General features: G+C 62.7%; 51 protein-coding genes, 1 tRNA gene and 3 pseudogenes (2 of these 55 running past the window's edge). 24 read left to right on the forward strand and 31 right to left on the reverse strand.

What is annotated here, in order from left to right:
- Positions 1-597, reverse strand: partial view of a metallophosphoesterase family protein gene (locus NJU76_RS07795; protein WP_254532199.1) — the 5' portion only. The gene continues 72 nt to the left of window position 1, outside the view; the window shows 597 of its 669 coding nt (coding positions 1-597); its start codon is at positions 595-597; its stop codon lies beyond the left edge, outside the window.
- 189 nt (positions 598-786) lie between these two features.
- Here NJU76_RS07795 and NJU76_RS07800 point away from each other — a divergent pair, with 189 nt between their 5' ends.
- The gene (locus tag NJU76_RS07800; protein ID WP_254532200.1) at positions 787-954 is read left to right on the forward strand and encodes a hypothetical protein; all 168 of its coding nucleotides are present in this window, start codon (positions 787-789) and stop codon (positions 952-954) included.
- Between the two features lie 57 nt (positions 955-1,011).
- Here the strand turns inward: NJU76_RS07800 and NJU76_RS07805 are convergent, their stop codons facing one another.
- Positions 1,012-1,602 carry an IMP cyclohydrolase gene (locus tag NJU76_RS07805; RefSeq protein ID WP_254532201.1) on the reverse strand — a complete coding sequence of 197 codons (591 nt, stop codon included), beginning with the start codon at positions 1,600-1,602 and terminating at the stop codon, positions 1,012-1,014.
- 109 nt (positions 1,603-1,711) lie between these two features.
- Here NJU76_RS07805 and NJU76_RS07810 point away from each other — a divergent pair.
- The 3 genes and pseudogenes from NJU76_RS07810 to NJU76_RS07820 all read left to right on the forward strand — a co-directional run bounded on the left by NJU76_RS07810 (position 1,712) and on the right by NJU76_RS07820 (position 3,571).
- Positions 1,712-2,485, forward strand: a pseudogene (locus tag NJU76_RS07810) (homing endonuclease associated repeat-containing protein).
- A 134-nt stretch (positions 2,486-2,619) separates the two neighbouring features.
- Positions 2,620-2,692 (forward strand) — tRNA-Gln (locus tag NJU76_RS07815).
- Positions 2,693-2,821: 129 nt separating this feature from the next.
- On the forward strand, positions 2,822-3,571 hold the full coding sequence (locus NJU76_RS07820; protein WP_254532202.1) for a rhodanese-like domain-containing protein: 750 nt from the start codon (positions 2,822-2,824) through the stop codon (positions 3,569-3,571).
- 4 nt (positions 3,572-3,575) lie between these two features.
- Here the strand turns inward: NJU76_RS07820 and NJU76_RS07825 are convergent, their stop codons facing one another.
- The 3 genes from NJU76_RS07825 to NJU76_RS07835 form a co-directional block, all read right to left on the reverse strand.
- Entirely contained in the window at positions 3,576-5,000 is a 1,425-nt protein-coding gene (locus NJU76_RS07825; protein WP_254532203.1) for an oxidoreductase, read from the reverse strand.
- Positions 5,001-5,088: 88 nt separating this feature from the next.
- Positions 5,089-5,640 (reverse strand): KEOPS complex subunit Cgi121, encoded by a 552-nt coding sequence (cgi121, locus tag NJU76_RS07830; protein WP_254532204.1) that lies wholly within the window; start codon positions 5,638-5,640, stop codon positions 5,089-5,091.
- A complete protein-coding gene (locus NJU76_RS07835) occupies positions 5,640-8,021 on the reverse strand; it encodes an ATP-dependent DNA helicase (protein ID WP_254532205.1) in 2,382 nt (793 codons plus the stop codon). The genes cgi121 and NJU76_RS07835 overlap by 1 nt, the downstream gene beginning before the upstream one ends.
- Positions 8,022-8,153: 132 nt before the next feature.
- Between NJU76_RS07835 and NJU76_RS07840 the strand changes: the two genes are divergently transcribed.
- A complete protein-coding gene (locus NJU76_RS07840) occupies positions 8,154-8,582 on the forward strand; it encodes a universal stress protein (protein WP_254532206.1) in 429 nt (142 codons plus the stop codon).
- A gap of 17 nt (positions 8,583-8,599) precedes the next feature.
- On the opposite strand, the gene NJU76_RS07845 is transcribed toward NJU76_RS07840, so the two are convergent.
- Positions 8,600-9,805 (reverse strand): inorganic phosphate transporter, encoded by a 1,206-nt coding sequence (locus NJU76_RS07845; protein WP_254532207.1) that lies wholly within the window; start codon positions 9,803-9,805, stop codon positions 8,600-8,602.
- Between the two features lie 161 nt (positions 9,806-9,966).
- Here NJU76_RS07845 and NJU76_RS07850 point away from each other — a divergent pair, with 161 nt between their 5' ends.
- Positions 9,967-10,212, forward strand: a complete 246-nt coding sequence (locus NJU76_RS07850; RefSeq protein ID WP_254532208.1) for a ferredoxin — start codon at positions 9,967-9,969, stop codon at positions 10,210-10,212.
- 187 nt (positions 10,213-10,399) lie between these two features.
- On the opposite strand, the gene mdh is transcribed toward NJU76_RS07850, so the two are convergent.
- Entirely contained in the window at positions 10,400-11,314 is a 915-nt protein-coding gene (mdh, locus tag NJU76_RS07855) for a malate dehydrogenase (protein ID WP_254532209.1), read from the reverse strand.
- Positions 11,315-11,543: 229 nt separating this feature from the next.
- On the opposite strand from mdh, the gene NJU76_RS07860 reads away from it, so the two are divergent.
- From NJU76_RS07860 to NJU76_RS07870, 3 genes are all read left to right on the forward strand, one after another.
- Positions 11,544-12,014: a TIGR00725 family protein gene (locus tag NJU76_RS07860; protein ID WP_254532210.1), complete on the forward strand. Its 471-nt coding sequence runs from the start codon at positions 11,544-11,546 to the stop codon at positions 12,012-12,014.
- A gap of 59 nt (positions 12,015-12,073) precedes the next feature.
- Positions 12,074-12,775 (forward strand): Sjogren's syndrome/scleroderma autoantigen 1 family protein, encoded by a 702-nt coding sequence (locus tag NJU76_RS07865; protein ID WP_254532211.1) that lies wholly within the window; start codon positions 12,074-12,076, stop codon positions 12,773-12,775.
- 333 nt (positions 12,776-13,108) lie between these two features.
- The gene (locus NJU76_RS07870) at positions 13,109-13,972 is read left to right on the forward strand and encodes a phosphatase PAP2 family protein (protein WP_254532212.1); all 864 of its coding nucleotides are present in this window, start codon (positions 13,109-13,111) and stop codon (positions 13,970-13,972) included.
- A 61-nt stretch (positions 13,973-14,033) separates the two neighbouring features.
- Here the strand turns inward: NJU76_RS07870 and NJU76_RS07875 are convergent, their stop codons facing one another.
- Positions 14,034-16,499, reverse strand: a complete 2,466-nt coding sequence (locus tag NJU76_RS07875) for a DEAD/DEAH box helicase (RefSeq protein ID WP_254532213.1) — start codon at positions 16,497-16,499, stop codon at positions 14,034-14,036.
- 510 nt (positions 16,500-17,009) lie between these two features.
- Between NJU76_RS07875 and NJU76_RS07880 the strand changes: the two genes are divergently transcribed.
- Complete coding sequence (locus tag NJU76_RS07880; RefSeq protein ID WP_254532214.1) at positions 17,010-18,473, forward strand: PQQ-binding-like beta-propeller repeat protein; 1,464 nt, start codon at positions 17,010-17,012, stop codon at positions 18,471-18,473.
- A 644-nt stretch (positions 18,474-19,117) separates the two neighbouring features.
- On the forward strand, positions 19,118-19,618 hold the full coding sequence (locus NJU76_RS07885; RefSeq protein ID WP_254532215.1) for a TspO/MBR family protein: 501 nt from the start codon (positions 19,118-19,120) through the stop codon (positions 19,616-19,618).
- A 27-nt stretch (positions 19,619-19,645) separates the two neighbouring features.
- Here NJU76_RS07885 and NJU76_RS07890 read toward each other — a convergent pair whose 3' ends face one another.
- The 4 genes from NJU76_RS07890 to NJU76_RS07905 all read right to left on the reverse strand — a co-directional run bounded on the left by NJU76_RS07890 (position 19,646) and on the right by NJU76_RS07905 (position 24,328).
- On the reverse strand, positions 19,646-20,857 hold the full coding sequence (locus tag NJU76_RS07890) for an MFS transporter (RefSeq protein WP_254532216.1): 1,212 nt from the start codon (positions 20,855-20,857) through the stop codon (positions 19,646-19,648).
- 162 nt (positions 20,858-21,019) lie between these two features.
- Positions 21,020-21,604 (reverse strand): diacylglycerol/polyprenol kinase family protein, encoded by a 585-nt coding sequence (locus NJU76_RS07895; RefSeq protein WP_254532217.1) that lies wholly within the window; start codon positions 21,602-21,604, stop codon positions 21,020-21,022.
- A 104-nt stretch (positions 21,605-21,708) separates the two neighbouring features.
- Positions 21,709-23,481 carry a glycine--tRNA ligase gene (gene glyS, locus NJU76_RS07900; protein ID WP_254532218.1) on the reverse strand — a complete coding sequence of 591 codons (1,773 nt, stop codon included), beginning with the start codon at positions 23,479-23,481 and terminating at the stop codon, positions 21,709-21,711.
- Positions 23,474-24,328: a CBS domain-containing protein gene (locus tag NJU76_RS07905; protein WP_254532219.1), complete on the reverse strand. Its 855-nt coding sequence runs from the start codon at positions 24,326-24,328 to the stop codon at positions 23,474-23,476. Before NJU76_RS07905 ends, glyS begins: the two co-directional genes overlap by 8 nt.
- Before the next feature lie 133 nt (positions 24,329-24,461).
- Between NJU76_RS07905 and NJU76_RS07910 the strand changes: the two genes are divergently transcribed.
- Positions 24,462-24,623: a DUF7556 family protein gene (locus NJU76_RS07910; RefSeq protein WP_425604300.1), complete on the forward strand. Its 162-nt coding sequence runs from the start codon at positions 24,462-24,464 to the stop codon at positions 24,621-24,623.
- A gap of 17 nt (positions 24,624-24,640) precedes the next feature.
- On the opposite strand, the gene NJU76_RS07915 is transcribed toward NJU76_RS07910, so the two are convergent.
- Positions 24,641-24,889, reverse strand: a complete 249-nt coding sequence (locus NJU76_RS07915; RefSeq protein ID WP_254532221.1) for a hypothetical protein — start codon at positions 24,887-24,889, stop codon at positions 24,641-24,643.
- Positions 24,890-24,997: 108 nt separating this feature from the next.
- Here NJU76_RS07915 and NJU76_RS07920 point away from each other — a divergent pair, with 108 nt between their 5' ends.
- The gene (locus NJU76_RS07920; protein WP_254532222.1) at positions 24,998-25,516 is read left to right on the forward strand and encodes a DUF7974 family protein; all 519 of its coding nucleotides are present in this window, start codon (positions 24,998-25,000) and stop codon (positions 25,514-25,516) included.
- Positions 25,517-25,739: 223 nt separating this feature from the next.
- Here NJU76_RS07920 and NJU76_RS07925 read toward each other — a convergent pair whose 3' ends face one another.
- The 6 genes from NJU76_RS07925 to NJU76_RS07950 all read right to left on the reverse strand — a co-directional run bounded on the left by NJU76_RS07925 (position 25,740) and on the right by NJU76_RS07950 (position 32,588).
- Positions 25,740-25,898, reverse strand: coding sequence for a hypothetical protein (locus NJU76_RS07925; RefSeq protein ID WP_254532223.1), 159 nt, complete (start codon positions 25,896-25,898; stop codon positions 25,740-25,742).
- A gap of 216 nt (positions 25,899-26,114) precedes the next feature.
- Complete coding sequence (locus NJU76_RS07930) at positions 26,115-27,695, reverse strand: ABC transporter ATP-binding protein (protein ID WP_278002486.1); 1,581 nt, start codon at positions 27,693-27,695, stop codon at positions 26,115-26,117.
- Positions 27,688-28,857: an ABC transporter ATP-binding protein gene (locus NJU76_RS07935; protein ID WP_254532224.1), complete on the reverse strand. Its 1,170-nt coding sequence runs from the start codon at positions 28,855-28,857 to the stop codon at positions 27,688-27,690. Before NJU76_RS07935 ends, NJU76_RS07930 begins: the two co-directional genes overlap by 8 nt.
- A 2-nt stretch (positions 28,858-28,859) precedes the next feature.
- Positions 28,860-29,837, reverse strand: coding sequence for an ABC transporter permease (locus NJU76_RS07940; protein ID WP_254532225.1), 978 nt, complete (start codon positions 29,835-29,837; stop codon positions 28,860-28,862).
- Between the two features lie 28 nt (positions 29,838-29,865).
- A complete protein-coding gene (locus NJU76_RS07945; protein WP_254532226.1) occupies positions 29,866-30,882 on the reverse strand; it encodes an ABC transporter permease in 1,017 nt (338 codons plus the stop codon).
- A gap of 119 nt (positions 30,883-31,001) precedes the next feature.
- Positions 31,002-32,588 (reverse strand): ABC transporter substrate-binding protein, encoded by a 1,587-nt coding sequence (locus NJU76_RS07950; protein ID WP_254532227.1) that lies wholly within the window; start codon positions 32,586-32,588, stop codon positions 31,002-31,004.
- Positions 32,589-32,892: 304 nt separating this feature from the next.
- Here NJU76_RS07950 and NJU76_RS07955 point away from each other — a divergent pair.
- From NJU76_RS07955 to NJU76_RS07965, 3 genes and pseudogenes are all read left to right on the forward strand, one after another.
- Positions 32,893-33,089 (forward strand): annotated as a pseudogene (locus tag NJU76_RS07955) (PPC domain-containing DNA-binding protein); the annotation flags it as partial.
- A gap of 270 nt (positions 33,090-33,359) precedes the next feature.
- Entirely contained in the window at positions 33,360-33,779 is a 420-nt protein-coding gene (locus tag NJU76_RS07960) for a PPC domain-containing DNA-binding protein (protein ID WP_254532228.1), read from the forward strand.
- A gap of 1 nt (position 33,780) precedes the next feature.
- Positions 33,781-37,968, forward strand: coding sequence for a DNA-directed DNA polymerase II large subunit (locus NJU76_RS07965; RefSeq protein ID WP_254532229.1), 4,188 nt, complete (start codon positions 33,781-33,783; stop codon positions 37,966-37,968).
- 199 nt (positions 37,969-38,167) lie between these two features.
- Here the strand turns inward: NJU76_RS07965 and NJU76_RS07970 are convergent, their stop codons facing one another.
- Positions 38,168-39,079 carry an alpha/beta fold hydrolase gene (locus NJU76_RS07970; RefSeq protein WP_254532230.1) on the reverse strand — a complete coding sequence of 304 codons (912 nt, stop codon included), beginning with the start codon at positions 39,077-39,079 and terminating at the stop codon, positions 38,168-38,170.
- A gap of 321 nt (positions 39,080-39,400) precedes the next feature.
- Between NJU76_RS07970 and NJU76_RS07975 the strand changes: the two genes are divergently transcribed.
- Complete coding sequence (locus NJU76_RS07975; RefSeq protein ID WP_254532231.1) at positions 39,401-39,730, forward strand: anaerobic ribonucleoside-triphosphate reductase; 330 nt, start codon at positions 39,401-39,403, stop codon at positions 39,728-39,730.
- Between the two features lie 109 nt (positions 39,731-39,839).
- On the opposite strand, the gene NJU76_RS07980 is transcribed toward NJU76_RS07975, so the two are convergent.
- A complete protein-coding gene (locus tag NJU76_RS07980; protein ID WP_254532232.1) occupies positions 39,840-40,058 on the reverse strand; it encodes a hypothetical protein in 219 nt (72 codons plus the stop codon).
- Complete coding sequence (locus NJU76_RS07985; protein WP_254532233.1) at positions 40,055-40,906, reverse strand: amidohydrolase family protein; 852 nt, start codon at positions 40,904-40,906, stop codon at positions 40,055-40,057. The genes NJU76_RS07980 and NJU76_RS07985 overlap by 4 nt, the downstream gene beginning before the upstream one ends.
- A 237-nt stretch (positions 40,907-41,143) precedes the next feature.
- Here NJU76_RS07985 and NJU76_RS07990 point away from each other — a divergent pair, with 237 nt between their 5' ends.
- Positions 41,144-41,437 carry a DUF7130 family rubredoxin-like protein gene (locus NJU76_RS07990; protein ID WP_254532234.1) on the forward strand — a complete coding sequence of 98 codons (294 nt, stop codon included), beginning with the start codon at positions 41,144-41,146 and terminating at the stop codon, positions 41,435-41,437.
- A gap of 205 nt (positions 41,438-41,642) precedes the next feature.
- Here the strand turns inward: NJU76_RS07990 and NJU76_RS07995 are convergent, their stop codons facing one another.
- A complete protein-coding gene (locus tag NJU76_RS07995) occupies positions 41,643-41,834 on the reverse strand; it encodes a hypothetical protein (RefSeq protein ID WP_254532235.1) in 192 nt (63 codons plus the stop codon).
- Here NJU76_RS07995 and NJU76_RS08000 point away from each other — a divergent pair.
- Positions 41,833-42,741 carry a ketopantoate reductase family protein gene (locus tag NJU76_RS08000; protein WP_254532236.1) on the forward strand — a complete coding sequence of 303 codons (909 nt, stop codon included), beginning with the start codon at positions 41,833-41,835 and terminating at the stop codon, positions 42,739-42,741. The genes NJU76_RS07995 and NJU76_RS08000 overlap by 2 nt on opposite strands.
- A gap of 161 nt (positions 42,742-42,902) precedes the next feature.
- On the opposite strand, the gene NJU76_RS08005 is transcribed toward NJU76_RS08000, so the two are convergent.
- Positions 42,903-43,259, reverse strand: coding sequence for a NifU family protein (locus NJU76_RS08005; protein ID WP_254532237.1), 357 nt, complete (start codon positions 43,257-43,259; stop codon positions 42,903-42,905).
- 83 nt (positions 43,260-43,342) lie between these two features.
- Positions 43,343-43,660, reverse strand: coding sequence for a DUF5783 family protein (locus NJU76_RS08010; RefSeq protein ID WP_254532238.1), 318 nt, complete (start codon positions 43,658-43,660; stop codon positions 43,343-43,345).
- 327 nt (positions 43,661-43,987) lie between these two features.
- Here NJU76_RS08010 and NJU76_RS08015 point away from each other — a divergent pair, with 327 nt between their 5' ends.
- Positions 43,988-44,380: a hypothetical protein gene (locus NJU76_RS08015; RefSeq protein WP_254532239.1), complete on the forward strand. Its 393-nt coding sequence runs from the start codon at positions 43,988-43,990 to the stop codon at positions 44,378-44,380.
- Between the two features lie 411 nt (positions 44,381-44,791).
- Positions 44,792-45,547 (forward strand): CehA/McbA family metallohydrolase, encoded by a 756-nt coding sequence (locus tag NJU76_RS08020; protein ID WP_254532240.1) that lies wholly within the window; start codon positions 44,792-44,794, stop codon positions 45,545-45,547.
- Positions 45,548-45,693: 146 nt separating this feature from the next.
- Here the strand turns inward: NJU76_RS08020 and recJ are convergent, their stop codons facing one another.
- From recJ to hemC, 4 genes are all read right to left on the reverse strand, one after another.
- On the reverse strand, positions 45,694-47,217 hold the full coding sequence (gene recJ / locus NJU76_RS08025; RefSeq protein ID WP_254532241.1) for a RecJ family nuclease: 1,524 nt from the start codon (positions 47,215-47,217) through the stop codon (positions 45,694-45,696).
- Positions 47,218-47,463: 246 nt separating this feature from the next.
- Positions 47,464-48,225: a uroporphyrinogen-III synthase gene (locus tag NJU76_RS08030; RefSeq protein WP_254532242.1), complete on the reverse strand. Its 762-nt coding sequence runs from the start codon at positions 48,223-48,225 to the stop codon at positions 47,464-47,466.
- Positions 48,226-48,228: 3 nt separating this feature from the next.
- Positions 48,229-49,059 carry a uroporphyrinogen-III C-methyltransferase gene (gene cobA, locus NJU76_RS08035; RefSeq protein WP_254532243.1) on the reverse strand — a complete coding sequence of 277 codons (831 nt, stop codon included), beginning with the start codon at positions 49,057-49,059 and terminating at the stop codon, positions 48,229-48,231.
- A gap of 14 nt (positions 49,060-49,073) precedes the next feature.
- A complete protein-coding gene (gene hemC / locus NJU76_RS08040; protein WP_254532244.1) occupies positions 49,074-50,204 on the reverse strand; it encodes a hydroxymethylbilane synthase in 1,131 nt (376 codons plus the stop codon).
- Positions 50,205-50,479: 275 nt separating this feature from the next.
- Here hemC and NJU76_RS08045 point away from each other — a divergent pair, with 275 nt between their 5' ends.
- The 3 genes and pseudogenes from NJU76_RS08045 to NJU76_RS27010 form a co-directional block, all read left to right on the forward strand.
- Positions 50,480-50,845, forward strand: coding sequence for a group I truncated hemoglobin (locus NJU76_RS08045; protein WP_254532245.1), 366 nt, complete (start codon positions 50,480-50,482; stop codon positions 50,843-50,845).
- A gap of 685 nt (positions 50,846-51,530) precedes the next feature.
- Positions 51,531-53,846: a nitric-oxide reductase large subunit gene (locus NJU76_RS08050; protein WP_254532437.1), complete on the forward strand. Its 2,316-nt coding sequence runs from the start codon at positions 51,531-51,533 to the stop codon at positions 53,844-53,846.
- Between the two features lie 180 nt (positions 53,847-54,026).
- Positions 54,027-54,134, forward strand: a pseudogene (locus NJU76_RS27010) (RNA-guided endonuclease TnpB family protein); the annotation flags it as partial.
- Positions 54,135-54,151: 17 nt separating this feature from the next.
- Here NJU76_RS27010 and hemL read toward each other — a convergent pair.
- Both hemL and NJU76_RS08060 read right to left on the reverse strand, forming a co-directional pair.
- A complete protein-coding gene (gene hemL, locus NJU76_RS08055) occupies positions 54,152-55,498 on the reverse strand; it encodes a glutamate-1-semialdehyde 2,1-aminomutase (protein WP_254532246.1) in 1,347 nt (448 codons plus the stop codon).
- Between the two features lie 416 nt (positions 55,499-55,914).
- Positions 55,915-56,705, reverse strand: the 3' portion of a protein-coding gene (locus tag NJU76_RS08060; RefSeq protein ID WP_254532438.1) for an ammonium transporter. It continues 889 nt past the right edge of the window; the window shows 791 of its 1,680 coding nt (coding positions 890-1,680); the start codon falls outside the window, past its right edge — the gene reads right to left on this strand; it ends in the stop codon at positions 55,915-55,917.

Below are 56,705 nucleotides of genomic sequence, written 5' to 3' on the forward strand. Positions count from 1 at the left end.
CTCTATGTCGTACTCGACACGACGGGTTTCGACGGTCATGGCCTCGAGATCGACGACCGCGTAGCCCGCTCGCGGATCCCCATCGCGAGGCTGGCCGACGCTCCCCGGATTGACGACGATGCCGTCGGCGAACCGCTCGACCCCCTGCACGTGAGTGTGACCGAGCACCAGCACGTCCTCGTCGCCCAGCAGTCTGGACGAGAAGTCCCGCGGATACGTGTATCGAGTGTAGCGCTCGGGATCGTCCGGATGGCCGTGGACGAGTTTCACCCGCCCGTCGCACTCGAGGCGTTCGGTCGGCAGCGAGGCAACCCACTCGAGTTGCTCGTCCGAAAGGCACGTTTTGGCGTGTTCGACGCCGGCGCGGGCCATTCCGTTGAATCGGAAGGCGGCTCCCTCGACGACCGCGGCGTCGTGGTTCCCCATCACCGTCGGGACGTCCCACTCTCGGAGTGCGTCGACGCAGTCGGCCGGCCACGGGTTGTAGCCGACTACGTCGCCCGCACAAAGCACCTCTTCGACCGGGGGCATCTCCTCGAGAACGGCCTCGAGAGCGACCCTGTTGCCGTGGACGTCCGAAATGAGCCCGACCTTCATACTCGAGCATAATCGCCGGAAGGGATTTGTAGGTTATCCGTGACAGTTCTTGGGGCGCCCGTCGGACAGCGCACAGTCTGACCTGTCCGGCGACCGGCGGCGCCGATTAGCCGTTCGCCGCTTCCAAGCGCCGGCCTCTTCGTCGATCGGGTCACGCCGTTCACGATCGACGAAACCGAACACGAGGGCATGTTCGCGGGCTCCATGCGAGGGACGGGCCGTTCATACGCCACGGAACACGACGAGTTCGACACGGAAACGGTACAGGCTTGGGGTGAGGACCTCCGCGAACGCGACCGGACCGGAGAGATGCTGTTCAGTCAGGCGTTTCTGTACCTCGTACCGAAACCAGCGTAGCGATCCTCCAGAAATGTGTCTCGGGCCGTCTCGCCTTCGAACAGAACGCTGCGTCGATCAGGCCCCGTTCTCGAGGGCCATTTCGAATCCGTCGTCGGTTCGGGCGACGCCGGCCGCACAGACCGCGTGCTCGAACTCGAGGCCGTACGCCTCGCTCGCGGCCGTGTCTGCGCTTCCCACCTCGAAGTCGATTGCTTCCGGAGCGTTCTTCTCGTAGGTCGCGACCAGTGTCGGCTCATCGACGGTCTCGACGAGCAGGGCGTCGTTTCGAACGGTTCCGATCAGCGCCCTGCCGTCGTCACTGATCGTCGCCGCGATCCGGGGCGTATCGTAGTCGTCCTTCTCGTAATCCAGCGCCAACAGACTCCCCGCCAAGGCATCGCGTGCGGGGTAACCCAACTGGAGTTTCTCCGCGATTGGATCGACGTGCGAGCCGTTCCCGAACGCGACCGTCTCGCCCGTCGGCGTCTCGACTACCCGCAGGCAGTTGTACGAAACGTACGGGTTGTCCGTTGTCGGCGCGTCGTCCGTGGGACCCACGGTGAGCACTTCGTCTCGAGCGGTGATTTCGCGGTTCGGGAACGACCGCGACGACACGCGGTACGCCCCGAAATCGGGACCGACGACGACGAATCGTCCGATGTACATACTCGAGGATGTGTGAGAGAAGGGAAAAGGGGTATCGGTTCGCGCTCGAACGCCTGTCTTCGTTGGGGTCGTCCGAGACTTCATATGCCAGTGGGCGGCCAACGAGGGCGTGACGACGGACGACGAGTGCCTCGAGGCCGCCGAGCGACTGGGCGAATCGCCGACGAAAGCGCAGTACGAAGAATTGGGGATGAGGCCTGCTTCTGCAACTATCATTCGAACATGCGGGGGATGGAACGATGTGAAAGAGATGGCTGGACTCGAAACCTCGTATTCGAGAGGACCTCGAGTCGATTCGAAACCGGATACCGTCGAACTTCCGGCTGGAACGTCGTGGGACGAACTTTCGGTCGATCAACGGTGGCATTATCGAAACGTAGAGTGGAATACGAAACGGACGTTGCGACGCCGCTCTCGTCTTCGTTCCTGAATCAACGATCAAAAGCGAAGCCAAGGCTGTTCATAGTGTGGCATCGATACTGCACCGTGTCTGGACTTTCATCACGTGGACGAATCGACGAAGAAAATGGCAGTCGGACGAATGGTAACATTTGGCTACGGGAAGGATGCACTTCGGACTGAGATAGCGAAGTGTGTGGTGTTGTGTGCCAACTGTCACCGGAGGTATCATTCTACGCCACCGAACCAGGACTGCCGTCGATGGGTTTCCGAACGAAAACGGGCCACAGGGTGCCAACGGTGTGAAGAGACTGACTCTGCGTGTTTGGACTTCCATCATGTAGATGAGAAAAAGAACGCGACTGTTGCAGAACTCCTCTCGAACGACCGATCAAAAGCGCGTATTCGAACCGAAATAGAGCTGTGTCGCGTACTCTGTGCGAACTGCCATCGCAAACTACACACTGACTCACCAACGGGTTGATCGATATCCGAATCAGGTCGTCGGATTTGGCCCCGTCGCGGTTCCGTTTCCCGCGCGAGTTCGTAACACTCTAATACGGACGTGGTCTATGAGTTGGTACGTCGTCGGTAATCGAAACCGGCGAATTAATGTCTAGTCCATTAGGGTAGCGGCCAATCCTTCGAGCTTCTGGGGCTCGAGACGCTGGTTCGAATCCAGCATGGACTACTTCTCTTTCATTTCATCTCGAGCACAGTAACCGACGCAGTCACCCGTTTTCCAGTCGAAATGAGGGGGTAAGTAGTGGCAATCGAGTCACCAGAAACCATATCTTTCTCTCGTCAGTACACACTGAACATGAACCGACGGACGTTCCTCGCCGCGAGTGGGACGGGTATACTCGGCGGGGTTGCTGGTTGTCTTGACGGGAATTCAACCGGCAATGATTCTGACGGATACGGTCCAGAACCGGAGACGGAACCCGATGAGCGATCGATCGACACCAGTTCCTACGAGACGCAGACGTTCGAGGGTGTCGAGGTCCCGCTCGCGCCTATCGACGATATTTTTTACTGGTACCAGCGCCAGGAAGCGCGAGTAGTGGACGCACGCGGGTCCGCCCAGTACAAAAAAGCGCACATCGCCGGTGCACCGCTCAGTACGGCTCCCGATGGCGTTTCGGACGATCCCGTTTCGGACTGGTCGAAAGACGATCGCATCGTCACGTACTGTGGCTGTCCCCACCACCTCTCTGGCCTGCGTGCAGCGTCGCTGATCGATAACGGCTACGAAGAAGTCTATGCACTCGACGAAGGGTTCGGTGCGTGGATCGATTCCGGCTATCCCCTCGAAGGGTCGGAGGTCTCGGCCGATCGGGCGACGTACGAGATCCGCGGTCAGTCCGATCCCGCCTACACCGGCGAGATGGTCATGCTAGAGCAAGTCGACGCGGACCGTCTCGAAGCAGCGCCGATCGACGACGATGGCTCGTACACCCTGCAACTCCACTTCGACGGATCGACGGACTCCCGATTCAGGGTAAAGGCCCCCGATTATACGGTCGAGGGAACGCTCGAGGAACTGACGAGCAGTACTCTCACGGCCTGATTTCTCACGGATCGGTGCGCTCGTAGGCACCCGCACGCTCTAGTCCGCCCCGTTTTCGAAGTACGCTGGGCGTTCGACAGATCCCCGGTGCGCCGGTCACTTGCGGGACCGTACAGTTGTTGCAGCTTTCGCAAACGACGCGCGGATTGCTCGCGACTCGAGCGTCGGCCCCGTCCTCGGACCTCGGCTCCGACATCGATCCGGTGTCTGGCTCGAGCAAACGCGCCCCCAGCCGTGGTTCTGCGTAGAACGGTCGGGCCATGCCGACCATGTCGCAGGCCGGTCCATCGTCGGTCGCGCCGACAGCGCTGCTGGCGTCGTGCCCGTCGCTCGAGCCCAGCAGTCGGTCCATCTCCGCCCGCTCGCGGACCCCTCCCTCGGCGAGGACGGGGATCGACACCCGTTCGCGAACCCGCCGGCAGAACGTCTCGTTCCACGCGGACTCGAAATCGTACTGCAGCGACTGAATTCGGTTCGCCAGCGCGACGAGTCGTCTGCGAGTCGAGTCGCCGAACGCCGCGTCGTACTTCTCACGCAGCGCTTCGTTGTCCCACGCTCGCTCGGGGTACGCCCCGCGGACGATGCTCATGTCCCAGACGACCGATGTCTGGACTGGCACCACCGCGTCGTAGCCGATCCGCTCGAGTCGGCGGGCGATCTCGACCCCGTCGGTGAGCGAGAGCTTCCGTCGGACGACGGGCGCGGGCGGTGCCGGCGTTTCTGCCGGGACCTTGGTTATGAGCGGGACATCGCCCGCCCGGTTGCGAACCTCGTCGTGAACGACTGCGAGGAACTCGAGGCGGGCCTCGGGCGAGCCGCCGAACTCATCGTCCCGTCGGTTGTAAAACGGCGACAGGAACTGCTGGATGATCCCCATGTTCGCCCCCGCGAGGTGAACGCCGTCGTAGCCAGCATCGACGGCCCAGGCCGCCGAGCGGCCGAAATCGGCGGCCAGGTCGTACACCTCCGCGGTCGTGAGGACGTGCGGGTCGTATTCGAGAAATCCCAACCGGTCGAACAATCGGAGCTGTCGGGGCGGCCTGGAAACGGCGAGTTGTTCGAGACCGGGATGTTCGTCCCGGTACTCGGCGTGCCAGGTCTCCATGCTCCTGAGGCCGCCGTGTTCGAGCTGGATGAAAATTCGGCTCCCGTGGGCGTGAATTCGGTCGGTCAGCTGCGAAAGGCGTGCGACGAAATTTGGGTCGTGGACGCGGGTCATTCCCGGTGCGGCACAGCCACCGTCGCCGCGGACGATCGTCGCACCCTGACAAACGAGTCCGACCCCCGATTCCGCTGCGGGCTCGAGATCGTCGATCAGCGTTTCGACCGCGTCAGGACCGGTACCCGCACACTCGAGCAGCGGTGCCCGATAGAGCCGATTCGGAACCTCCACGTCGCCGATCTCGATGGGATCCTCGAGCGTGGTCATAGCGGACGTTCGTTGCGGTCGCACAAGAGCGTGCTGTGGACTTGTTGCTCGAGTGGCCATCGATAACCCAGCCCTCGACCGGCGCGGTTCACTTTTCGACTTCGAGCAGGGCAACTCGCTCCCGAACGAGCGCCGACAGCCCTGCGTCGGTGGCCGCCCGTTCGGCGTCGGTGATTTCGAAGAAGGCATATAACGTTTCGACGTCCGGTGACTCGAGAGTCGCATCGCGTTCGACGAACGCGTCCGTCCGTTCGATCTCCTCAAGGGCGGCCGCTTCGCCGCCGTCGGAAACCGCTTCATCCTCGCCGGCCGCCGCTCCCTCGCCGCCGGTCGATTCCGAATCGACGAGGACGACCGCACGGGTGTCGCCGTCGCTGACGCCCATCTCGAGTGCCTGGTCGATCTGCCGGCGACCGGCGGCGTACAGCAGGATCTCGACGGCGCGATCCCGTGCGACGTTCTCACCGCGCTCGATGGCGCGGTCTGCGAGTTCCACGGCCCGTTCGAGGTGGCGTCGATCCGCGACGTAGCGGGCATCGAACGCCTGGACCGTCACGTCGTGGCGGTCACCGACCTCGCCGAGAGTCGCCACGAACGAGTCCAGATCGTCGATCGCGAGGCGACACTCGAGCGTCCGCACTAGAAATCACCCAGACTCGACTGGCCGTCGTCCGCTTCGGTTGGCTTCGGGTCGGTCGGATCGCCGTCGTTCGAACGATCGCTCGAACCCCCCGTCGCACGGCCGGTTCGCCCGCCCGTCGACGTCGGAGTGACGCCGTCCATCGACGGATCCTCGCGGCCGGCGTTCTCGAGGATGGTCTCGGCTGTTTTCTCGCCTTTGAGCGCGTCGAGGACGACGCCTTTGTCCGCGGTCCGGAGATCGGACGGCGTCTCGATCCCGCGTTCGTAGAGGCTTCTGGCGCGCTTGCGGCCGATGCCGCCAACCGAGACGAGTTCGAGGAGTTCTTCGCCGACGCCGTGTTCGACGCGGGCGCGGGCCTCCCGGACCGCGACGGTCCACTCACTGTCGATTTCGGCGGCCAGCGACTCGGCCGCACCGAGCAGCCACTCTGCAGTGTCGACCTTCCCGCGCAGGTCGCCCGGGCCGATCTTGTACCGGTCAGTCAGTCGTTCTTCGTCCGTTTCGTCGGCCCAGTCCTCGAGTAATTTGCCGGTCTTGAGCGCGGCGAGCCAGTCCTCGAAGCGGTCCTCCTCGAACTCGCTCGGCGCGTCACCCAGAAGTTCGGCCTCGCGCTCGTAGTACAGTTCGCCGAATGTCTCGTCCTCGCCCGACCGCAAGTAGAGTTCGTACATGTCCGGCGTCCGCGAGACGAGCTGATAGAGACCCAGCGCCGTCGGCCGTTCGTCGGCGCGCTCGAGACCGTGGACGATCTCGGCCGCGCTCATCGGATCGAGGTAGAGTCGCGAGACGGTGTGGCCAAGGCTGGTCGCTTCGAGTGACTCGTCTTGGCTGCTTCGGTCGGCGAGATCGTCGGCCGAGGTAAACGCGCCGACGTCGTTCCCTCCCTCTGTGCCGTCGTCACCACCACCGTCGCCGCCGTCGCGTTCGATGAAATCGTTCGACTCGAGATACGCTAGAACCGTATCGGTCACCGTCTCGAGCCTGCCGGCTTCGGTCGATTGACTTGCGTACAGCGTCGCCTCGAGGAACTCGAGGAGCCCGTTTCGCGTCCGAGCGAACCCGGAGGCGATCGTCGCGAGGACGTGGGTTCGCAACGCGGGCTCGGCCGCAAGCTTCGACCGGACCGGTTCTGGATCGGCCCAGACGTACCGATCGAACAGTTCGTCGCTCTCATCGTGGCTTTTGGCGAGCAAGACGGCCTCGCCGTAGGGGTCAAGACCCGGACGACCGGCTCGTCCCATCATCTGGTGGACCTCGAGAACGTCGAGCGGGGTCATTCCGCCGGCGCTCGGGTCGAAGCGCCGCCAGTCGCGGACGATCACGCGGCGGGCGGGCGTATTGACGCCCGCTGCGAGCGTCGGCGTGGCCGAGATAACCTTCAGGAGGCGGTCACGGAAGGCGTCTTCGACGAGACTCCGTTGTGTGCTCGAGAGGCCTGCATGGTGGAAGGCCGCACCGCGCTCGACGCAGCCGGCCAGATCTGCGCTCGTCTCGGTGTCGCTGTCCGCTCGGATTTTGTCGGCCAGCTCGGCCAATTCGGTTCGTTCATCGGCCGATAGCTCGGGTCTCGAGACCGCACCCAACCGTCTCGCTGCGGCCTCGGCGTTTCGACGTGAGTTGACGAAGACGAGCGACGAGCCGCCTTCCGTCAGGATGTCGCGGACGAGTGCGGCCTCCTGCGTTTCCGAGCCGTCGACTGGCACCTCGCGTGTCGAGCCGTCGTCGAAGTTCAGGGCGTTCCCATAGTGGACACCCATCTGCAGGTCGATCGGCCGCCAGTCGGTCTCGACGAGCGCGGCGTCCAGCCAGTCGGCGATCTCGTCGGCATTTCCGACCGTCGCCGAAAGTGCGACGACCTGAAGCTGGGGGGACAGCCGGCGGAGTTTCGCGAGCGTTACCTCGAGCGTCGGACCCCGATTCCGATCGTCGATGAGGTGAACCTCGTCGCTGACGACGCAGGTGAGGTCGGAGAGCCAGTCTGCGCCGTTGCGCACCAGCGAATCGACCTTCTCGCTGGTCGCGACGATGATGTCTTTCGTCGCGAGCCAATCGCTGGTACTCTCGTAGTTGCCAGTCGTCACCCCGACAGTGACGCCGAACGCTTCGTATGCCTCGAAGTCGTCTTTTTTTTCGCTGGCGAGCGCTCGCAGAGGGACGATGTACAGCGCTTTCCCGCCGCGTTCGATCGCCGATAGCATCGACAGTGCGGCGATCATCGTCTTTCCGCTCGCAGTGGGGACGGCGGCGACAAGGCTTTCGCCCTCCGTCGAACCGGCCTCGACGGCGTCGGCCTGTGGCGGGTACAGTTCCTCGATCCCCTCGCGTCGGAAATGGTCGATGGCGCCGGCCGGGAGCCCCGAGAGCTCCTCGATGTTCATTACCCGTCGTTGGTGCGTCCGGTGGTTTAAACTGTCGTCTCTCGAGTCCCGTGCAGTGTCCGGTCGTCCGTTCGACTGGCGCCGGAACGACTCCGCGTTAGATCGATACCCGTGGCCGTCGAACGTTGTCCTATGCCCGATCGCGTCCTGGTTCCGGAACTCGGCCGTCCGCGAGCAGACGAGGCGCTGTCGTACGCCCTCGAGACGTTTCCTGACGCCGAAATAACCCTGTTGACTGTCGTGACGCCGCTGGACGCTCCGCTCAGCGAAGGCGGTGTCCTCGAGCGAGGCGACGAACGGACCGCACAGGCCAGATCCCGCGCGAACGAGTTGCTGGAGTCGGTCGCCGATTCTGCGGCGGCGGATCGCGTTCGGTTCGAGGTGATCGAGGGACGCCCCGGCTCCGTCGTTCCCCGGTACGCCGCTGACGAGGGGATCGACCACGTGGTGATGGTCGGCTCCGGCGCCGGCATCGACGGGTTCCTCAGACGGTTTCTCGGCCGCGGTATCGCAGCAACTGTCGTCGAACGGACGACGCGGCCGGTGACTGTCCTCGAGTGAGGTCCGTGCCCGCTCGGTCAGCCGATGACGGTCGTGAACAGCTGATACAGGCCATAGCCGACGACGACGGAGCTCATGAGCGTGAGTAGCCAGAAGCCGATCGTGACGGCGATCTTTCGTCGCGAAACGCCGGCGGAACCGCCCGCGAGCCCGCCGCCGATGACCCCCGAAAGGACGATGTTGTTGAGCGAAATTGGGATCCCGAGCGCGATAGCCAACTGCGCGACGATGAATCCTGGAACGAGGGCGGCGATCGACCGACGGACACCGAGTTGTGCGTACTCGCGCGAGGTCGCCTGCAACAGCCGCGGCGCGCCCATCCAGGCACCGGCGAGAATGCCCGCGGCACCGATCGCTAATAGCGCGATTCCTGGCAGCCCGAGTTCGACGCGGAAGAGATTCTCGAGGGGGCCCGTCGCGAGTCCGACCTGCGAGCCGCCCGACGAGAATGCGACGATACCGCCGAGGACGAGCAGGAATACGCGGATTCCGTCCTCAGCTGAGACGAGGACGCGCTGACGTATCCAGTAGAACGAGAGCGCGCCGACGCCGATCGTCGCGAGAATCGTTCCGAGGTCGGCACCCGCGACGAGCGTCGGTCCGCCGCCGAGCTGACGCCCGACGAACCTCGCGAGGCTCCCCTGCTCGGCAGTCGGATCCGGGATCACGCCGAGCTGGACGTTCGCGACGATCGCGCCGACGATTCCGGCCAGCAGCGGGACCGCGATCGGCTCGGGGATGTCCTCGCGCCGCAGCGCGACCGCCGTCACGTAGGCCAGCCCGCCGGACATGATCGGAACGAGCAGCCAGAAGGTGCCGAGCCGTTGGTAGGTGGCCATCGCCGGATCACCGCCGAGCGACAGCCCGACGCCGACCATAGCGCCCGTCGTTGCGAATGCTGCAGGAATCGGATATCGCGTGTAAATTCCGACCGCCATAAACGTTGCCGCTGTCAGCAGGCCCGCAGTAGCTGCCAGTGGTGTAATCGCGACGCCGTCGATGAGCGCCGCGCCGACCGTTTCGGAGATGCTCCCTCCTTGCATGAGCGCACCGGCGGCCGCGAGCAGCCCGATGACGAACGCAGCACGCATCGTCGATATCGCGTTCGCGCCGATCGCCGGTGCGAACGGTGGCGAGTTGCTGTTCGCTCCGAGCACCCACGCCATGAACAGACACGTGAGGATAGCGGTCCCGACGAGTATCGTAAAGGAGAGTACAACCATTCCGTCTCTCGTCTCGTTCCGTTCGCCGACCGACTGGAAAAGCGTTCCCTCGGCATTGATTCGCTGGTCGCACGCTTTCGATAGAGTGACAGAGGTCGCAGGTCTCGACTCGCGTCCCGGTGACCGCTAACGATTTACGGGGATCGATCTAACCCTCGCCTATGAGGGTCGAATACGACGAGGATACCTGTATCGGGATGTTTCAATGCGTCGCCGAGTGGGACGCCTTCGAGAAGGATAAATCGAAAGGGAAGGCAGTTCTCGAGGGCGGCGAGGAGGTTGAGGACGGAGTCTTTGTTCGCGAGGTGCCCGAAGACGCGGAACTCGACGCGAAATTCGCCGCCCGGTCCTGTCCCGTCGACGCGATCACGATTTACAACGACGACGGCGAACAGTTGATCCCCTGACTAGGAGCGGTCTCAGTTGGCGGTCGAAAAGGGCTGTTTCACCGTTTCCTGGCGGCGCATCGACGAGAGCGCTCACGTCTCACACCGAAGGGACAGACGGGGCCTCAGCCGACCGCTCGCTCCCCGTCTTTTCAGTAGGTCATCGGATATCGTGGCAAGAGAGCCGGTCGCGACGGCCTCGGCGCGGTTACGAGATCTTGTCGTACTGCTCCGAGAGCTTCTCGGCGGCTTCGCCGAGCTGATTCCGCTCGAACTCGGTGAGATTCCACTCGACGATCTCTTCGACGCCATTGGAGCCGAGCTTGACCGGCACACCGAACGCGGTGTCCCTGTGGCCGAACTCGCCCTCGAGTTTGACGCTGCCAGGGAGAACCTCGCCGGTGTCGCGAAGGATGGCCTCGACCATGTGGCCGACGCCGGTAGCCGGGCCCCACTCTGTGGCACCTTTCTTCTCGATGACGTTCATCGCGGAGGTCTGGAGTTCGGAGAGCAGTCCTTCTTTTTCGTCCTCGTCGAACTCGAGGTCCCGGCCGTCGACGCGGACCTTCGAGAAGACGGGAACCTGAGCGTCGCCGTGTTCGCCGAGGATGGTCGCGTCGACGTTTTGGACGGGTGCGTCGAAGCGCTGTGAGATGACGTAGCGGAACCGGGCCGAGTCGAGCCGGCCGCCGAAGCCGATCACTTGCTCGCGTGGCCGGTCACCGGCCTCGTAGAGGTGGCGGTTCAGCAGGTCAACGGGGTTCGACGTGGTAACGGTGATGAAGTCGTCGTTGTACTCTGCGAGCGAGGAGCCGATGTCCTCCATGATCGGCGCGTTGTCGCCCGCCAGATCGATCCGCGTCTGGCCTGGCTGGCGCGGAATGCCTGCCGTGATGACGACGATGTCCGATCCCTCGGTGTCCTCGTAGCCGCCCTGTCGGATCGTCGTGTTCGAATCGTAGGCTGCGCCGTGGTTGGCGTCGGCGGCCTGGCCGATCGTGTCGTCTTCCTTGTCGGGGATGTCAACGAAGACGAGTTCGTCCGCGATGTCCCGAAGCGCGATGTTGTAGCCTGCTGCGGCCCCGACCGTCCCAGCCGCGCCGACTACGCTAACTTTCGTCATACCACGTAAACCTCCACTTGCCCGCGCGTTAAATCCGTCGAAACCCGCCGCTTCGAACGATTTGACGATATATGTATCGACACCTGTCGAACGCAGTCGCACACTACATCACACCGATTCCTCACCGCGTGGGGTAATCGTCTCGAGATCCGAACCTGCGTGATTCACCTCGAGACCGGACGATATCCGAACCGAGCAACGTACAGTACTCCGTCCCCGTCACACGGGTATGCGAGTGAGCGTTATCGGCGGCGGATCGATTACCGACGCACAGGCGAATCAAGCGGAGGCAGTCGGTCGGGAACTCGCCGACCACGGTCACACGGTAGTCTGTGGCGGCCGCGGCGGCACGATGGAAGCGGTCTGTCGCGGTGCAAAGGCCGAAGGCGGGACGACGATCGGTATCCTTCCTGATGTGAACCGCGACGACGCGAACGAGTACGTCGACATCCCTATCGTAACCGGACTCGGCCACGCCAGAAACGCGCTCGTCCCGATGAACGGTGATGCCGTCATCGCGCCCACTGGCGGCGTCGGGACGCTCTCCGAGATCGGCTTCGCCGGAATCTACGATCGACCCACCGTCGGACTCGATACCCACGACGTCTCAGCTCTCGAAATCGACCTCGAGATCGTCGCGACCCCGGCTGAAGCGGTTGTCGCCGTCGAAACGGCCCGCGATGAGATCCCGAATTCGTAGCGGTTCGGTGCGTGTCGTTTGTCGCAGCTTTTTCGACGCTTCGGTCCATCTAGACGGACATGAGCGACTTCGACAAGGAAGCCGAACGTGAAAAACTTCGGAAGAAGTACGAACGAGACAAAGAAGAACGAAAGGCCACGCAACGGATGAGCGACCTGTTGCTCAAGGGTGCGACGATGACCAACGCCCACTGTGGGACCTGCGGCGACCCGCTCTTCGAGCAGGACGGCATCACGTTCTGTCCGAGTTGTCACGGTAATCCGGACGCCGTTCGGGGAACGGAACTCGACGCCCAGTCGGCCGAGACACACAGGACCGAGGAACGATCGACCGACGATGAGAGCGTCGACCAGGCCGTCGAATCCGACCAGTCCGAGGTGATGACAGAGCCCACAACGCCGACCGCCGCTGGCGATACCGGGTCGGCTACCTCCCGGAACGACGCCGCGACCGACACCAGCGCTGTGGCGACCGAACCGACCGCAGAAAAACGGACACGGAGTGACGAGCACGCTCGAGAACGCGAACCCGAGACGACCCCGTCACCGAACGACCAACTTCCCCGACCGACGCCGTCGGGTCGACACGGTCCGTCGACTTCCTCAGCGATCGACGGCGACCTCGAGGTTGCCCACGACGCACTCGTTCGCACACTCGAGAAGTTCGCCCGGGAGGCTGCTGCGACGGACGATCCCAGGTACGCGAGGGAGTGTCTCGAGGCGGCTCGTGAGGCGAGCGAAACGTTGGTGACGTTGCGCTGATGGGACCCGCAATGGTGACGACAGCTGTCCCTCGTCGGTCGCCCCGCTGATCAGTTTTGCAAGAGGGTGGGTTCTTTGCCCCACATCTATCGTGATAGTCAATCCGTATAATAGACATTTTAGAATCAGTAAAATTATATGAGTTCGTATGAAACACCACTTGACGGACCGCGGTGTTGGGGAAGAACGAAAACGCGACCGACTCGCCAGAAGGGTGCCTTGATCGGTGGGTTCCCGCACCACGTCGTGCGGGTACTGCTTCCGTTTGCCCTCTGTAGCTGTTGGCTCTGACACGGCGGTAACTCGACTTACAAACTCACGAGGAACGTAACGATGGCACTTGGATACATGGTGATGCTCACGATTATCGCCGTTTGCATCGGACTCGTTGGAACCAGCACGATCTGTCTCGATCGAACCGCAATCCGTCGGACGGCCGCCGAACTCGACGACCGCCTCCTCGAGATCGCACCGTATCTCGGTGTTACGGCGCTGTTTTTCTTAGCCAAACGGGCGACACACGGACTCAGCCTCCGGATTTCCGAATCTATCGGCTGGGACATCACCGCCGAGATATACGCCATCGAAGGGGAGTTCGTCACGGTTCTTCAGAACGTCATCCCCGAAGCGACGATAGAATTCTTCTCGGTGATGTATATGTTCGGATTCCCGTTCCTGCTGGTGACCGCACCGATCCTCTACTTTGCGTTGCCGACCCAGCGCCACCTCAAGGAACTGCTCATCGCGTACGTGTTGAACTACCTGGTCGGCTCGATTTGCTACACGTTGTTCATCGTCTATGGCCCTCGCAACCACCTCTCGTCCGTCTCTGGGCTGATGTACGACTTCTATCCGCAAACGCAGACCATGACGGCAGCCGTTTCGGCGAACACGAACGTGTTCCCCTCGTTGCACGCGTCGCTGGCGGTCGTCGTCCTGCTGTTTGCATGGCGGTCACGCGACGAGTATCCCCGATGGTTCCTGATTTCGGCGTTCGTCGTCTCGGGCGTCGTCCTCTCGACGATGTATCTGGGAATTCACTGGTTGATCGATATCATAGCGGGTATCGCACTCGCCGTGTTCAGCATCTACGCCGCGGAGCGACTCGTCGAACGTGCCGAGGGTGGTCTCGGCCCGCTTTCTGCATCCGACAAGAGCGAGGATGGCATAACGACGGATACAGACCTCAACGACTGATCACTGTCCGAACGGACTCACGAAAAACGAGCATCGTCCACCATCGACCACGACCGCCGAGCTAGCTCGAATAGTCGCTTCCGATGACTTCTCGGATCCGCTCTGCGGTCACCGACCCGACGCCGTCTGCCTCCTGTAACTCGTCTTCGGTCGCGATCATCACGTCCTCGACTGTGCCGAACGCTTCGAGCAGCGACCTAGCCGTGACGGGGCCGATTTCGGCGATGGAGGCCACGACGTACTCCTGCTGTTCGGACAGGGTCTTGCTGCCCTTCTCGCCGTGGACTGATACCTCTCGGTCGGCGGTCGTCTGTTCGCGCCCGGCGATCACCGCGAGCAGTTCGGTGGTATCGGTTTCGCCCTCGGTTCGCAGGACGCTCACGCCGAAGTCGACGGCGAGACTCGAGAGCGCTCCCCGGACCGCATTCGGGTGTACGTCCCGCTGCTCGTATAGCCCGTCACCCTCGACGACGATGATCGGCCGCGAGTAGTGGCGGGCCATCGCGCCGGCCTGCTCGAAGACCGACCGGTCACCACCAACCAGCGAATCCACGAAATCCCCGACGGACTTACGTTCGACGATCACTCGATCCGACAAGACGTAGTCGCCGACGTCGAGCGTCTCGAGGCGCACCTCGATTTCGTCGCGTCGAGAGAGGTCTCGGGCGATGTTCGCGTCCATCTCGCGCTGGTCGGCGACGACCTCGACAGTCTCGCCCTCGGCGTGTGGCTCGTGGGTTTCGACGGACTCCTCGTCTGGCCTCTCCGCAGCGTCGGCCCGGTCGGCGAATTCCTGTAGTCCCGGCTGTTCTCGACCCCCTTCGTTTCCACTGGAAAAACCGCCGACAGCATCGGGGTCGGCGCGCTTTTCGACGGCTTCTGACTCAGTGGGTGCTCCGTCGGCGACCCCCGTTGCCATGTGTTCCTCGTCGCCCTCGAAATCCGAAAGCGATTGCTGGGAGTCGTCGAGTTCGCTCTCGAGGTCGGTAGCCATTCCCTTCAGTTCGCGTAGCTCCGACTCCATCTCCTTTTCGCGCCGCCTCGAGATCCAGAAGTAGGCCTCGTCGCGGGTGTCCTCGGCCATGAGGACGACGACCCGCCCCTCGGACTGGCGACCGGTTCGCCCCTTCCGCTGGATCGAACGGATGGCGGTCGGAACGGGCTCGTAAAAGAGAACCAGGTCGACTTCCGGAACGTCGAGCCCTTCCTCGGCGACCGACGTCGAAACCAGCACTTCGAACTCGCCTGCCCGGAACTCGTCTAGAACTTCCTGTTGTTGCTTCTGGGTCATTCCGTCCGAACCCTCGCGGTCGCCCTGTCCGACGAACCGCTTCGCGTCGAAGCTCTCCCCGAGAAAGTCCGTCAGGGCCTCGGCAGTATCGCGAGACTCGGTGAAGACGATGACGCGTTCGCCACCTTCGAGTCCCAGGGTTTCGGCGAGCAACATACGGGCCTTGCGGTACTTGGGGTGGATCTCGTCGAACCGTTCGGCCTTCCGCATCGCCTCGCGAACGCCCGGGTCCGAAATCATTCGCTGGCTCGCTTTCGACGCCCCAGACGAGCGAGCCTGGTTTCGCTGGCGCTCGAAGTACCGACGGAGCGCCTCAACGCTCTGGGTTTCGACCAGCGTGACGGCCTGGCGGAGCTTCATCACCTCCGCGTGGACTGACATCCCCTCGAACCCCTTCGATTGATCGTTGTTGATCAACTGCTGCAGTTCAGCTCGCATCCGATTCAAGTCCTTCTGTGACTGGTCGGGCTGCGTCGAGCGCGCGATTCCGAGTTCCTTGAGTTTCTCGAGGCGATCCGTGATGACCTCGTTCAGCGCGTCCCGTATCTCGAGGACTTCGTCCGGGAGGTCGATCCGCTCCCATTCGACGTCGGTATCGTGAGTGAACTCGTCCACGTCGGCGTCTTCTTCGGTCATCACTTCGACCTCCCGGAGGCCGAGGTTCTCACAGACGTCGAGGATCGCCTCTTCGTCGCCGCCGGGTGACGCCGACATGCCGGTTACGAGCGGATCGTGGGCGTCGGCGTGGTACCGCTCTGCGATGTAGTTGTACGCGTAGTCGCCGGTTGCGCGGTGGCACTCGTCGAAGGTGGCGTGGGTGACGTCGGCAAGCGAGATGCGCGACCCGACGAGGTCGTTTTCGATCACCTGCGGCGTCGCCATCACGACCGTGGCCGTCTCCCATATCGCGGCCCGGTCGTCGGGGCTGACGTCGCCAGTAAAGACGACGACCTCGTCGTCGGGAATGCGAAGAGCCTCCCGGTAGAAATCTGCGTGCTGCTGGACGAGGGGTTTCGTCGGTGCGAGCATCAGCGATTTCCCGCCGACCTCCTCGAGCCTGCGCGCCGTGACCAGCAGACTGACCGTCGTCTTCCCGAGGCCGGTCGGGAGACAGACGAGCGTGTGGTGGTTCGCGGCCGTGCCCGCGAGTTTTAGCTGGTACAGTCGGCGCTCGAGGAAGTCGGGCTGGAGGAGCGGATGGTCGATTGATGGCGGTCCCTCGTCCTGTGCTGCCATTGCCGGCGATTCGGTTCGGCCGTGGATAAGCGTTGAGAAAGCGGGGTGGAAGTGAACGGGTGGTCGGGACTGCTGTCCGCCGACGGTCCGCGTATCGATTCAGGACAGCGAACCATCGGCGAGCGAATTGATCTGGTGTGAGCCGCGGCGGTGAGACGCCCTCGGCCTTCCACCGACGGGAGGTCCGTCGATCGGACTGTTTCATTCTGTAAATTGTCATATCGGTTATGGAAACGCATCCCGCAGGACACCGTCCTCGACCTCTCTATGGGCGCTTTATTACCTTTTTATGTGGTTGTAGGAAAAATAAGGAAATGTACCAACCAGATAGTAATAACCATTACCGCGAACGACGACGGTATGACAGATTGGCATCGCCGTTCGGTACTAGCGACCGGCGTAGCGCTTTCGGTCGGGAGTGGGCTCGCATCGACTGGGGTAGGGGAGCCCGGTTCTGCGGGAGACGGGGTCGACAATCTTCCAGACTCAACATTGAAGCCTAATCCAGGGATGGACGAAGACTGGCCGTCGTACGCCGGGAACGCCGGCCATTCCAGATACATCAAAGACGGATACGAATTCGACGGTGACGCGCTCGAGGTGGCCTGGTCCGTCGATTACAGTGGTTCGGTCGCCATCAGCGACGAGACCGTATATCTGGGGACTGTGGCGCTCGACGCAACCGACGGCTCTGTGGTGTGGGAGAACACCGACGTCGACGCGTGGAACCCCTCCGTCGTCGGCGACACCGTTTACCTCCGCGGCGAGCAGGTAGTCGCGCTCGACCGATCGGACGGCAGCGTCCGCTGGGAGAGCGACTTCGATACTGACGGATCCATAACCGATCACACGGTGGCATACGACGCCGTCTTCGTCGTCGTCGACGGGACGCTGTACGCTCTCGAGGCGACCGACGGATCGGTTCGGTGGTCTATCGAATCGGTCACGGTCGAATCGCCCGACCACAAGGATGCAGACGAATACGAGTTTGTCACGTCCGCCGCCGCGGCGAACGGTGTGATCTACGCCGGAACGCCGGGAGCTGCCCTCGCCGTAGAGCCCGAGTCCGGGGACGAAGTCTGGCGGAACGCACTGGACTTCATGCCCACGGGAATGCGGGCTCAAGCGACGTCGACGGGGGCCGTTCTCGGCAGATATTCCTCGGCCGAGGCGGGTATCATGGACGCGCAAACGGGCAACGCACTCACACTCGGGGTCTCGGCGGGTGTCGACATCGCGCTCGGCGAATCGGTCTTCGTCAGCGGGGACGATTACATGTTCTCCGGTCTCTCGCTCGACAAGCCGTTTGATCAGCTCTGGGAAAAATCCCTTCTCCATACCGGTGCCAGGCCCGTTATCAGCGGCGAGACCGTGTACGTCTATTTCCCCGATGACACGCGCCCGGACGGAACGGAGCCATACGCGAACTACAGTGACGCACTCGTGGCCCTGAACAAACGCGACGGGACCGAAAAGTGGTCACTGTCGGCCGATGATACTTCAGTCGGAACGATTCAGGCCATCAGCGGCGAGACCATCTACGTCAATCGTGACCGCAAACTCATCGCGCTTCGAGCGCCGGCAGACAGATCCGACGATAGCGATGGAGACGGTGACGAAGGGGACCGAGACGACGGCGATGGCAACGCGGGGAACGGAAGCGAGGGCGGTGGCTCGAGTGACGGAGGCAGTAGTAGCGGCGAAACGTCCGGTGGCGGAGGCGACGACGGTGGGTCCGGAAATACCGGTGACGGGAGCGACACGGGGAACGAGCCATCCGGCTCCGAGACCGACACCGACGGCGGTTCCAATGGTCAGGACGGCTCCGATTCCGGATCGTCCGACACCGAGGACGCGTCAAGTGCCGACAACGTGCCGGGCTTTACGACCGGTGCGGGGATCGTCGGGGGCGCCCTCGGTCTCGAGTGGCTGCGCCGGCGGACCGGCGCGGAAGACGCAGAAGAGTACCGATGACGAACTGAGATATCATCGGGAGTCCCTCGCTCCGGTGGATGGATCGAATCGGTGGTTAGCTGTAATTGAGGACGCTAACCCCACCTTCTTGTTCACGGCGACGCCGTTCGCATGGTCAGCGGGACCGACGGTCCCGCACTATCCGCAGCGAGCGAAGCGAGCAGGGAAGGGAGACAACGCCCGTACGTCTTGTTTTCGTGTGAATCGGCACCCTTATTATACCTTCGGTCGAAGGTAAGAATAAGATGCTCACCACGCTTCCGGCGGTGTTCAAACGCGACAACAAGCGTGCATCGTCGATTGTGGCCGAGTGTCGATTCGGTAGGAGCGGGACACTCCGAACCGCCCGTAACGGGAAGTCGCCTGCGGAGTCTGGAACCGTCCGCAGAACGCCAACGGCGTTCTGACGGGCCGCACGAGACGCTCCGCGTCTTGTGGACGCTGTGGGATCTGTTCCTGCACGTTCCGACACAGAAACAGGACGCTCCGTCCGCACCAAGCGAGGGCCGGGGAGGCCCGAGCGCGGGAGGGCGGAGTAGTTCACCACCCGACCGTCTTCTAGCTGACCGACACGTTACTCCCACTTGGACCGACACGCCGCTGTCGTCTGTGAGCTATAAATCCGCGCGCGGCCTAGACCTTGTATGGACACTCGAGTGAGAACTCGCCGACTCCCGGACGTGGAGTCGGTCCTCGTCGCGGTCGGGTTCGTCCTTCTGGTGAACGTCGTCGGTGGGCTCCCGGGAATTCTCTCGGACCCCGACAGCGCCTGGTTCAGGAGTCTCGCAAAGCCCTGGTTCTACCCGCCGACGATCGCGTTCCCGGTCGTCTGGACGACGCTGTTCACGCTCCTCGGCCTCGCGCTGTGGCTCGTCTGGCGCAGCGACGCCGACGGTCGCGGCCTCGCGCTGGGCCTGTTCGCCCTTCAGATGCTCTTCAACGTCGTCTGGACGCCCGCGTTCTTCACGTTCGAGGCGTTGTTGCTCGCCTTCGGAATTATCGTCGTCCTCTGGGTGCTCATCGCCGCCACGATTCTCGCGTTCCGACGCGTCGATCGGCGCGCGGCGGCGTTTCTCGTCCCGTACATCGTGTGGGTAACCTTCGCAGCCGTCCTCAACTTCGAACTCTGGCGGTTGAACACGTAGTATGCCGCCCTCGGCGACGGCAGAGGCTCACTGTTCGGGTAACCACCACGTCAACACGACGGCGACGGCCACGAACCCGGCTAGCACGAGGTACGCCTCGTCGAAGTAGCCCCGTTCTGCGAGCGCGCCGACCATGACCGGACTCAGCGCGCCGATAGTCATGTAGATACTTCTCAGGAAGCCGAGTCCGGTCCCTCGCATGTCCGCCGGAAACGCCGCGGTCATGTACGGTAACGTAATCGTCCCGTAGCCGAGGATACTGCTCAGGAGGACCGTTCCGCCGACGATGGACCAAAATCCCTCGAGAAACGGGAGCGCGACCAGCGAGAGGACGACGATGCCGAGAACGGGCGGGAGCGATTTCCGGATTCCGTATCGGTCGTACAAGCCGCCCGTCAGCGGCTGGACGACGATTCCGAGCGCGAAGAACGTCCCGAAGAGACCGGTCGCCATCGGCTGCGAGAATCCTTTGATCTGGATGAGGTACGTCGGATAGAACCCCGTAAACGCCTGCCAGACGCAGTAGGTGAGGGTCTGAATCACCGCCACGGTGACGATTTCCGGGCGGCGCAGTTCGGAGACCACGTAGCGGACCGTCTCGAGGGAGACGCTGTCGACGGCACTGGTCGGACTCGAGGTGCGCGACGGAACGGCGAGTCGAAGGCCCACCGCGACGGCGGCGAACGCCGGGACCACGAGACTGAAGCCGTACTGCCAGGCGAACGCCGATGCGATTCCGCCGACCGCGAGCGGCAGGAGCGTGTTGCCGACCTGCCCCGCCGCCATGGTGATCCCGATAGCGGTGCCGTCGTTGTCCGGATAGACGTCGGACAGTGCCGTAAACCGGGCGACCCCGTACAGCGCCGTCCCGAATCCGAACGCAGCGGTCGCGAGGTACACGACCGGCGCGGAGCCGGCGACGGCGACGAGTCCAAGCGTGATCGCGGAGATCACGGAACTCGCGACGAGAATGTTTCCCTCACCGAATCGGTCGGCGAGCAGCCCACCGGGAAGTTGCCCCAGCGCGTAACAGATCCAGAGGACGGTCAACAGGAACCCGGCCGTCGTCAGGTCGAGGTCGTACGTATCGCGAAGATATGGAAGGAGGACCGGGTACGCGAGTCTAATACCGATCGAGAGACACCAGCCGGCAGCAACGGCGGAGAGAATAGTGCCACGGCCGTCGGCGAGAAATGCTCGGACGTCCGAGAGGCGGCCGACCACTCCCTGTTCAGACACGATAGCTAGTCACGTTCTGCAGCGACGGTCTTGATAGCTCCAGAACGATACGACCTTGCCGGGTTCGGACTGAACGATTGTCCCGCTCGAGACAGTTGGGACGGATCGCCTTGCCGGCCCATCCGACGGCGTGGATCGATCGGTCCGCCGTTCTCGAGCCCACTAGAGCGGGACGAATCTGAGCGCGAGAAACGCGAGACAGGCAGCGTAGATGGGGATCGTCAGGTTGTCGTCGATGATGTACGTGCGGATCTCGAGAGTCACACCGTCGGCGATCGTTGCGCCGAGTGCCGCCACCACGGCCGCGCCGAGGGGGAGAAACGGGATGGCGATAACCGTCGAGACGAGAAACATCGTAATGAGGACCTTCGGGGGTTTGATTCGCTGGAGACTGTTGTCCGAGACCGCGCCACTGATCGGGTCGCCGAGCGAGAGCATCAACATCGCGGGGAGGGCGATATCCGACTCGAAGACCACCACGACGGCCGCCATGCTGATCATGTACAGCGCGTAGCCCGCGGGGTTGTTCTGTTCGTACTCGCGCGTGAGTACCTCGTAGAGTCGCCAATCCAGTCCGATCCAGAGCCGAAAGAACTCGAGGACGAGCGTCCCGCTCGCGAGGACTATCATGAGGAATTGAAACCGAGTCCACGTCAGCCCCACCTCGAGAGACGTGCCGAGCAGGTAGAGAGCTACCAGGCCCGAGCCACTGGCGTGGACGAGTCGACGCTTCAGTTCGTCGGCCATCGTTTGTGCCTTAGTGGAGGTGACCTTCAGTCCGTCGGTTAGGTCTCCAGAGCTCTATATATAAAAGGGCGGCCGTCAGACCGACGACGTCGGCGGTCGAACCGCTATCCCTCGAGGTCTTCGAACTCGAGGTCGCCCGCTCGGATCGCCGGTAGTGCCGTGGGAAGGTCCTCTATCGGCAGTCGCTTCTGGGCGGTTGTGTCTCGCTCGCGGACCGTGACGGCCTCGTCTTCGAGGCTCTCGTAGTCGACGGTCACGCAGAACGGCGTCCCGACCTCGTCCTGGCGGCGGTAGCGACGACCGATATTCCCGGAGTCGTCGTACGTGACCGATAGACCTGCTTCCCGCAAGGCTGCAGCGACCTCCCGGGCTTCGGTCTCGAGTTCGTCGTCGTTTTGCAGCGGGAAGACGCCGACGAACGTGGGTGCGACCTCGGGTTCGAGGTCGAGGTACGTGCGTTCCTCGCCGTCGACCTCGTCCTCACGGTAGGCGTGATGCAACACGGTGTAGACGACCCGGTCGACGCCGAAGGACGGTTCGACGACGTGGGGCGTGATGTGTTCGCCGGCCTCCGTTTTCGCTTCGAGAGAGAACCCCGTCGTTTCGACTGGAATCTCGCGCGTTTCGCCGTCGAGGTCGATCTCCACGGTTTCCCCGTCGAACGCACTGCGATTGCGCGCAGCTAACTCCTCGAGTTTCTCGACGACGGTCTCGGCGTCACCGCCGAATTCCGGCCCGAGGTAGCTCATGTCGGGGTCGACGGTGGCGCGCTCGACGGTCCTGGGTTCGTCGTACTGTTTGAAGATCGTGAACCGATCGCCGGAATGGTCGCCGTGTTTCGAGAGGTCGTAGTTCCCGCGGTGGGCGAAGCCGGCCATCTCGATCCAGTTTCCGTCGATTTCGCTTTCGGCGTCCCAGCAGTCGCTAGCGTAGTGGGCACGCTCGCCCGGGAGGTGCTGGCGATAACGGAATCGATCCATGTCGACGCCGACCGCCTCGTACCACGGTTTCGCGACGCCGAGGAAATACGCGACCCACTGATCGGTGATGATCCCCGCCGCGACGGCCTCGCCGATCGTCGTCTCGATCTCCGTACCCCCCTCCGCATCCTGCTCGCTGGCCGGATACAGGGTCACGGTAACGTCTTCGACGCTCGAGAGGTCCGGCTCGTCAGCCTCGGGATCGATGAAGTATTCGAGTTCGGCCTGCGTGAACTCGCGCGTACGGATGATCGAACGTCGAGGGCTAATCTCGTTGCGGTAGGCGCGCCCGATTTGCGTGACGCCGAAGGGAAGCTGATTGCGCGCGTACTCCTTCAGTCGAGGGAACTCCACGAAGATGCCCTGTGCCGTCTCGGGACGCAGATATCCCGGCTGGGAGTCGCCGGGGCCGATGTTCGTTTTGAACATGAGGTTGAAGGCTTCGACGGCCTGACCCGCGAGTCCCGCGCCGCAGTTCGGGCAGACGAGTTCGTACTCGGCGATGACCTCTTCGACCTCAGGGATCGGGAGACTTTCGGCGTCTTCGTACTCCGTGTTGTCCTCGACGACGTGATCCGCCCGGTGGCTCTCGCCACACTCCGGGCACTCGACGAGCATGTCGTCGAACCCCTCGAGATGGCCGGAGGCCTCGAAGACGGGTTCGGGCATAATCGTCGGCGCGTCTATCTCCATGTTTCCTTCGGCGACTGCGAAGCGGTCGCGCCAGGCGTCTTCGATATTCCCTTTCAGTGCCGCACCCTGGGGCCCAAAGGTGTAGAAGCCACCGACGCCGCCGTAGGCCCCCGCGGACTGGAAGAAGTACCCCCGCCGTTTCGCCAGTTCGACCAGTTTTTCGCTCGTCGTGTCGGGAGTCTCCGCGTGTTCTTGCTCACTCATAGAGTGCCTCCAGCAGGTCGATGTCACAGACGATGCCGACCAGTTGCTCGCCTGTGAGTATCGGAATCTGTTCGATGTCGTTGCTGATCATCCGCTGTGCCGCCTCCTGGATCGACGTCCCGGCCGAGACCGTGACGACATCGTCGCTCATGAATTCCCGTACCGGTTTCGCCGGGATCTCGATGTCACGCGTGGGAAGATAGCGGCTGCCGACGGCTTTGATGCCCTCCCACGACCACTCGTCGTCCTGATCACCGAAGTTGTCGCCTGTCGCCTCTTCCCCCTCGACGATCCTGGCGACCTCGAGAATGTCGACCTCCGTGAGAATGCCACTCATTTCTCCGTCGTCGTCCAGCGCGACGGTGTAGGGGACGTTCGCGTAGGAGAGCTCACGTTCGGCGACGGGCAACGGCGTTCCCTCGTAGGTCGTGTTCACGTCCTCGCTAGCGACGGATTCGACGGATCCGTCCGCCTCCTGCTCACCCGCCGCAATCGCGTGAATCACGTCCGTCACCGTAACGATTCCCTCGAATTCGCCGTCGACGACCGGAACCCGTCGTGCACCCTCCTCGACCATCGTCTGAGCGGCGTCTTCGAGCCGGGTCTCGGAAGTCGTCGTCGGCACGTTCTCCTCCATCAGCATGACGAGTTGATCTTCGTCCGGTTGTTCGATGAGCGTCTCTCGAGAGATCAGTCCGCGGTATTTCGGGCCGTTGTCGGTCGGCTTGATGACCGGCACTGACGAGAACGATTGCTCCTGAAGATACTCGAGGACGTCCGAGCGGGTACCTGGCAGGTCGGCGGTCACCACGTCCTCGCGGGGCGTCATCGCGTCGGCTACGTTCATATCACCTGGGTACGGCGAAAATGAGTATAAACCCAGTGTTTCACGGACCGCCATTCAATCGATTCCTGAGTGGTCTCGCAGCTAACCAGTCCAATTCGACGAGTTTATATGTGAATGAGTGTCAGTAACAAACATGCCGACGAACCCCTCCACAATGGCTTCCGATGACACGATCGTCGGATCGATCGATTCGACGGCTGCAAGCGACGAATACGTCATCGCAGACATCTCCGCCGACGGTGCCTGGCTTTCTATGCAAGCGGACGATGCGCCGATGCTCCCAGCCTGGAGATAACTGGGAAAGGTGGAAGTTTATTCGACGAGGTCGATGGCGACGTCAGTCGTGGCTGATACCGGCATTCCGACGATCGCCGCGTAAGCGTCTTCGAGCGTCGGAGCTGTTGTCTTCGGACGCGACCCATCGGCCGTCGTTCCGAACGACACGACTGCGGTCGTCAGCGTTGGCGTCAGTTCTCCGTCCCTCGTCGCGTGAGCCTCGATAACCGTCCCATCGGGGGCTGGCAGTGTGGACTTCGATTGGTTTCGATGTGAGTTCGGCAAGCGTCGTCCGACTTCGGGACGTACGGTACGACGCGTAGCTTTGCGGTGGGCTTCCTGCCCGATTTAGACGCCCCGTCATTTTTGTGTACCGGGCTGCTCGCTAGGCCTATGGATCGTTCTCGATCACGCAGTGGCCAGACCCCGAACTCGAGCGATGATCCCCGCGTCGACCCCGACGGTTCTCGGTCGACCGTCGCCTCCTTTCTCGGGTCGCTGGTCCCCCCGTCTCTCGCACGACGGGCGATCGACGTTTCCGTCGCGACCGACCGGGAGGCCTACGAGCGCGACGAGTCGGTCGAGATCAGTATCGAGTTCAAAAATCGGCTCCCAGTTCCCGTCGAACTCCCGACGCCCCGCCAGCGCCGCTGGGGCTGGTCCGTCGACGGTCACCTCGAGGCCACCGACGAACGCGTCTACACTCGACACAATCCGGCCACGTTTGACTTCCGCAGTGGTGAACGAAAACGGATGTCGGTGACGTGGAACGGTCGCCTCGAGCAAGTTTGGTCCAACGGCCGACGAGAGTCCGTCCTCCCGGACCCGGGCGAGTACGAGATCCGGGCGTTCGTCGCGACTCGCGGGGACGCGACGCAACCCAGCGATTCGACGACGATCACCATCGAGTAGTGCAGGGAGCGGTTCTGCGCCGTTCGAGCCGACGGGAACGGTCGACCACGTTTCTCGGCAGGGAGGCCTGTCAGCGGATAATCTGGCAGGACGTCCCTCGGACAGCCGGCGTCGGTACTCGGCTGATCGAACTCGCTCTTCGTCGCCGGACGTGGAACGAGCCGGCCGGAATCGAGAGAAAAGTGTGGCTTCGTTCGTGCGTTCCGGTCATCGACCCGAGTCCTCACCCGGTGAGGAAGCCACCCGGCGGAATGCGCGTCGTGGGACGGCCGGTCTCGTCCGTCGTCCGATCGTCGCCGAATTCGGGGGAGTGTGCGATCGTTCGTCGTGCTTTTGTGAATCGTTGCGTGCCTGCCGCGACTGTAGCTAGTAGTTTACTCATACAAGAGTAAATACGAACGCTGCTCATATAAGTATTTTCGAGATGAAAGATCATGTGGATACATTGGTTTCGTCCTCTGCTTGACTAATCACAAAAATCGATTTATAGGGCCTCTTCGGACGAAATTTCAACGATACAGTAATATGCGAATTCGAAGCTCGACGCAAATCTGAATTTATAAAAATAGTGTACTATTCCGATACGTGCCGCGGGCGGTCACCGATGCAGATGACACGCCGCGAACCGCTCGCCCGATCCGTTCACCGATTCGATATCGTACGCCGGCTGTTCACGCGCACAGATACTGCGTTCGGCGAAGGACTCGAGCAACAGGTCCGTTGCCGCGTCCCATCGAACCGACCCGTCGTTCCCGTCACTTGCGTCGCGGTCCGTCGCGAGGTGGTCGATTGCCTCCTCGACGATCGATCCCGCTTCGTCCCGCGGGAGCGCGCTATCGAAGAACTCGGCTCGTAGTTCTGCGGCCGTCATCGGTTCGAACGTCCGTCGTTTGACCGCGCGCATGAACGTCCGCGTCAACGCCCACTCCTCGTCAGTCAAGTCGTACTCGTCGGGTGCGATCAGACGCGGACACCGCGTCCGAAACCGACACCCGGAGGGTGGATCGGCCGGGCTCGGTACCTCGCCCTCGAGGACGCCTCTGGCCCCATTTTCTCGCGGGTCCGGGACGGGAATCGAGTCGAGCAGGGCGCGCGTGTACGGATGCTGGGGATTCTCGAACAACTCCTCTTTGTCGGCGAGTTCGACGATGTGCCCGAGGTACATCACCGCCACGCGGTCGGAGATGTGGCGGATCACCGAGAGGTCGTGGGCGATGAAGAGGTACGTGAGGCCGAACTCCTCTTGGAGGCTTTCCATCGTGTTCAGGACCTGGGCCTGGATGGAGACGTCCAGTGCGGAGACGGGTTCGTCGCAAACGACGAAATCCGGATCGACCGACAGCGCACGCGCGAGGTTGATCCGCTGGCGCTGCCCGCCGGAGAAGGCGTGGGGATACCGATTGTAGTGGCGCGGGTCGAGCCCCACCTTCTCGAGGAGGCTCTTCGCTCGCTCGCGTCGGAGGTCGTCTTTGGATGCCGAAACGTCGACCTCGACCGTGATGGTGCCGTCGTCGGCCTCCGTGGCGGTGGCCTCGAGGAGTTCCGGGGCGGTAGCCGTCAGGCTGTCGCCGTCGCGATGAACTGACACTGGAACGCGAACGACGCCGTCCTCGTCCGTGTCCATGGCGAGGTCCGCGTCGTCTGCGACCGTCGCTTCGACCTGTGCATCGATCCCCTCGGTGGTGACCGTCGCCGTCGTCGGCACGTCGGGATTCGAGGTGGGCATATCGTGAGCCCGCATCGGCTCCTCGATGATCTGGCCGACCTTCATCCGGGGGTCGAGCGACGATTGGGGGTCCTGGAAGATCATCTGCATGTCCGACCGCGTCTGGCGAAGCTTCTCGCCGCTGAGGTCGGCCAGATTTTCTCCCTTGAAGTAGATGTCCCCGTCCGTCGGCTCGAGCAGGCGCAGGATCGTCCGACCGAGCGTACTCTTGCCGCAACCGGACTCGCCGACGAGTCCGAGGGTTTCGCCGGGCTTGATTTCGAGGGAGATGTCGTCGACTGCCTTCACGGTACTCTGATCGACGCTAATCGGCGGGAACTGGTTCGATTCGAATTTCAGGCCCCCGAACAGTCCCGAGTTCTGGGAGAAGTACTTCGTGACGTTCTCCAGTTCGAGCAGCGCCCCCTCCCGATCGTAGCTGCTCTCCTCGTCCATCCGAATCCCGCTACTCATGGCCGTCACCTCCCCGCTCATCGCCGGCCGGATTCGGTGCGAGTTCGGATTCCTGCTTGTCGATTCTCCGAGTTCCCTCGAGCGACCTCCGAGCTCCCTCGAGCGGGTAACTCTCGTCGTAGCCGACGTCGAACTCGTCGTGTTTCACGCAGGCAGCTCGATGTGGCTCGCCGTCGGCGTCAGCGACGGTCTTCGCGTCTGGGTGGACTTGCTTGCACACGTCCCGTGCCTCGGGACAGCGCGGATGGAACCGACAGCCCGAGGGGGGATTGATCGCTTCCGGCATTACCCCCTTGATCGCCTCGAGTTCCGTGACGGTCTGATCGGGGCGGGGGATCGAGTCGAGTAGGGCGTCCGTGTAGGGATGCTTGGTGTCGTAGAACAACTCGTCGACAGGCGATTGCTCGACGATCTCGCCGAGGTACATAACGTTCACCCTGTCACAGATCTCGGCGACGACGCCGAGGTCGTGCGTAACCCAGATAAAACTCGTCCCATACTTCGCCTGGAGTTCGTCGACGAGGTCGAGGATCTGGCTCTCGACCGTCACGTCAAGCGCCGTCGTCGGTTCGTCGGCGATGATGAGGCTGGGTTCGCAGGCCAGCGCCATCGCGATGAGCACGCGCTGGCGCATGCCGCCGGAAAACTGGTGGGGATACTCCTCGTAGCGCACTTCGGGATCCGGAATGCCGACCTCCCGGAGCATGTCGATCGCTTTCGCTTTGGCCTCGTCTTTCGGGAGCCCGCGATTGAGTTCGATGAACTCCCGAAGCTGCCCTCCGATCGTGAAGACGGGGTTGAGCGACTCCATCGGATCCTGGAAGATAACTGCGATCTCATTACCCCGGATTCGGGTACGGATCTCTTCGGTCGAGAGCATGTCGTCGCGCTCTCGAAGCTCGCCGTCCGGCCCCTCTTCGAGGCCGAAGATGGTTTCGCCCTTGTAAGTGATCTCGCCGGCGACGATTTCGCCGGGGCTTTCGACGAGCCGTAGCAGGCTCATCGAGGCGACACTCTTGCCGGCGCCGCTCTCCCCGACGAGGCCGACGATCTCGCCCTCGTAGACGTCGAACGAGATGCCGTCGACGGCGCGAACGGTGCCTGAATCTGTGAAGAACTGCGTTTTGAGATCGCGAACTTCGAGTAGTGGATCAGCGCTCATGATCAGTTATCAATCCGTGGGTCGAGTGCGTCTTGCAGGCCGTCACCGAACAGGTTGAAGCCGATGACAGTGATTAGAATCGCGAGACCGGGCCAGATGCTGTACGTCGGAGCGTTGATCATGTGGTTGCGCGACCCGGCGAGCATCTGCCCCCACGACGGCGTCGGTGGCTGTGCGCCGAACCCGAGGAACGACAATCCGGCGATGATCAAAATCGAGTAGCCGATCTGTAACGTCGACTGGACCAGCACCGGTGCGAAGCTGTTCGGAATGACGTGTCTGAGGATGATGTTTCGGTCCTTGACGCCCGCCGCTTTCGCAGCCTCGATGTAGTCTTCCTCGCGGACACTTACGACGCGGGACCTGATCAGGCGGTTGAACACGGGTATCGACGCGATTCCGACGCCGATGATGGCGAACCAGATGTTGTTTCCGAGAACGGCCATGATCGCGATCACGAGCACGAGGAACGGAATCGCGTACATCGTCTCCGTGATTCGCTGGAGCACGTCGTCGACTCGGCCGCCGTAGTACCCGGAGACGGCGCCGATGATCGTTCCACCAACGAACCCCACGACGGTTGCGAAAAAGCCCGCGGTCATCGCGATTCGTGTACCGTAGATAAGACGGGTCAAGATGTCCCGGCCGCGGGCGTCGGTGCCGAGCGGATATTGGAGTTCGCCGCCCATGCCGACCGGCGGGAGCAATCGCAACTCGTTGATGTTGTTCGGATCGTTCACCGGATTCTGGAGGTACGTCTTCGCGAATTCGTAGTTGAACACGACGGCATCGACGGTCGTGAAGACCGTCACGGCGCACAGGAAACCGATGATGTACAGGCCGATTCGAGCGGTCGTGTCCTGTTTGACCTGCTTCAACGTATACGAGAGCCCGACGTTTGCCTCGACCTCTTCGGTCTCATCTTGGATGGGCTCTTCGTCCGCGGGGGTGTCGCCGCGTTGGTGTTCTGTCACTGCCATCGTTTCTCACCTTCGTTGATTCCTTTCATCATTCTTGGTCACCGTATTTGACTCGCGGATCGATGTACGCGTACGAGATGTCCGTAATGATAACGCCGACGAGGTACGTAACACCGAACACGATCGTCGTTCCCATCACGACAGGGTAGTCCCGTTGGTTGATCGCCTGGATAATCAGGCGGCCCATACCGTTTATTCCGAAGACGGTCTCAGTCAGCACTGCCCCACCAAGTGCCGTGCTTAGACCGAGCCCGATGATCGTGATGACCGGAAGCTGGGCGGGTCTGAACGCGTGTTTGCGGATAATTTTCCGTTCTGAAACGCCATAAGCCCGGGCGAGTTTGATATACTCGTCCTGTAACGTATCGACCATCGTCGACCGTTCGATCCGCGTGATCTGTGCCATCTGCAGCGTTCCCAGGGTAATCATCGGCAGGATCAGGTGCCTAGCCGAGAGAGCGACGATTTCTAGCTGGGTCTCGGCTCTGCGCGTCACCCGGCCGCCGGTTCCCGGCTCAGTCCACGGCATGATGAGTCCCCGCGACGGGAACATGTCGAGGTGAGTGGCGAAGACGATGATCAACATCAGCCCGATCCAGAACGACGGTGTGGAGACGCCGATCAGTGAGACGATCCGTGCGATGTGATCGGTCGATTCGTTTCGTCGTTTGGCGGAGATAATCCCCAGCGGAATGGCGGTGACGATCGCGAACGTGAATGCTGATACGGTCAGCAACAGCGTGATCGGAAGCCGATTCATGATGAGTCTGGATACCGGCATTCCGGAATTGACGTTGATGCTCTCACCGAGGTCTCCCTGCGCGACGCTAGCGAGGTAATTCAGGTATCGCTCGTAGACCGGCTTATTCAGCCCATACTTGGCCCTCACTTCGGCGATCTGTTCTACGCTCGGTGACGGCCCGAGCATGATGGCTACCGGGTCGCCGGGAATGGCGTTGACGAGGAAGAACACGATCGTTATGATCCCGAGCAGCACCGGTACCGCTTGCACTAGTCGCCACGCTGTGTACCGAAGTAAACTCATGAATGATCACCCACTCATATGATACTGCACTAATTCTACCATCCTACTGTGTTCAAATTTCAATATTTTTTGGAATCGTCCGCTGCCAACAAATATGTTTCCTTTCCGTCTTTGGCCGATTACTCGACGCCGACGTTGTTGTAGTTCGTCGCTAGCGGGATTATAGCGGCACTCGGGTTCGACGCAAAGTCGTTGACGTAATTCGCTACACCGTAGCTGTTGTACGTGTTGTAGGCGGGTATGTGCGCGCGGTCCTCGAGGATCGTATTCGTCGCCTCGATGTACATCTCACGGCGCGCCTCTTTTTCGGTCTCTTCGCGTGCGTCCACGATCAGTTGATCGACCTCGTCGTTTCTGTAGTACGTTCCGTTCGTGGAGCCCTCGAGTTCCTGCGCAAATAGGTAGTAGGTGAACGCTTCGGGGTCGGGCGACCCGGACCACCCGAGGGTGTATATGTTGTAGTCGTCCTCGCTCCCCGTGGCGTACAGCTCGAGGAAGGTACCCCACTCGAGTCGCTCGAACGTGACGTTGTTGAAGCCGACTTCCTTGAGACCGTTGCTCACGGACTGGCCGATCGCTTCGCGCATGTCGTCCGGGGGAACGATGATGTTCCACGAGTAATCCATGCTGATGCCCGCGTCCTCGAACAGCTGCGTGGCCTGGTCGATGTCGCGGTCGTGCGGAATTTCTGCCCACTGGTCGGCGGGGAAGTCCCACGCCTCGACGACCGACTTTGGGAACGGGCTGTACTGGCGAACGCCGGCGGGCTTGACGAAGCTCTCGATCGCGTCGTCCATCGAGAACACGTAGTCGACGGCCTCGCGCACCTGCGGATCGGCGGTCGGTCCTTCGTTACAGTTGAACGCCAGGTAGAAGTACCCGATACCGAGGCTCGATACGATCGACGCGTTGTCCATGTTCTCGACGTCCTTCCACAGCTGTGGTGGGACGGTCTCGATGACGTCGCTCTCGCCGGTCTCGAGTCCGGTCACGCGCGTGGATTGCTCCGTGACGAAGTCGAACTCGACCCCCGAGATGTTGGGGGTCTGTTCGCCCCAGTAGTCGTCCCATCGCTCGAGCAGAACGTATTGTCCGTCCTCCCACTCGACCCACTGGAACGGGCCGCTACCGACGGGATTGTGACCGAAGTCCTCGCTCCCTTCGCGTTCGGATTTCGGCACGACCGATGCGGTGACCGTGGTATTGAACGCCGCGTAGGGGTATTGGAGGGTGAACTTGACGGTCTTGTCGTCGACCGCCTCGATGCTGTCGATCATGTTGACCTCGGCGGCGTTCTCCGTCTCTTCCTTGACCGGCGCCTCGAACGAGTACTTGACGTCCTCCGCGGTAACGTCGTCGCCGTTCTGGAAGGTCGCCTCGTCTTTGATGCCGACCGTCCAGGTCAGCCCGTCGTCGCTCACTTCCGGCTCGCCGTCCGCAAGCACTGGGACGAGGGTGTCGGTTGCGTCCTCGTTGTACGTGTACAGACTCTCGTAGATCTGCCCGTTTACCTGCGCGGTCGGGACGCCGTTCGCGACGATGGGATCGAAGCCATACGCCCACCCTTTCTCCTGCGTGAAGAAGAGTTCGTTCCCGCCATCATCATTACCGCCCCCACCGATGCATCCTGCGATCGCTGCTGCCGAAATAGCTGCACCCGAACCGAGGAGACCCCGACGGGTTATCTCTGGCAATTGGTGTGACATACCGTATCAACTGGAGTGAGGAATCTAATATAAGTTTTGGTATCGTCCCTATTTATGCCGCATCGAGCATAAAAAAGGTATACTTTATTAACTATTTAGGCTGATGGCTTATACGTATGTAGCACCGCATAGCCTCTCGAGGGCTTCGGTAATTTCTAGTTAGTACAACCAAGCCTACTGAGCCAGTCGGCGTTGTTCGCCTCTCATACGGTCTGCTGTACCGATGTACCGGTGCATCCGCAGGACGGTCGCGGTTGCACCGGCAATGACGTACAGCAGACCGTATCAGTAAACCTCGAAATGGGCAGATTGGCGCGCGGAGACCGAGTCGCTCGCGGACGCGGTCGACGCTGCCGCCTGGTTTACCGCTCTTGGTGCGGTCCGGGATGTCGAACTCTGGTTTACGATCAGGACGAGTGCGAGTACCGTCCGATCGCGTTCGACGAGCCACTCGAGGTCGCGAGTTGTACCGGGAACGTCTCCTGGCTCGACGGTGAGCGCTGACCGCGCATCCAACATAACGCGAAGGGATGAGAGTGACGAATTGTCTGCCAGAATTTTATATTGATACACAAAATCAAGAGACGAACAAACTTCGGACAGGAAGGCCATCAGTCCAAAAACAGACAGATACTGGCTGCTCAAACCAGCTCAAATCATCGGAGCATTCCCTCGGGAGAACACGGCGGAACGGTCGATAGCAGTGCAAGTGTGGCAAATCTATCACCGGAAGGGGGGACCTTTTTCTATCGGCCCACACAGTACGTGTGTATGAACTATCGAGCCGTCGAGACTGCGGCGGAATACGTCGCCCGCCTCGAGACGGGTGCCGACTGGCGCGCGGAGATCGAGTCGCTCGCGGACGCGGTCGACGCCGACGCCGCCTGGTTTACCGCTCTCGGTGCGGTTCAGGACGCCGAACTCTGGTTTTACGATCAGGACGAGTGCGAGTACCATCCGATCGCGTTCGACGAGCCACTCGAGGTCGCGAGCTGTACCGGGAACGTCTCCTGGCTCGATGGAGAGCGGTTCGCACACACCCACGCGGTGCTGTCGGATCCGGATGGCGAGGCGGTCGCCGGCCACCTGAACGAGGCGACGGTCTGGGCCGGCGAGGTCCACATGCGCGTCTTCGAGGAGCCCCTCGAGCGCGAGTATGACGAGGTCACTGAACTCGATCTCTGGCTCTGATATGCGCGCGGAAGACGAACGATACTTCGAACGGCTCGAATCCCAGCTCGAGGCGGCCTTCGACGTGGCCGAGCGCGCCAAAGAACGCGGTGGCGATCCGAACACCGACGTCGAGATCCCGGTCGCACAGGACATGGCCGACCGCGTCGAGAACATCCTCGGAATCGAGGGCGTCGCAGAGCGTGTCCGCGAACTCGAGGGGCGAATGAGCAGAGAAGAGGCGGCCCTCGCGCTCGCGGAGGACTTCGCCGAGGGACGCGTCGGCGACTACGAGACGAAAGCTGGCAAGGTCGAAGGCGCGGTTCGGACCGCCGTCGCCTTGCTGACCGAGGGGGTGGTCGCAGCGCCCATCGAGGGGATCGACAAAGTTGAAATCCTCACGAACGACGACGGGACTGAGTTCGTCAACGTCTACTACGCCGGCCCGATCCGCTCGGCGGGCGGGACCGCACAGGCGTTGTCCGTCCTCGTGGCCGACTACACGCGTGCGCTAGTCGGAATCGAACAGTTCACGGCCCGACAGGAGGAGATCGAACGCTATGCCGAGGAAATCTCACTCTACGACAAGGAGACCGGCCTCCAGTACACGCCGAAGGACACGGAAACGAAGTTTATCGCCGAGCACATGCCGATCATGCTGGACGGCGAAGCGACGGGCGACGAGGAGGTATCGGGGTTTCGGGATCTGGAGCGAGTCGATACCAACAGCGCCCGCGGCGGAATGTGTCTGGTCCTCGCCGAGGGGATCGCGCTGAAGGCGCCGAAAATTCAGCGTTACACCCGCAATCTCGACGAGGTCGACTGGCCGTGGCTCCAGGACCTCATCGACGGCACCTACTACGACGCCGAGGACGAGGACGACGCGACTGGGAAATCCGACGGCGACAGTGACGACGGGGACGCGGATGACGAGATCGCCGCGAGCGACGGCGACGATGGCGATGGCCATCTCGAGGGCCCGCCGCGCGTCGAGCGATCACAGAAGTTCCTCCGGGACCTGATCGCGGGCCGCCCAGTCTTCTCTCACCCCTGCGCCAAGGGCGGCTTTCGCCTGCGCTACGGCCGGGCACGCAATCACGGCTTCGCCACCGCTGGCGTCCACCCCGCCGCGATGCATCTCGTCGACGACTTCCTCGCGACGGGCACCCAGATCAAGACCGAACGGCCCGGCAAGGCCGCTGGCGTCGTTCCCGTCGATTCCCTCGAGGGACCGACGGTCAAACTGGCGAACGGCGACGTCCGTCGGATCGACGACCCCGAGGACGCCCTCGAGATCAGAAACGGTGTCGAGAAGATCCTCGACCTCGGTGAGTACCTCGTCAACTACGGTGAGTTCGTCGAGAACAACCACCCGCTCGCACCCGCCTCCTACACCTACGAGTGGTGGGTTCAGGATCTCGACGACGCGGGGGCCGACGTACAGGCCCTCCAGGACGACCCCCGCATCGATCTCGAGTCCCCCGATCCCGAGGAGGCCCTCGAATGGGCACTCGAGTACGATGCTCCACTGCATCCCGAATACACGCCCCTCTGGCACGATCTCTCGGTCGATTCGTTTTGCGGCCTCGCGGCGGCAGTGTCAGACGGCCGAATCGAGGGCGAGAGTAGCGGCGACGGAATGGACGACGGCGGGACGCTCGTCCTCGACTATACGGATCCCGTCCGTGACGCCCTGGAGACGATCGTCGTCGAGCATCGCCAACACGAGAACGAGGGCCGAATCGAGATCGACGACTGGCGCCCGTTCGTCCGAACGCTCGGCTGTAGCCCACGCCGAACGGTCGCCGACGGGGCCGCGATGGAATCCGATACGAGTGAAGACGAACTGGCAATCGAACTCGAGCGCACCTGGGCCAACGCCGATCTTTCCGAACGCGCTCGAACGTGGAGCCACGAGACCGAGGGCGACAACGCCATCGAAGCGGTTAACGAGGTCGCCCCGTTCACGGTCCGCGAGCGGGCGCCGACACGGATCGGCAATCGGATGGGCCGTCCGGAGAAGTCCGAGCGTCGCGACCTGAGTCCGCCGGTCCACACGCTCTTTCCCATTGGGGAAGCCGGCGGCGCTCAGCGCAACGTCGCCGACGCCGCAAAGCACGCCGAGACGATGTCGGATACGCCCGGCGTCGTCGAAATCGGAATCGGTCGCCAGCGCTGTGTGAACTGCGGGACCGAGACGTTCAAGAACCGCTGTCCGGAGTGTACCGACCGCACCACCCCTGACTACCGCTGTCCCGACTGCGACCAGCGGGTCGAACCGGACGACGCCGGACGCGTCGAGTGTTCTCGCTGCGAACGCGAAGCGACCTGCGTCGAACCGCGCGAAATCGACATCAACGACGAGTTTCGTAGCGCCCTCGAGTCGATCGGCGAGCGCGAGAACGCCTTCGAGATCCTCAAGGGCGTCAAGGGGCTCACGTCGACGAACAAGATCCCGGAACCAATCGAAAAGGGGATCTTGCGGGCGAAGCACGACGTGAGCGCGTTCAAAGACGGCACCGTTCGCTACGACATGACCGACCTGCCGGTCACGGCCGTCCGCGCGACCGAACTCGACGTCGACGTCGGCCAGTTGCAGGCACTCGGTTACGAGTCGGACATCCACGGCGAACCGCTCACCCACGAGGACCAACTGATCGAACTCAAAGTCCAGGACATCGTCCTCTCGGACGGCGCGGCCGAACACATGCTCCGGACCGCCGACTTCATCGACGATCTGCTCGAGCAATACTACGGTCTCGAGCCGTTCTACGAGTTCGAGGACCGCCAGGAACTCGTCGGCGAACTCGTCTTCGGGATGGCCCCCCACACGTCGGCGGCGACTGTCGGGAGAGTGATCGGATTCACGAGCGCCGCAGTCGGCTACGCGCATCCGTACTTTCACGCGGCTAAGCGACGGAATTGTTTCCACCCCGAGACGACGATTCGCTACGAGGGCGAATCGGGAACCGTTAGCGAAGAGTCGATCGAGACGTTCGTCGAGTCACGGCTGACTGATCCCCGCAAAGACGACGTCGGAACGCTCGTTCAAGACCTCGAGGGAGATGTCACCGTCCCGTCGATCGACGACAGCGGACACCACGTGAGCCGACCGGTCGACGCCGTTTCGAGACACCCGTCGCCGGATCACCTCGTCCGAATCGAAACTCGGGAGGGACGATCGCTGACAGTGACCCCTGATCACACGATGGTCGTCTGGAACGACGGTCTCGAGCGAGTTGCCGCGAGCGAACTCGACGTCGAGGCTGAGATTCCGACCGCCGCGTCCACCCGCTCGGCCGCGAAATCAACCACGCGCACAGCGGGGGTTACTGATGGCGGTCGCCCACCGGTCGACATCGTCTCGCGGACCAAAATCGTGCCGTCCGAGATTGAGTACACCTACTGTCTTACGGTTTCCGACACACACACGCTCGAGGCGAACGGATTGGCGGTCGGGCAGTGCGACGGCGACGAAGACTGCGTTATGCTACTTATGGACGGCCTGATTAACTTCAGCCGATCCTACCTCCCCTCTTCCAGGGGCGGTCGTATGGACGCGCCCCTCGTCATGTCTTCGAGAATCGATCCGTCCGAAATCGACGACGAGGCCCACAACATGGACGTCGTCTCGCAGTATCCACGCGAGTTCTATCTCGCGACCCGCGAGCAGGCCGATCCCGGGGACGTCGACGTCGAAATCGCCGAGGATACGCTCAACACCGACACGGAGTACACCGGCTTCGAACATACCCACGACACCACGAACATCGCGATGGGGCCCGACCTGTCGGCGTACAAGACGCTGGGATCGATGATGGACAAGATGGACGCCCAACTCGAGCTCTCGCGCAAGCTCGAAGCGGTCGACGAGACGGACGTCGCGGAGCGAGTCATCGAGTACCACTTCCTGCCGGACCTGATCGGCAACTTGCGGGCGTTCTCCAGGCAGGAAACGCGGTGTCTCGACTGCGGCGAGAAGTTCCGACGGATGCCCCTGACCGGCGATTGCCGCGAGTGCGGGGGGCGCGTCAACCTCACCGTTCACAAAGGATCGGTCAACAAGTACATGCAAACCGCCATCCAGGTCGCCCAGGAATACGACTGCCGGGACTACACGAAACAACGGCTGGAAGTCCTGGAACGCTCGCTCGAGAGTATTTTCGAGAACGACAAGAATAAGCAGTCGGGGATCGAGGACTTCATGTAATACCATTCCGTTCTGCGTGCGATCGCACTCGGCACCGTTTCGATCAAACGCTTTCCTCACTCCTTCGGTACGTTTTGGATCAGTCGTCGGCCTGCTCGCTCGACCTCCGGCCTCGCTCACGGCGGATTTCGGTGACACCTCCTCTCCGTCGAGTGGACGTTACGCGTCCGCGATGTGCGGAAATTTCGTCGAAGCCCGGCTAATCGCTGTTGACTCGAGTAATACCGGGCATCTCTGCCTTGGTATACTGTGGTTTCGCCGCGTCTCGTTCTTTCGGCAGCCAGTCCCGAAGGCGCTCGTTGAACCACGCAGGCTTCTCTCTGGGTGTCCAGTGGCCACAGTCGTCGACGAGAGCGAGTTCCGCGTTCGGAATCCGGTCCGCCGCGCGTATCGACCACTTCACGGGGACGAGCGGGTCGTCCTTTCCGTGGACGAGGAGCGTCGGGACCGGGAGCGACTCGAGGTCGTCGGCGAAATTCGTCGCGACGCGACCGCTAAAGGAGAGTTCGTTCTCCTGAAATTCCTTGAACGCCTGTATCGAACCGGGTTCCATCAGCCTCGTTCGGACGTCCTCGACGAAGGGTTCGGGCAATGCGTCGGCGTCCGCGACGAGATTATCGAGGACCATCCGAACGCTCGCCGAGGAGGCGCTTGCGGCGATTTTTCCGAACTCGGTCACGCCGGGGAACTGGGCCAGAACCTTCCATGGAAGAGCCTGTGGCAGGTGACCCCCGAGACCGTAGCTGTCGACGAGCGCCAGCCGCTCGATACGGTCGGGGTTCGCGAGCGCGTAGCCGAGTGCGACACCGCCGCCCATCGAAATACCGGCTAGTGAAACGCGCTCGTCGGGAAGCGTCTCGATGAACCCGTCGAGGACATCGATGTACGCCTCGATGGTGTGTTCGACCGCTCCCGTGCTGTTTCCGTATTCTGGCCAGTCGAGTCCGTAGACGCGGTAGTCGTCGGCGAGCGAGTCGATCGTGTGTCGCCACGAGACGGTCGCGTCGTCGATTCCCGCGCCGTGACAGAGGACCACGGCCGGGCCACTCGTTCCCGCTCGCCGGTAGGCGATCCGACAGTCGCCGATGGTGGCGACACCGGTCCCGCTCATGACCGGATCACGTCGTTGGTGCACCGTCCGACGACTACCGTCGCGTCCGGATTGCAACCGTTCAGCGTCCGCTTCAGTTCGAGCGCCCCGAGAGGTACTGCGTCGACTGCAGAGATATCACCAATCAGATATTGGGTGAGATAAGTTATCATACGACTAGCCTCTATTCGGGGAGTGTATATTGTTTTCTATTATTGCGGGGACATTTACCATTGGCTGCTGTGACTGCCACGCCCGTTTACGTTTGCTACACGGTTCGGGATGATTACTCTCGAACAATGCGCGCTTGGGCTTTATTTGCATTGCGGAGTTTGCTCACGTATGGGAGAAACACCTGCCAGAGAGGACGAAGAGGAAGCCGTTGAGGAGCTTCTGGACATCGACTTCGGAGAGACTGTCTACGACGCGAACGGCAACGAACTCGGGCAGGTCCGCGGATTCGACCGGGGAGGATTCTTCGTGACGACTCGCGAGGGCATCGAGGCGATGAGTGTCGAACACGCACGGGCCGGCCACGAGTTCGGCGAGGCCGAGTTGATGTGGCGCTGCATGGAGTGCGGCGAAATGGGCGAAATCGACGACGGACTTCCCGACGAGTGTCCGAACTGCGGGCGTTCGAAGGAGAACCTGATGTACTGGACCGAGGATTGATACGGACTACTGGAAGCCATTGCCGGTGCATCCACAGGACGGTCGCGGTTGCACCGGTACATCGTTATAGCAGACCGTATGAGCTGGCCGCGTCGCCTTCAGCAGAACGTTAGCATGCTGCCAGACGTGTATGTGAACGCGTCTCAACAGTGACTTTGGTTCGTTCGACGGTGACATCTTTATTGTCTCGTTCCATTCGTTCGGCGACCTCGAGTTCGCCCGAATGCTCGATCTTCGCCAGAAGGTAGTCAACACCGACGTTTTCGAGTGACTGATAGACGTCGAGCGTCTCGAACCCGCGGTCAGCGAGTGTCGGGCCGATGTTCACAATCCCTCACCGAGGAATTGCTCTGTCGCCTCCCGGAACAGAGCCTCAAACGCCATCTCCGAGAGGTCCCGACGGACCAATCCCTCGTATTCCTGCTCGTAGGAGTGCGGCATATTCGGATAGTCAGAGCCGTACATGACGCGGCCGGCGAGGTCTTCAAAGATGGTGTCATCGATAGAGGCGGGGTCGAAGTCGACGTGGTGGTCGACAACCGTCGCCATCGCAAAGCTGGTGTCGAGATACACGTTCTCGTCGGCACGGGCGATATCGAGAAACGCTTCGTGCTCGAACGTCCCCATGTGAGCACAACAGGCCCGCACCTCCGGGAATTGTTCGCGGAACTGCTGGAACCGTTCGATCCCGACGTGAGGACTCCCCTCAAACATCGGCGCGTTGCCAGCGTGATGGAGGACTGGCTGGTCGTACTTGGCGCAGAGTTCATAGGCGGGATCGAGCCGAGGATCGTCCGGCGCTACCTCCTGGACGGGACACTGGAACTTCAGTCCGCGGGCCCCGTTCTTGAAGGCGGCCTCAACGACTGCGTGGACATCATCGGCAGGGTGGACTGTCGCGAAGGGGATACACATCTCTGAGTTGCTCGCCTCCTCAAGCAACCATTCGTTGAGGTCGGCAGCAATATCCGGTTTGTGAGCGTATGGTAGCGCAATGTATCGCTCGATTCCGTGCTCGCGAAGATCTCCCTCAATTGCCTCCCTGTTGGTCGGGTGATCGAATTCCCAGCCCGCTGTATCATTGAGCGCCTCGCGAATGGCGACCATCAGCCGGTCAGGCATCAGGTGGACGTGTGCATCGATAGCACCGTCAACAGGAATCTCACCGGTTGTCATTGAAATCCATTTCCTCGGTGAGCGGGAAAAAGACACTGTCATAGTGCTGGTGAAGTCACCCTCGAACGGAGTGAAATGGTGATAGAGACGTTCTTACTACGGATAACAGCAATCAGATACACGAGACCTGGCTGAACGACCATTTACAGTAACTCACCATCCGAACTTGGATCCGGGAGCCATCACATTCGATATAGCGTACTAGCGTTTATCACGGTCTGTGCTGTAGCGTCGCGTATGGCCGAGGAACAGTCTCAACTGGCGTTCGGAACGACGGTGTACACGGAAGACGGCACGGAAATCGGACGCATACGAGGCATCGACGAGGACGGACTTTACGTCACACTCCGAGAGGGCCTCGAGGGGCTGAGCGTCGAGCACGTCCGTTCCGGTCACGAGTTCGGCGAGGCGGAGTTGATGTGGCGTTGCTGGGAGTGCGGCGAGATGGGACGTCTCGATAGCGATCTTCCCGATACGTGCCCCTCCTGCGGTGCCGGTCGCGAAGACCTCTACTACTGGACCGAGGACTGATACGGTCTGCTGTACCGATGTACCGGTGTAACCGCGACCGTTCTGCGGTTGCACCGGCAATGACGTACAGTAGTCCGTATGAGACGGTGTCCGGTCTGCGGTCCGTCAGTCTCTCCGATCCGAGGTTCGAGAGTCGTCCCATCGGCCCGGTCTGGGAATCGTCGCACGATCGGCTCCTTCGAGTGGAGACTGTCTCGAAACGGGTTCAGTACCGGTTCCGTTCCATCTCGTAGCCGTCTTCGGCGGTCGCGATGGCGTCGTCGATCACTGCACCGTCGCTGGTGCCGAAGCCAATCTCGATCGAGGGATACCCAGAGCAGTCGAAGCGTGTTACGGACGATACTCCGATCGGAGTGAATCGGGATACTGTAGTACCGGCCACTCGAACTGGCTCCATGAAAATCGTCGTCTTCGGTGCTGGCAGCCTCGGCAGTCTCGTCGGCGGGATGCTCGCGCGCACCCACGACGTCACCCTCGTCGCACGTGACGACCACGCTCGCGCCGTCCGTGAGTCAGGGGTGCGCCTCGAGGGAGCGTTCGCAGACGGCCCCTCTCGGGTGTTCCCGGGAGCGACGACCGATGGCACGGATCTCGAGGCGGATCTCGCCGTCGTGACGGTCAAATCGTTCGACACCGCCTCGGCCGCCGACGCGCTCGCGACCGGATCGGTCGACGTCGTCCTCTCGTTACAAAACGGGATGGGAAACGAAGCGACGCTCGCGTCGCGGTTCGACGGTCCGGTACTCGCAGGGACTGCGACGTACGGTGCGGTCCTCCGCGCTCCCGGCGTGGTCGAGTGCACGGGCCACGGCGATATCGTTCTGGGTGCCCGAGACGGCGGTCAGTCGGCACCCGCGACGCGGGTCGGCGAGGCCTTCGCAGACGCCGGCCTCGAGACGACTGTCGCCGACGACATGCCTCGCCGCCTGTGGGAGAAACTCGCGGTCAACGCGGGAATCAATCCCGTGACGGCGCTGACCGCGACCGAAAACGGGGCGATCACGGTAGAGCCGGCCTCCGACCTCGCACGTGCGGCGGCCCGCGAAACAGCCCGCCTCGCTCGCGCCTGCGACGTTTCGCTCTCGAATCGCGAGGCGATGGCCGAGATGGAAGCCGTCGCCGAAGCGACGGCGGCGAATACGTCGTCGATGCACCAGGATATCTTGTCCGGCCGGCGCACCGAGATCGATGCCATCAACGGCTACGTCGTCGACCGTGCGGCCGAACGTCGGCTCAAGGTGCCGACGAACCGAACGCTCACGGCGCTGGTCAGGACCTGGGAACGCGGTCACGGTCTGCGTTGAGCGTCGATACGCCGCCTCGAGTTCGCTCGTTCCGAACGGCTGGGCCCGTGTGGGGATCGGTATCGAGCACGATCACGACACACGAAGCGAGCACTATCGGGAGTCGAACGGCGTCGAAAACGAAACTCGCCAGTTCGGAACAGCGCGTGACGACCGTCTCGTTAGAACGGTGCTTCCGGCCCTTCGTCGGCCTCACTGTCGTCGACGGTTTCGCCGGGGAACGACGGGCTCATGCCACCCATGTCGTCACCGCCGTCCATGCCGGTCGTTGCGTTGACTTTCTCGATCTCGGGGATTTCCTTTACCATCCGGCTCTTGATCGCCTGAATCGTCATCGGCGAAATCCCACAGCCGCTGCAGGCACCGCCGAGGGCGATGCTCACTTCGCCCGTCTCGCGATCGATGTCCTGGATCGCCGCGCTCCCGCCGTGCATCTGGATCTGCGGGAAGTTACGGCGGAGGAAGTTCGTCACGCGCTCCTCGAGGTCGTCACCGTCGTTCTGGGTCTCAGTACTCATAGAAATCCCTTGGGTATCAGTCCCCCTAAACCTTCCGTCCTCCATGTTCGGCCGCCGCCCTCGGCGACGGTCCTATCCGAGGATCAGGCGAACCCGAAGACGCGTTGCAGCTCGGTCTCGATTTCCTCGACGTGGATTTCGAGGACGTCCTCGAACCGTTCTTCGTCGACGAGAACGCCCGTGAGCCGGTCGTAGGGCTCATCCGGGAGTTCGACGCGGAACTCGCCGTCGCCGTCGTAAAATGGCTCGCTTTCGTTGAGCACCTGCTGGTCGATCGCGTGGACGAGCTGGGAGTCGTAGCGGTCGTTCATTCGGTTGAACGCGTTCTTGTACGCCTGCTGGAGTTCGGGAAAGTAGTTCGCGTATTTGTCCTCGAATTTCTCGGGATCGAAGTCGGCCATATCCGTCACCAGTACGAGCGAAGACAAAAGTCGGACGATCGTCCCCGCTCGAGGGCGTCCTCGCCGATCAGGACGTCGTGTCCGCCTGCTTCCCTCGCGTTCGCCGTTTCCACCGTCTCCGTTCGACCTCGCCCTGTTCGTCCAGCCCTGTTCGTCCGTACCGACTCGTCTTCTATCGGATCTCGGTGTGATCGATCGGAACCGGGCCGGTAGTCTTGACGGAGTGCGTCCGGTATGCCAGGTCGTTGAAACGGTACGGACTCCGTATAATGATGCCAGCGTTCGCAAGCGGAACGGACACCCCCGTTCTGGGCGATACCGCTGCACATGGCTGTTGACCAGGTTCCCATCCCTCGGGAAGCGTTGCCGCCGAGATGGGGGCTTGCGGAGAACGGCGATGATCGGTTCATCTATCGGCACAGCAATCCGACGATCGAACTCATCGCGGACAGTACCGTCGCCAATCGATCGCATCCCGGACTCGGACTCTGTCGGTGCTGGGAGCTCCGATATCGGTACTTCATGACGGACCGGGCGGTCACCCAGGCGATCGGTCGCGTTTCCACACGTCAGGCCGCGGTCAATGGGCTACTCGAGTGTATGCGGCGTATTCACGACACCGTCTCGGCGGCCGACGGACCGCTCGAAGTCGACGACGTGCTCGATAGCGTTCGTCTTTCCGGCCTCGTTCCGCAGGGGCTGTTCCACTCGTCCGAGTAGCGAAGTGATACACGCTGACGCTCGCGTCCGGTCACCGTCGACGTTGATGGTCCCACCGGACCGCTGTCGTATAATCCGCTGCGTTTCGGGAGACCCCTTCTCGCGTGAGATTTCGTCCGAGGCGAGGTAGCCACTAAGAATGCGCGACTCAGCCGCTGCTCGTATCGATTGCGTTGTACAGTTGTCGCGCGCCCACCGACTGGAACGGGGGTGTTCGATGAGTAATACCGTTTGCAGACGTACCTGGCTTCGTATCGCCGGTTCTCGAGTGTGGGTAATTCGCTATCGTACACTCTATAATGATATATTGAACGCGGGGGGGTGGGTATTCCGATCGGCAGCACAGTGTTTATGCTGGGCAACGAGGTATTGCCGGTAACGACTCCCGCTACCAGCTATCTGGGACCTCCAATGACCACTCAGATTCCGTTTGCAATCGACTTTCACGTGCACTCTGACGAGTCCTACGACGGACACGAACCGATCGAACTCATTCTCGAGCACGCCGCCGATATCGGACTCGACGGGGTGGTCGTCACCGATCACGACGAAATCGACGAATCACGCCGTGCTGCCGACCTCGCGCCGGAGTACGGACTGATCGGTATCCCCGGCGTCGAGGTCTCGACCCGGCACGGCCACCTGCTCGCGATCGGCGTCGAGAAACGCCCCGATCCGGGCCAGCCGTTTATGGAGACCGTCGAAACCGTCCGCGAGTCAGGCGGCGTGGCGATCGTTCCACACCCGTTCCAGCGCAGCCGTCACGGTGTCCGAAAGCGTCGGATCGACGACGCCGACGCGATCGAGACGTACAATTCGATGTTGTTCACCGGCTACCGGAACCGACGCGCCCGAACGTTCGCGCGTCGGCGTGACTATCCACAGATCGGTGCCAGTGACGCCCATTATCTCCCTCATGTCGGGAAGGCGTACACCGAAGTCATCGTCACGCCCGACGCGACGAACCCATCGAAGGCCGATATCGACGGCGACGACCTCGTCGAGGCGATCCTGGAAGGACGGACGCAGATCCGCGGTAAGCGCACGCCGATTCGCAAGAGCGCCGTCCAGTACGGCAAGGGTGCTGTTCGCAAGACGGCATACATGTTTACTTCGCGCGCGCCGCTGCTGCCAACCGTGCCGGCGTCGATGGACCGATCGACCTGAGAGGTGACGCGGTCTCGCGTCGATGAACCGTCGTTGCCGGCGATTCGGAACGAACCGAACCGCTGTCCGGCTCGACAACGAGATCCACAATTTCGATCCGAGTCGTCGGCCTGGCGTGCGATTGCGTTGTTCGCTCGTCGATCGTCTCAGGAGAGTTGATCGCCGACGAGTTCGTCGGCGTGTTCGATGAACGCGTCTTCGTTTCCGTTCGGCACCGTTGCACCCGCTGCGACGTCGTGACCACCGCCGTCACCGCCGACGGCGCGGGACGCGTCTCCCATCACGGTCGAGAGGTCCAGTCCCTTCCGTACCAGCGAGTGAGTCCCCCTGGCGGAAACCTTCACTTCGTCGTCGGTCTTGTCAGCGAAGGCGATGATCGGTTTCGAGCGGCTGATGCCTGCGTTGCCCATCGCCATTCCCGCGACGATACCCACGATCGTCTCGCGAATGCGATTCCCGGCGTGGAACCACTGCACGTGATCTTCCTGGGTGACACCTTCGCTGGTAACGAGGTCGATTCCGTTCGAGAGGTTCCGCCGGTGTTCGCGCAACAACTGGCGTGCGCGCTCGAGCGCACCGGCGCGGTCGCCGAGACACACGCCGAGGCCGACGTCGGCGCGCTCGTAGCGCGCGGTCGCGTTGAGCAGAGTCGAAAACTCGCTGGCATCCCGGAGTTCCGTCCCGACTGGCTCCTGGCTCAAGACGTAAGCCGTGCTCACGAGCCCGTCTATCTTCGATGCCGGGACGTCGCGCGAAACGGCCCGGCGGACGAGCGCGCTGGCGACGATCTGCTTTTCCTCGTTCGTGAGGCCGGCCCAGCGCCGCCACTTGCCGTCGCGTTTCAACTCGAGATCCAGCCCGTCGAGGAATCGGAGCGCGCCGTTCGAATCGTTCGAGATCCCGGGGATGTGAACGTCGGTGGCGTACTCGAGCAACTTCGGGAGCGGCCGGGTCTGCTTCCCGTAGAGCGCGAGATCCTTGCCGGTCTCTACGACCCCGGCTTCGACCCCTTCAGCGACGATATTCGCGTTCGCGCCGTGGAGTTCACCGCCGGCGGCCTGCATATCGCCGACGGCCCCGACGACGGCGAGGGCGGCCAGATCGCAGTTGTCGGCGCGGACCGCCGTTCCCGACTGTTCGGCGACGGCCCCGCCGTCGGAACTGAGTTCCGACGAGGATCGCGATTCATCGAATCGCTCACTGCCGTCGGTCGCAGCGGTCAGCGACCGAACGTCCGCGAGCGCTCGCGCGAGGACGTAGCTCGCGCCAGCTCCCGACAGTTCCGAGGCCCCGTCGATGCCGAACAGGAGCGGATTGAGGTGGTAGTCGGTCTCCCGATCGGCGGGCCGGTGATGGTCTGCGATGACCGGCGTCACGTCGCCTGCGTCCTCGTGCTCGCCGATGACGTCGAGCTGGCCGCTTCCGAAGTCCGTGAACAGGACGGTCTCGTAGTCAGTCGCGGCGATCGCCGCGATCGCCTCCTCGTCGAGTTGCTTTTCGAAGACCGACTCGAACGGGATCCCAGCACGTTCGAGCGCCTGTGCGGCGATCGCGGCGCTCGTTAGTCCGTCGGCGTCGATGTGGGAGGCGAGCAACACACGGTCGGCCGCACACAGCGCCTCGGCGCACGCGATCGCACGATCTTCGAGTTCGGGGACCGGCCCTGTCATCGATTCATCGGTGAATGATGGGCCGCCATCCGGGATAAATTTCCGGTTGCACGCCTGGTCGGCTTCCCGCTCGAGCGACTCGAGGCAGGGACGGAGTTCTCCCTAAACGGCCACCGGATCACATCGTGTCTCCCGTAGCGCGTGTTCCGGCGAGGACTACCGCTCGCGAACGGTCGGATCCTCGGCAGTCGATCCATGAACCGTTATATAACCCGTCAAGTCAAAAATTGACGCCTGTTCCGGCAATCACTCGCCGTCGGTCGGCGTCGCCACGTCGACGGTCTCGGCGGCGAGTCGCTCGAAGGTGGCTTCGCTCGCCACCAGATCGACGTCGATACCGTGTTCAGCGGCCGTCTCGGCCGTCGGTTCGCCGATGACGCCGACGGTCGCCGCGTCGAGTCCCGCGAGCGCGCCCTCGCTGATCCCCCGCTCGGCGGCGGCCTCGAGGAAGTGTTCGACGGTCAGCGACGAGGTGAAGCACGCAGCGTCGAGCCGTTCGGCGGCGGCCATCTCGGCGGCGATTCCGGTTCCGTCGGGCCGCACGAGTCGGTAGAGGACCGTCTCGTGGACGTACGCACCCGCCGTGACGAGTCCGTCGATCAGGACCTCGCTCCCGTGATCGCTGCGAGCGACTTCGACGCGCTCTCCGTCGACGTGGCCCGCGAGCGCCGAGACGAGCCCGCTCGATGTGTACTCTTCGGGGACGAGGTCGACCGGGTACCCTTCCTCGCGGAGCGCGTCGGCGGTTGCAGGGCCGATCGCGCAGACGGTTTCCGCACCCGTTTCCCACCCCGATTCGGAGACGATTTCGGCTCCGGTCTTGCTCGTGAAAACGACGTAGTCGGCGTCGGTCCGGGGGGACGCGCCGGTCGGTTCGACGGCGAGCATCGGGTCGGGAACCGGCTCTGCGCCGAGGTTGGTGAGCAGGGCGACGGCTTGCTCGAGGCGGTCGTCGTCGGGGCGAAAGACGGCGACGGTTGGTGCGTCGTTCGTCGGTGCGGCGGTCATCGATTAGTCCTCCCCTTCGGAGTCGGCCGCTGCTTCGGATTCGGCATCCGCGGCCGCGCCGTAGTCGTTACGAAGAAAGTCTGCGACCGACTCGCGCGTGCCCGCCACGTCGCCGATTACCGTCACCGCGGGCGGGGAAATGTCCGCCTCGTCGCGAACGTCGACGATGGTCTCTATGGTGCCCGTCGCGACTCGCTGGCCGGGCCGAGTTCCGCGTTCGACGAGCGCGACCGGCGTGTCGGGTGCCATGCCGGCCTCGCGTAAGGCGGCCGTGTAGTCCGGGAGCCGGCCGACGCCCATCAGGACGACGATGGTGCCGCCGGTGGCCGCTAACGCCTCCCAGTCGACGGCCGATTCCGGCTTGGTGGGATCCTCGTGGCCCGTAACGAACGACACCGAGGAGGCGTGATCGCGGTGGGTGACCGGAATGCCCGCCACCGCGGGCGCGGCGATGGCGGCGGTGATCGCGGGGACGACCTCGAAGGGGACCTCGTGGGCCGCGAGGTACTCCGCTTCCTCGCCGCCACGGCCGAACACGAACGGGTCGCCGCCCTTGAGACGGACCACGGACTTGCCCGCGCGGGCAAGTTCGACCAGCCGCTCGTTGATCTCTGACTGGGGGGTGCGCTCGCCGCCGGCGCGCTTGCCGACGTCCTCGCGGCGGTCTTCCGGAAGCGACTCGATGATTTCCGGCCCGGGAAGTTTGTCGTGGAGGACGATATCCGCGGCCTCGAGCAGGCGTATCGCCCTGACGGTCAACAGCTCGGGGTCGCCGGGGCCGCTTCCGACGAGATAGACGGTTCCGGGCTCGACGTCGGTATCGGGTGCTGACATTCGGTACTCGCTAGCTACTTCCCCTCGGGCTTATCTTCCTCGGAGACGTCGTCGCTCGCGTCGTCGCGGGCCGCCTGGATCAGCTCCGCCGCGCCGCGGTTCGCGAGGTCCCGTGCGAACTCTCGGGCGGCCCCGGCGTGCGTTTCGACGGGGAGATCGCGGCTGGCGGCCACCGATTCCGCACCGTCGCGGTCGAAGACGTTGACGGTCGCGTGAACGTACTCTCCTTGGACGACCGCGTAGATACCGATCGGCGCGATACAACCGCCACCCAGTTCGGCGAGGATCGTGCGCTCGACGGTCGTCTCGACGCGACTCCGCGGATGGTCGATCGCGGTCTGAATCTCGCGGGCCGTCTCCCCGTCTCTCGCTGTCACCGCGAGCGCTCCCTGCCCGGGCGCAGGGACGAACGGCCCCGTCGGAAGCTCCCGATAGTCGACGGACCGGGTGAGTCCGCTGCGCTCCAGGCCGGCCGCTGCGAGGACGATCGCGTCGTATTCGGTCTCGACCTCGCGGCCGAGCGCTCGTCGCTCGAGTTCCGAGAGGTCGTCGAACCAGTCGTCGACGCTGCGGTCGTACGCAGGCTCGAAGTCCTCGTTTCCGGCATTTCCTTTGCGCTCTTTGTCTGCTTCCGTCCGCTCCTGGTGTTCTTCCTGCAGCGCGGGTGCGAGCAGCTTCTCGAGGCGCGTGTCGACGTTTCCTCGTAGTGGTTCGACCTCGAGGTCCGGTCGCTCGGAGAGCAGTTGTGCGCGCCGGCGGAGACTCGAGGTGCCGACGGTCCCACCGCGGGGGAGGTCCTGGAAGCTCGACCCGTCGGGCGTGACGAGCACGTCGCCCGGCCGACCGCGTTCGGGAACCGCGGCGGTCACGAGCTCGCTCGGCTGTTCGGTCGGCATGTCCTTCAACGAGTGGACCGCCCCGTCGAGGTCTCCCTCGAGGACGCGCTCGTCCAGTTCGCGGACGAACGCACCCGTCTTCCCGAGTCGGTGGATCAACTCGTCTCTGATCTGATCCCCGGTCGTTTCCACCGTGACGAGTTCGACCTCGTACCGGCGCTCTTCCAGGGCCTCTTTCACCAGGGCGGCCTGTCGCCGGGCGAGTGTTGACCCCCTCGTCGCCAGTCGCAACGTCCCGCGCGTTCTCATAGCCGTCAGTCCGAGCCTAAGGTATGAAAAGCGCACGCTTGTCGGACGGGCGCGCCATTCGACCGCCCGCCGCGCCCCAGACCGATCGCGAACCGAGCGAGCGGTGGATCCCGCCGCTGCGACGATCAGAGCGGAATCTGCGGATCGTACAGACCGCCGATGCCGCGGCGTTCAACAGCAATCGTGTGCACCGCATACAAATTCATTCCAGTAAATTCATTTCGACAGACATTCATGCTGAAGTTTTTTTACTCGAAGCCTGTATGTACGACCCGATGGCAGATTCGCTGTACGAGCGACTCGGGGGTAAAGACGCGATCACGGCCGTCGTCGACGAGTTCTACGACCACGTCGTGGCGGACGAACAGGTTGCACACTACTTCGACGACGTCGATATGCAGGCACAGCGCGCACATCAGACACAGTTCATCAGTTCGGTCGCGGGCGGTCCGGTCGAATATTCGGGCGAGACGATGGAAACCGCCCACGCCAATCTCGACATCACCCCGTCGGATTTTCAGGCGATTGCTGCCCACCTCGAGGACGCGCTTGTCGCGTTCGACGTCGAGGAGAACGACCGGGAGGCGGTCCTCGATGCGGTCTCGAGCTATCAGGACGCAATCGTCACCGCGGCAGACTGAGCCATCGACGATCGAACAGCAGACTCACGGGTTCGAGCGTCGAACCCGTGTTTGACGAGCGGCACCACGACAGTCGCGCCGATCCGGTGCCTTCGAGCGGATTAGCTGTAATTGAGGACGCTAACCCCCCTTCCTCAGCGAGCGAAGCGAGCAGAGAGGGGAGACAGCGCCCGCACGTCTTGTTTTCGTATGAATCGGCACCCTTATTATCCCTTCGGTCGAAGGTGAGAATAAGATGCTCACCACGTTTCCGGCGGTGTTCAAACGCGACAACAAGCGTGCATCGTCGGTTGTGGCCGAGTGTCGATTCGGTAGGAGCGGGACACTCCGAACCGCCCGTAAAGGGAAGCCGCCTGCGGAGTCTGGAACCGCTGTGGGATCTGTTCCTGCACGTTCCGACACAGAAACAGGAAGCTCCGTCCGCACCAAGCGAGGGCCGGGGAGGCCCGAGCGCGGTAGGGCGGAGTAGTTCACTACTCACTGTCTCTGTTCTACATGTCGACCGATCGGTATCGTGGTGCTCCCCCCGCGTCGACCGACCGCTACCGCGTCGTCACCTGAAGACCGACCTGAACCCACCGTCTCGTTCCCCATAGTCTGTTACGCGAACACGTTCGTCACCGCTTCCACTCCATAGGAAATGGCGGACCCTTTGACGGGGCTCTCGTCCCTACTCTCAATCGTCATGCAAGTGAAACGAAAGCAACTGGCGACGTTCCTCGCGGTGATTTTCGCCGTCAACCTCGTCGTCATGGGCGGTGGGGCCTGGCTCTCCTACGCGAACTCGCCCGACATCCCTGACACCATCGTCGGGCCCGACGGCGTACCCGTCGCGACGAGCGAGGACGTTCGGAACGGCAAGGCGGTCTTTCAGGAGAACGGTCTAATGAACCAGGGCTCGATCCTCGGCCGCGGCAGTTACTACGACACCGACTACACCGCCGACGCGCTCGAGTCGAAGACCGAGTACATGCGCGAGTACTACGCGCAGGCGCGTCACGGCGAGAACTATACGGCTCTCAACGCCACTGTGCAGGCGGGGATCGACGAGCGAGTCCGTCGGGAACTGCAGTCGAGCGAGTACGGTTCACGGGTCCAGTACTCCGATGCCGAGGTGTACGCTCACCAGCGGGTCCGTGAGGACTACGTCGAGCGCTACCACGCTGGCGACCGTGAACGCGGAATCCCTGAGGGACAAGTGCCGAGCGTAGAGGAGGCGGAAAACTTCGCCGATTTCGCGCTGTGGACCGCCTGGATCTCCCACACCGATCGTCCGGGCTCGGCGACGTCGTTTACCAACGACTGGCCGTATTCATCCGCCGCGGGCAACGACGCGGGCGGCCCCGTGATGATCTGGAGTGTCATCGCGATGGTGTTGTTGGTCGGCGGGGCCGGAATCGCCGTCTGGCTCTACCGGTCCGTCGAACTCCCCGAACCCGAGGCCGACGGCGTTTCGATCCCCCATCCGAAGGAGATCGATCTGACACCGAGCCAACTCCTGAGCACCCGATTCGTTCTAATCGGCGCGGTACTGTTCGTCGCCCAGACGTTCCTCGGTGGGTTGCTCGCCCACTACTACGTCGAGCGCGACGGCTTCTTCGGCCTCCACGAGGCCATTGGATTCGACGTCCTCCAGTGGCTACCGTGGTCGATCGCCCGGACCTGGCACATCGACCTCGGTATCCTCTGGATCTCCACGATGTGGCTCGGTGCGGGTCTCTTCCTCGCGCCGCTTTTGACCGGCCGCGAACCGCCGAAACAGGCGCTGTACGTGAAGGCATTGATCGGCGCGTTACTGGTCGTCGCCGTCGGCGCACTGGTCGGCATCTGGCTCGGCATCAACAACGTCTTCGGCGGACGGCTCTGGTGGCTGGTCGGCAACGAGGGCCTCGAGTATCTCGAGATCGGCCGCGTCTGGCAGGTGGGCCTGTTGGTCGGCTTCCTCGGTTGGACCGTCCTCGTCGCCCGCGGCTTCAAGCCGCTGCTCGACCGCGAGCCCCGGTACGGGCTGGCACACATGATCGTCTACGCCGGCGGCTCGATCGGCTTGCTGTTTACCGCCGGATTCCTCTACACGCCGCGGACGAACATCGTGGTGACGGAGTTCTGGCGCTGGTGGGTCGTCCACATGTGGGTCGAAGGCGTCTTCGAATTCTTCATCCTCGTCGTCATCGCCCTGACGCTGGTCTCGATGAACCTCCTGCGGAAGACGGCCGCCGAGAAGGCCGTCATCTTCCAGGCTGCCCTCGTCATGGGCAGCGGGATCATCGGCGTCTCTCACCACTACTGGTGGGCCGGCCTCCCCGAAGTGTGGCTCCCGATCGGCAGCGTCTTCTCCACCCTCGAGTTCATCCCCCTGCTGTTCATCCTCTACGAAGCGCTCGGCCAGTACCGGGCGATGGACACCGCAGGAACCGACTTCCCCTACCGAACGGCGTTCTACTTCATCGTCGCGTCGTCCGTCTGGAACTTCTTCGGCGCCGGCGTGATCGGCTTCTTCATCAACCTCCCGATCGTCAGTTACTACGAAACCGGCACGTACCTCACCGTCGCCCACGCACACGGCGCGATGTTCGGTGCCTTCGGCCTGCTCGCGATGGGGATGGCCGTCTACATCCTCCGGGTGACCACCCGCGACGCTCGCTGGACTGACCGACGCCTCCGCTGGTCGTTCTGGCTCTGTAACGTCGGGCTGGCGCTGATGATCTTCCTGTCGCTGCTCCCCGTCGGCTTCCTCCAGCTCGAGACTGCCTTCACGCAAGGATACGCGGCCGCTCGCAGCCTCGAGTTCTACAACGGCGAACTGATCCAGACCCTGTTCTGGCTGCGGATGCCCGGCGACACGCTGTTAATTCTCGGTGCCATCGTCTTCGCCTGGGACGTCGCTGCAAAGCTGCTGTTCCAGCGGAAGGCGACCGCCGAGGAGACGCGCGATCACGTCATCGCAGATCGGCTCATCGCGGACCGAACATCCGTCGAGCCGGTCAGCGACGACGACTGATCGCGTTTACAAGCGGTACGAGGCGAATGCCACGGGGCTTGACCCCGTGGATGAAGCCGACACGCAGTGAACCAAATCATCATGTCGAAACACCTCGAACAGAGTGGTGTGACGGCATCCACCGCATCTGTCTTAGTCGGCGAAAACAAGCCGGGGCAGATGCTCCGCCGTCGCCACCAAGTAGGAATGGGAGACTCCGAATCCACGCCTGCGGAGACTGCACTCCCTGTGGATTCCCTCGCGGAATCTGCAAAGCGCGTCGTGGAAACAGGAAGCCTCGGGGCTTGACCCCGAAGCACTTCACTTCACAGCGCTTTCTTGTACGCCTCGAGCGTCCGTTCGACGTCTTCCTCTGTGTGACCGTAGCTGACGAACTGACATTCGAACTGGTTTTGCGAGAGGAACACCTCCTGGTCTTTCATCTGGCCCCAGAAGATGCGCCGCCAGCGCTCGGTCTCGGCGTTTTTCACGTCGGCTGCGTTTTTGGGACAGTGATCGTAGCGCGGGCAGATCGGCTCCTGCCGGCAGCCGGCGTCGCACTGCTCCTCGAGCGAATCCGGACCGGGCCCTTCCCGCGTGAAGATCACTTTGAACATGCTATCCGTTCCGGTGACGGTGTAACTCGGGGCCTGGTCGGCGACGATTTCGGTCAGCCCGTGGCGGAGTCGGTCGCCGAGGTCGTTGACGTGGTCGTAGACGTCGTTTTCCGCGGCGAACTGGAGGGTCTCGAGGCCGGCGGCCATCGTGATGGGGTGGCCTGAGAAGGTGCCGGCCTGGAAGACGTCGCCCGAGGGCGCGAAGTGCTCGACGATCTCGGCACGGCCGCCGATCGCGCCGACGGGGAAGCCGCCGCCGACGATCTTTCCGAAGGTCGTCAGATCGGGGGTGACGCCGAACTCGCTCTGTGCGCAGCCGAGGCCACCGACGCGGAAGCCGGTGATCACTTCGTCGAAGATCAGCAGGGAGTCGTGTTCCTCGGTGATTTCTCGTACGAACTCGTGATACCCCTCCTCGGGGTAGACGATGCCGTAGTTCCCCAGGATCGGTTCGGTGAGAACGGCCGCGATGTCGTCTCCGTGCTCGTCGAAGACACCGCGAATCGCGTCCTCGTCGTTGAACGGCACGGGAATCGTGTGATCGGCGAACGACTGCGGGATACCGGCCGACGACGGCCGTGGGTTCTCGGCGTCGCCCTCGACCAGCGTCGACTCTTGGGCGCCGTGATAGCCACCCTGCATGACGACGATTTTGTTCCGGCCGGTGTACCCCCGCGCGAGTCGAACGGCGGAGACGGTCGCCTCCGTCCCGGAGTTGACGAACCGGATCTTCTCGACGCTGGGGACGTGTCGGACGACGAACTCCGCGAGGTCGACTTCGACCGGCGTAGGCGTGCCGTACATCGGCCCTTCACTCGCCGTCCGCTGGATAGCCGCTCGCACCTGCTCCGGGAGGTCGTGGCCCAGAAGCAGCGGGCCGAGCCCCATGACCCAGTCGATGTATCGGTTGCCGTCGACGTCGATGACGTGGCCACCTTCCCCTTTTCGAACGAAGAACGGATACGGCTCGATGGCCGCGCGAACCGCGGAGTTGACCCCGCCGGGCATCACCGACAGTGCCCGGTCGTAAAGACGTCGAGAGTCCTCGTGTTTCATGTGTGGTCGGTTTTCTCGGCGTCTTAATAGAGGTGGTGATGCGCGTGGGACGTTCGGCGCATCATCGCCGGACGTGTTCCCGATGGTGCGCGGGAATAACGAGGTCGACGGTCCCGAGACGAAACGCCTCCTCGCGCAAGACGCCGAATTCGTACCGAAACACGGGCCGCGTCCGAGTCCAGGACCGCGTCGCACGGTCGAACACGCGGTGTACAGCCGGTCGCGCCGGCAGTAACTCGTCCGTCTGGAGCGGACCTGACGCCCGAATCGATTCGATCAGAGTCACCAGTCGCCAGACGACTGTGTTTCCGATGACCGGGTTCTAGAGGTGGCGATTCCCGGCGGAAACGGAGAGATGGCAGCCGCGAGAGGGGTCGTGGTGCGAACCGTCGATGGGCGAGCCGCGATTCGCGACCTCAGACCGCGTCGGGGCCGGTCTTGCCGGTGCGAACCTGCGTCGCGGCTTCGACCGGCAGGACGAAGATCTTTCCGTCGCCCGGTTCGCCAGTTTCGGCGGCCTCGCGGATGGCGGTGACGACCTCCTCGGCTGGGATATCGGCGACGACGCATTCGATCTTGACCTTCTGGTGGAGGTCGACCGTGTACTCCTCGCCGCGCCACTGGCCCTTCTTCGCGGGCTGGGAGCCGCGACCGGAGACGTTGGTGACGGTCAGCGACGGTGCGCCGGCTTCGGCGAGTGATTGCTTGATCTCGCCGAGACGGTCCGGGCGAACGATCGCGGTGATCATCTTGATCTGGCCGTCGTTCGGCTTCCCCCCATCCGTACGGACGATCCCGTCGGCGCTGCCGCCGTCGGTGGCGATGTCGGGCTGTCCGAACTCCGGGTAGGTGTCGACGCCGTGTTCCGAGACGTCGAGACCGTCGCGCTCGTGTTCGGGCGTGACGCGTGCCTGGCCGACGGCCTTGAGCGCGCCCCAGATCGCGGCGGTCGCGGCGATCGTCCAGCCGGCGATGACGACGACGCCGATGACCTGGGCCACAAACACGTCCATACGGGTGCCGCTGACCCCGCTCATGTACTCGGGCGAGGCGACGACCGGGAGCAGCACTGTCCCGAGGACGCCGGCCGAACCGTGGACCGGGAAGACCGCACAGACGTCGTCGATCTGGAGGTGGTTCTCGACGAACCCGAAGACGAGCGGCAACTGCGCGCCGGCGAGACCGCCGACGAGGAACGCGCCCCACC

This window comes from Natrinema gelatinilyticum (assembly GCF_024266705.1).
Classification (GTDB): Archaea; Halobacteriota; Halobacteria; order Halobacteriales; family Natrialbaceae; genus Natrinema; species Natrinema gelatinilyticum.

Excerpts from the sequence above, each read along its gene's own strand:
- NJU76_RS07960 (WP_254532228.1), top strand. The coding sequence starts at position 33,360 with ATGAACTATCGAGCCGTCGAGACTGCGGCGGAATACGTCGCCCGCCTC.
- NJU76_RS08050 (WP_254532437.1), top strand. The coding sequence starts at position 51,531 with ATGCAAGTGAAACGAAAGCAACTGGCGACGTTCCTCGCGGTGATTTTC.
- NJU76_RS08005 (WP_254532237.1), bottom strand. The coding sequence starts at position 43,259 with ATGAGTACTGAGACCCAGAACGACGGTGACGACCTCGAGGAGCGCGTG.
- NJU76_RS07800 (WP_254532200.1), top strand. The coding sequence starts at position 787 with ATGTTCGCGGGCTCCATGCGAGGGACGGGCCGTTCATACGCCACGGAA.
- NJU76_RS07825 (WP_254532203.1), bottom strand. The coding sequence starts at position 5,000 with ATGACCACGCTCGAGGATCCCATCGAGATCGGCGACGTGGAGGTTCCG.
- NJU76_RS07995 (WP_254532235.1), bottom strand. The coding sequence starts at position 41,834 with ATGGAGCCAGTTCGAGTGGCCGGTACTACAGTATCCCGATTCACTCCG.
- NJU76_RS07970 (WP_254532230.1), bottom strand. The coding sequence starts at position 39,079 with ATGAGCGGGACCGGTGTCGCCACCATCGGCGACTGTCGGATCGCCTAC.
- NJU76_RS08000 (WP_254532236.1), top strand. The coding sequence starts at position 41,833 with ATGAAAATCGTCGTCTTCGGTGCTGGCAGCCTCGGCAGTCTCGTCGGC.
- NJU76_RS07865 (WP_254532211.1), top strand. The coding sequence starts at position 12,074 with ATGAGCGACTTCGACAAGGAAGCCGAACGTGAAAAACTTCGGAAGAAG.
- NJU76_RS07925 (WP_254532223.1), bottom strand. The coding sequence starts at position 25,898 with ATGAGTAAACTACTAGCTACAGTCGCGGCAGGCACGCAACGATTCACA.
- NJU76_RS07870 (WP_254532212.1), top strand. The coding sequence starts at position 13,109 with ATGGCACTTGGATACATGGTGATGCTCACGATTATCGCCGTTTGCATC.
- hemC (WP_254532244.1), bottom strand. The coding sequence starts at position 50,204 with ATGAGAACGCGCGGGACGTTGCGACTGGCGACGAGGGGGTCAACACTC.
- hemL (WP_254532246.1), bottom strand. The coding sequence starts at position 55,498 with ATGAAACACGAGGACTCTCGACGTCTTTACGACCGGGCACTGTCGGTG.
- NJU76_RS07985 (WP_254532233.1), bottom strand. The coding sequence starts at position 40,906 with ATGACAACCGGTGAGATTCCTGTTGACGGTGCTATCGATGCACACGTC.
- NJU76_RS07990 (WP_254532234.1), top strand. The coding sequence starts at position 41,144 with ATGGCCGAGGAACAGTCTCAACTGGCGTTCGGAACGACGGTGTACACG.
- NJU76_RS07935 (WP_254532224.1), bottom strand. The coding sequence starts at position 28,857 with ATGAGCGCTGATCCACTACTCGAAGTTCGCGATCTCAAAACGCAGTTC.
- NJU76_RS07930 (WP_278002486.1), bottom strand. The coding sequence starts at position 27,695 with ATGAGTAGCGGGATTCGGATGGACGAGGAGAGCAGCTACGATCGGGAG.
- NJU76_RS07835 (WP_254532205.1), bottom strand. The coding sequence starts at position 8,021 with ATGAACATCGAGGAGCTCTCGGGGCTCCCGGCCGGCGCCATCGACCAT.
- NJU76_RS07910 (WP_425604300.1), top strand. The coding sequence starts at position 24,462 with ATGCCGACGAACCCCTCCACAATGGCTTCCGATGACACGATCGTCGGA.
- NJU76_RS08020 (WP_254532240.1), top strand. The coding sequence starts at position 44,792 with ATGACCACTCAGATTCCGTTTGCAATCGACTTTCACGTGCACTCTGAC.
- NJU76_RS07950 (WP_254532227.1), bottom strand. The coding sequence starts at position 32,588 with ATGTCACACCAATTGCCAGAGATAACCCGTCGGGGTCTCCTCGGTTCG.
- NJU76_RS07860 (WP_254532210.1), top strand. The coding sequence starts at position 11,544 with ATGCGAGTGAGCGTTATCGGCGGCGGATCGATTACCGACGCACAGGCG.
- NJU76_RS08015 (WP_254532239.1), top strand. The coding sequence starts at position 43,988 with ATGGCTGTTGACCAGGTTCCCATCCCTCGGGAAGCGTTGCCGCCGAGA.
- NJU76_RS07895 (WP_254532217.1), bottom strand. The coding sequence starts at position 21,604 with ATGGCCGACGAACTGAAGCGTCGACTCGTCCACGCCAGTGGCTCGGGC.
- NJU76_RS07850 (WP_254532208.1), top strand. The coding sequence starts at position 9,967 with ATGAGGGTCGAATACGACGAGGATACCTGTATCGGGATGTTTCAATGC.
- NJU76_RS07940 (WP_254532225.1), bottom strand. The coding sequence starts at position 29,837 with ATGGCAGTGACAGAACACCAACGCGGCGACACCCCCGCGGACGAAGAG.
- NJU76_RS07885 (WP_254532215.1), top strand. The coding sequence starts at position 19,118 with ATGGACACTCGAGTGAGAACTCGCCGACTCCCGGACGTGGAGTCGGTC.
- mdh (WP_254532209.1), bottom strand. The coding sequence starts at position 11,314 with ATGACGAAAGTTAGCGTAGTCGGCGCGGCTGGGACGGTCGGGGCCGCA.
- NJU76_RS07845 (WP_254532207.1), bottom strand. The coding sequence starts at position 9,805 with ATGGTTGTACTCTCCTTTACGATACTCGTCGGGACCGCTATCCTCACG.
- NJU76_RS07840 (WP_254532206.1), top strand. The coding sequence starts at position 8,154 with ATGCCCGATCGCGTCCTGGTTCCGGAACTCGGCCGTCCGCGAGCAGAC.
- NJU76_RS07920 (WP_254532222.1), top strand. The coding sequence starts at position 24,998 with ATGGATCGTTCTCGATCACGCAGTGGCCAGACCCCGAACTCGAGCGAT.
- NJU76_RS07820 (WP_254532202.1), top strand. The coding sequence starts at position 2,822 with ATGAACCGACGGACGTTCCTCGCCGCGAGTGGGACGGGTATACTCGGC.
- cobA (WP_254532243.1), bottom strand. The coding sequence starts at position 49,059 with ATGTCAGCACCCGATACCGACGTCGAGCCCGGAACCGTCTATCTCGTC.
- NJU76_RS08045 (WP_254532245.1), top strand. The coding sequence starts at position 50,480 with ATGGCAGATTCGCTGTACGAGCGACTCGGGGGTAAAGACGCGATCACG.
- recJ (WP_254532241.1), bottom strand. The coding sequence starts at position 47,217 with ATGACAGGGCCGGTCCCCGAACTCGAAGATCGTGCGATCGCGTGCGCC.
- glyS (WP_254532218.1), bottom strand. The coding sequence starts at position 23,481 with ATGAGTGAGCAAGAACACGCGGAGACTCCCGACACGACGAGCGAAAAA.
- NJU76_RS07905 (WP_254532219.1), bottom strand. The coding sequence starts at position 24,328 with ATGAACGTAGCCGACGCGATGACGCCCCGCGAGGACGTGGTGACCGCC.
- NJU76_RS07945 (WP_254532226.1), bottom strand. The coding sequence starts at position 30,882 with ATGAGTTTACTTCGGTACACAGCGTGGCGACTAGTGCAAGCGGTACCG.
- NJU76_RS07965 (WP_254532229.1), top strand. The coding sequence starts at position 33,781 with ATGCGCGCGGAAGACGAACGATACTTCGAACGGCTCGAATCCCAGCTC.
- NJU76_RS07975 (WP_254532231.1), top strand. The coding sequence starts at position 39,401 with ATGGGAGAAACACCTGCCAGAGAGGACGAAGAGGAAGCCGTTGAGGAG.
- NJU76_RS08010 (WP_254532238.1), bottom strand. The coding sequence starts at position 43,660 with ATGGCCGACTTCGATCCCGAGAAATTCGAGGACAAATACGCGAACTAC.
- NJU76_RS07805 (WP_254532201.1), bottom strand. The coding sequence starts at position 1,602 with ATGTACATCGGACGATTCGTCGTCGTCGGTCCCGATTTCGGGGCGTAC.
- NJU76_RS08030 (WP_254532242.1), bottom strand. The coding sequence starts at position 48,225 with ATGACCGCCGCACCGACGAACGACGCACCAACCGTCGCCGTCTTTCGC.
- NJU76_RS07875 (WP_254532213.1), bottom strand. The coding sequence starts at position 16,499 with ATGGCAGCACAGGACGAGGGACCGCCATCAATCGACCATCCGCTCCTC.
- NJU76_RS07880 (WP_254532214.1), top strand. The coding sequence starts at position 17,010 with ATGGACGAAGACTGGCCGTCGTACGCCGGGAACGCCGGCCATTCCAGA.